The sequence below is a fragment of the Bartonella eidoli genome, assembly GCF_036576145.1.
GTDB lineage: Bacteria > Pseudomonadota > Alphaproteobacteria > Rhizobiales > Rhizobiaceae > Bartonella.
Window position 1 is genome coordinate 1 of record NZ_JBAFWX010000007.1, and the last position, 57,671, is coordinate 57,671.

The following is a 57,671-nucleotide window of genomic DNA, read 5'->3' on the forward strand; positions in this document are numbered from 1 at the left end:
AAGCTTCGTTTTGCTATTCGTGAAGGTGGTCGTACTGTTGGTGCAGGTATCGTTTCTAAGATCATTGAATAGGCAGTGGTTGTTGAGGGGCGTCTTTAATTATTAAAGGCGCTTGTGTGGTAAGGAAGTTGTCAGAGATTAGGGGTATAGCTCAGTTGGTAGAGCGGCGGTCTCCAAAACCGCAGGTCGCGGGTTCAAGTCCTGCTGCCCCTGCCAAAATTAGGTGGGGTAAAGGTGTTTTTTTAGGAAGGTGGGTGGGTTTTGCTGCCTTCTTTCTTTTTTTTGTATAGGGCTTGTTTTTTTATGTATGAATCGTTATTGAATATATTTTAAGGTCGCGTAAGATTAAGAAATTAGTTTTTGCGTTTCCGTCGTGTTTGTTTTGTAGTATAAATCACAGTGAGATAAAGAGATATAGTGTAACTGATGGCGTTTAAAACTAATCCGATTACTTTTTTGAAGCAAGTGTATGCAGAAACGGCTAAAGTGAAGTGGCCTACACGTCGTGAGACGGTTGTCTCGAGTGTTATGGTGTTGTTGGTGACTGCGTTGGCGTCAGCTTTCTTTTTTGTGGTGGATCAAGTTATGCATTTTAGTGTATGGCAGGGTATTGATCTTCTAAAGTATCTTTTTAGTTGATAATGTAAGGAAGTGTGATTGTGGCTGCTCATTGGTATATTGTTCAAGCGTATTCAAACTTTGAAAAAAAAGTAGCAGAGGCTATTGATAAAGAGGCAAAGCAAAAAAAGTTGGATCATCTTTTTGAAAAGATTTTTGTTCCAACAGAGCGTGTTGTTGAGATTCGTCGGGGTCGTAGGGTGGATGCTGAGCGTAAATTTTTCCCTGGTTACATTTTGCTTCGTGCTGAATTGACGGATGAAGTTTATCATCTTGTTAAAAATACACCTAAGGTAACGGGATTTTTGGGTTCGGATTCGCGTCCAGTTCCTATTTCTGATAAGGAGGCTGAGAATATTCTTAAGCAGGTTCAGGAAGGTGTTGAGTCTCCAAAGTCCTCTGTGCTATTTGAGGTTGGTGAGCAAGTTCGTGTTGCTGATGGACCTTTTGTGTCGTTTAACGGTGTTGTTCAAGAGGTTGAGGAAGAGCGTTCTCGCCTTAAGGTCGAGGTGCTAATTTTTGGGCGTCCTACGCCTGTTGATTTAGAGTTTAGTCAAGTTGAAAAACTTTGATGAAGTTGAAGTGATTTAATCACTTGAAATGATTAGTGGGAGGTGATTTTTGGCTTTTGTCAACTTTATGATCCGCACCACAAAACTGCAAGAGATGACTGGCAAGTAAGGTTGTCAGTTTATTAGTTAAATGAAGGCAGATTATTATGGCAAAGAAAAGTATAGGTCAGCTAAAATTGCAGGTCCCTGCGGGAGCGGCTACTCCATCTCCACCGATTGGTCCTGCTCTCGGTCAGCGTGGTATTAATATCATGGAGTTTTGTAAATCATTCAATGCTGCCACGCAAGAGTTGGAAAAGGGGTCGCCTATTCCGGTTATTATTACTTATTATCAGGATAAGTCTTTTACGTTTTCTCTGAAAACGCCTCCTGTGTCATTTTTTTTGAAAAAGGAGGCAAATTTAAAATCGGGCTCAAAAGATCCTGGAAAGGTATCTGTTGGAAGTATTTCTCGTGATAAAATTCGTTCGATTGCGGAAATTAAAATGAAAGATCTTAATGCAAATGGCATTGAGGCGGCGATGCGTATGATTGAAGGTTCTGCTCGCTCTATGGGCTTGAAGGTGGTGGATTAATATTATGGGAAAAGTAGCCAAGAGAATAAAAAATATCCGGAGAGATATTGATTTTAATAAGCTTTATGCTTTAGAAAATGCTGTTTCTATGGTTAAGGAGCGTGCCGTTGCTAAGTTTGACGAGACGATTGAGGTTTCAATGAATTTGGGTGTTGATCCTCGTCATGCGGATCAGATGGTTCGAGGGGTTGCTCACTTACCTAATGGGTCTGGAAGAAATGTTCGTGTTGCGGTTTTTGCGCGTGGTGATAAGGCTGAAGAAGCTAAGGTTGCTGGTGCAGATGTTGTGGGAGCTGAGGATTTGTTTGAGAGTATTAACAGTGGGGTAATTAATTTTGATCGTTGTGTCGCGACCCCAGATATGATGCCGCTTGTTGGTCGTCTTGGGAAAGTTCTTGGTCCGCGAAGTTTGATGCCAAACCCAAAAGTTGGTACTGTAACAATGGATGTTGCCGGGGCAGTAAAAGCTTCTAAAGGTGGTGCTGTTGAATTTCGAGTTGAAAAGGCTGGTATTGTGCACGCTGGTATTGGTAAAGCTTCTTTTGGTGTTGAGAAGATAGTAGAGAATATTAAGGCTTTTGTCGGTGCGGTTGTTAAGGCTAAACCGCAAGGTGCGAAAGGTGAATATATTAAGCGTGTTGCAGTTTCTTCAACGATGGGAGTTGGAATTAAAGTTGATCCTGCAACGATTCGTGTAGAATGAATGAAGCGTGCTTTTTTTTATTTTGATACGTAGTATCAAGATTTTGTTTAGGATGTCGACTTTGTTGGCATTTTTTATCTAAGCTTTATTAAGCTTGGGTTGTGCCGAAAGAAATTTCGGAATATCCTGTCCGAGATTGTGGGTGATGCGTTGAGTATCTTAATACAAAAGAGCCTGCATGAGACTGGGGTAAGAGCTGTAGAGTTAGATGACTTAAAGAGTTTGAGCCAAGGTTGCCTTTGATCGTTGTGCGTGAGAAGGGGACAGGATCCTCATCGATGGTATGAAGTATTTGTGCCATCAAAGGTAACCAACAGATTTATTTTATTAAATCTGTTATATGGAGAGAGACAGTGAATAAAGCGGAAAAACGCGAGTTTGTTACATGGTTGAATGAAGCTTTTCGTAAGTCTGGTTCTGTCATTGTTGCACACTATTCCGGTCTGACAGTTTCGCAAATGAATGATCTTCGATCAAAAATGAGTGAAGCTGGCGGTGCCATTAAAGTTGCCAAAAATCGCCTTGCTAAAATCGCTCTTCAAGGTACGGAGTCTGAGTCTATAGTAGATTTATTTACTGGGCAGACTCTTGTTGCTTACTCGGAAGATCCAATTGTAGCGCCAAAAGTTGTTGTTGATTTTGCGAAAAGTAATGATCAATTTGTCATTCTTGGCGGTTCAATGGGTGCGGCTAATTTAAGTGTAGATGCTGTGAAGTCTTTGGCATCATTGCCTTCATTAAATGAGTTGCGGGCGAAACTTGTAGGTATGATTTCTACTCCTGCGACTCATGTTGCGCGGGTTGTTAATGCGCCTGCTGGTAAGGTTGCGCGTGTTGTTGGAGTATATGCTCAAGAAGGCAAGGCAGCTTAAGGTTGTTTTGTATTCATAATAATGGAAGGGCTTTAGCGCTTTTCTATTTTTTTGATTGGGTTCTAAATAATGGTTCAAATTTTTTAATTAAAGGAATTTTAAAATGGCTGATCTAGAAAAGATCGTGGAGGAACTTTCTAATTTAACTCTTTTGGAGGCCGCAGAGCTTTCTAAATTACTTGAGGATAAGTGGGGGGTTTCAGCTGCTGCTCCTGTAGCTGTGGCTGCTGCTGGTGCTGCTGCTCCAGTTGTTGAGGAAAAGACGGAATTTGATGTGATTCTTGTGAGTGGTGGGGCTCAAAAAATTAATGTTATCAAGGAGGTTCGTGCTCTTACTGGACTTGGTCTAAAAGAAGCTAAAGATTTAGTTGAAGGTGCACCTAAACCTATTAAAGAGGGTATTTCTAAAGACGAAGCAGAAAAGATTAAATCTCAACTTGAAAGTGCTGGTGCTAAAGTTGAGCTCAAATAGATTTAAATCTATTGGCGAGCATTTATGTTCGCCATTTTCCTTTTCTTTTAAAGAGTAAAGGAGGTTGCTGAATTATTTTTTATAATTTAGTGGTTATGATCTATAGATTTTATTTAATATCCCTTATTTAAAAGCCAAGAAAGTGAATTGGCTGCTTTGCGGGGAATTTGGTAGTAACTCATTCGTGAGTATTAAATAAACTGATCTGCGTGTGCAGATTAATGATGTAAAGCTTTCAAGGTTTAGTCTACTTTGAAGAGTAAAGATCGAGGAGCGATGATGGCTCAGACTCTAGCGATGACATCTCAATTTAATGGTCGTAAGCGTGTACGTAAATTTTTTGGTAAGATTCCTGAGGTGGCAGAGATGCCTAATCTTATTGAGGTTCAAAAAGCTTCATATGATCAGTTCCTCATGGTTAAGGAGCCGAAGGGTGGGCGTCCAAATGAGGGCTTGCAGGCTGTTTTTAAATCGGTGTTCCCTATTTCGGATTTTTCCGGTACGGCTATGCTTGAGTTTGTTGGTTATGAATTTGATTTACCAAAGTTTGATGTGGAAGAATGTCGTCAGCGTGATTTAACTTATGCGGCACCGTTAAAGGTAATATTGCGTTTGATTGTTTTTGATGTTGATGAAGATACTGGTTCAAAGGATATCAAGGATATTAAAGAGCAGGGCGTTTATATGGGTGATATGCCCTTGATGACAGCGAATGGTACTTTTATTGTTAATGGTACTGAACGTGTTATTGTTTCTCAGATGCATCGTTCTCCAGGTGTTTTTTTTGATCATGATAAAGGCAAATCTCATTCATCAGGGAAGCTTCTTTTTGCTGCTCGTGTGATTCCTTATCGGGGTTCTTGGCTTGATATTGAGTTTGATGCCAAGGATATTATTTATGCTCGTATTGATAGACGACGTAAAATTCCAATTACCAGTTTTTTAATGGCGCTAGGTATGGACGCGTCAGATATTTTGTCAACTTTTTATAATAAAGTTACTTATGAGAGAGATGGAGATGGGTGGCGTATTCCTTATTCTGTTGATCGTTTTAAAGGGATGACGCTCGTTTCTGATCTGGTTGATGCGGATAGTGGTGAGGTAGTTGCTGAGGTTGGTAAGAAGTTAACTGCTCGTGTTGCGAGGTCATTAGCTGAAAAGGGCTTGAAAGCGGTTAAGGTGAGCGAATATGATTTGTTGGGGTATTATTTAGCTGAAGATATAGTTAATTATCAGACAGGTGAGATTTACCTTGAAGCTGGTGATGAAATTGATGAGAAGACATTAAAGGTTTTATTTGATGTTAATGCTGATCAAGTTGATATTCTTGATATTGATCACATGAATGTTGGAGCGTATATTCGCAATACTTTAAAGGTAGATAAGAATGAAAGTCGGCAAGATGCGTTGTTTGATATTTACCGAGTAATGCGCCCAGGCGAGCCACCTACAATGGATACAGCAGAAGCTGTATTCCATTCATTGTTTTTTGACCCAGAGCGTTATGATCTTTCGGCTGTTGGGCGTGTTAAGATGAATTTGCGTATGGATCTTGATTGTCCGGATACAGTTCGCGTGTTACGTCAAGAAGATATTCTTGCTGTTGTTAAAATGTTGGTTGAATTACGTGATGGTCGTGGTGAAATTGATGATATTGATAACCTTGGTAATCGTCGTGTTCGATCAGTTGGGGAGCTGATGGAAAATCAGTATCGTATCGGTTTGCTTCGAATGGAGCGTGCGATAAAGGAACGTATGTCATCAGTTGAGATTGATACGGTTATGCCGCAGGATTTGATCAATGCAAAGCCGGCTGCAGCGGCTGTTCGTGAATTTTTTGGTTCTTCGCAGTTGTCACAGTTTATGGATCAAACGAATCCACTGTCGGAAATTACCCATAAGCGTCGTCTTTCTGCTCTCGGTCCGGGGGGGTTAACTCGTGAGCGTGCAGGTTTTGAAGTTCGTGATGTGCATCCTACACATTATGGTCGTATTTGTCCGATTGAAACGCCGGAAGGTCCCAATATTGGTTTGATTAATTCTTTAGCAACGTTTGCAAGGGTTAATAAGTATGGTTTTATTGAAAGCCCATACCGTAAAATTATTGATGGTAAAGTGACTACGGAAGTTGTTTATCTTTCTGCTATGGAAGAGTCTAAACATTATGTAGCGCAAGCTAATTCTTCATTAGATGCGGAAGGGCGTTTTATTGAAGAATTTGTTGTTTGTCGTCATGCTGGTGAAGTTTTGATGGCGCCGCGCGATCATGTTGACTTGATGGATGTCTCGCCTAAACAGTTAGTATCAGTGGCAGCTGCTCTTATTCCATTTTTAGAAAATGATGATGCGAATCGCGCTCTGATGGGTTCCAATATGCAGCGTCAAGCGGTTCCACTTGTGCGTGCTGAAGCACCATTTGTTGGTACGGGTATGGAGTCAGTCGTTGCTCGCGATTCTGGGGCAGCTATTGGTGCAAAACGGGGTGGTATTGTTGATCAAGTTGATGCAACACGTATCGTTATTCGTGCGACAGAAGATTTGGATCCTTCGAAATCAGGTGTTGATATTTATCGTCTGCAAAAGTTTCAGCGTTCTAATCAGTCTACTTGTATTAATCAACGACCTCTTGTCCATGTCGGTGAGCGGGTGGAGAAAGGTGATATTATTGCAGATGGTCCATCTACAGACCTTGGCGATTTAGCTCTTGGGAGGAATGTTCTTGTAGCATTTATGCCGTGGAATGGTTATAATTATGAGGATTCCATTTTACTTTCTGAGCGCATCGTTGTTGATGATGTTTTTACTTCGATTCATATTGAAGAATTTGAAGTTGCTGCACGTGATACAAAGCTTGGGCCGGAAGAAATTACTCGTGATATTCCTAATGTTGCGGAAGAAGCATTAAGAAATCTTGATGAGGCTGGTATTATTTACATTGGTGCTGAGGTTCAGCCGGGTGATATTTTGGTTGGTAAAATAACACCCAAAGGTGAAAGTCCCATGACGCCAGAAGAAAAACTTTTGCGTGCAATTTTTGGAGAAAAGGCTTCAGATGTTCGCGATACTTCTATGCGGATGCCTCCTGGAACCTTTGGAACAGTTGTAGAAGTGCGTGTTTTTAATCGCCATGGTGTGGGAAAAGATGAACGTGCTATGGCAATTGAGCGTGAAGAAATTGAACGTTTGGCTAAAGACCGTGATGATGAACAGTCAATCCTTGATCGTAATGTTTATGCGCGTCTTTCTGATATGTTGACAGGAAAGTTTGCTGTAGAGGGTCCAAAAGGATTTTCAGAAAGTAGGAAGCTTGATAGTGTAGTTATGGGTGATTACCCACGTTCGCAATGGTGGCAGTTTTCTGTTGAGGATGAAAAGCTTCAGAATGAGATTGAAGCTTTGCGTAAGCAGTATGATGAATCGAAAGAAGCGCTGCAACGCCGTTTTATGGATAAAGTTGAAAAAGTTCAAAGAGGCGATGAAATGCCGCCTGGTGTTATGAAAATGGTTAAAGTTTTTGTAGCGGTGAAACGCAAAATTCAACCAGGTGATAAAATGGCGGGGCGTCATGGTAACAAAGGTGTTGTGTCGCGAATTGTTCCAGTAGAAGATATGCCGTTTCTTGAAGATGGAACACATGCTGATATTGTATTAAATCCGCTTGGTGTCCCTAGTCGTATGAACGTTGGACAAATTCTTGAGACTCATCTTGGCTGGGCTTGTGCAGGTATGGGAAAGAAAATTGGTGATTTAGTAGATAGTTATCGAGAAACTGGGGATATACTTCCTTTACGGAAGCGTATAGAGAGTTTTATTCCTGATAATGGTCGTAATGAATCTGTACGTCAATATGATGATGAGAGTCTTTATAAATTGGCATTGCAGATGAGGAAAGGTGTTTCAATTGCGACACCTGTATTTGATGGAGCTCATGAATCTGATATTAATACGATGTTAGAAGATGCAGGTTTGGACAGTTCAGGGCAGGTTACTCTTTATGATGGTCGGACTGGTGAGCCTTTTGATCGTCCTGTTACTGTGGGTTACATTTATATGCTTAAATTGCATCACCTCGTTGATGATAAGATTCATGCTCGTTCGATTGGGCCTTATTCTCTTGTTACTCAACAGCCGTTAGGTGGTAAGGCACAATTTGGAGGTCAGCGTTTTGGTGAAATGGAGGTTTGGGCTCTTGAAGCATATGGTGCTGCATATACTTTGCAGGAGATGTTAACAGTTAAGTCAGATGATGTTGCTGGTAGAACAAAAGTCTATGAGGCAATTGTACGTGGTGACGATACATTTGAGGCTGGTATACCTGAAAGCTTTAATGTGTTGGTGAAGGAGATGCGTTCACTTGCTCTTAATGTGGAGCTTGATGATGCGCGTGAACTTATTGCACAGAGAACGTCATCCGATGTGACGGAACAATAGTTTTTAGGAGTATGTTTAAATTAACGTGCTTTAACTGTTCTGAGAGGTTAATAAAGTTAAGATAGTGCAGATGCAGTGTAAAATAAAAACAGACTTTAAGTTAAAGTCTGTGTAAAATTAATATCTATTTAATAGGTTCTAAGAATCTTTGAAGGAGAACAGCATGAACCACGAGGTCATGAATCTTTTCAATCCTCAGTCGCCAGCGCAGACATTTGACTCTATTCGTATTTCAATTGCTAGTCCTGAGAAGATTCTGTCTTGGTCATATGGTGAAATAAAGAAGCCTGAGACTATTAATTATCGTACCTTTAAACCAGAGCGTGATGGCCTTTTTTGTGCGCGTATATTTGGTCCTATTAAGGATTATGAGTGCTTATGTGGCAAATATAAACGTATGAAATATAAAGGTATTATATGTGAAAAGTGCGGTGTAGAAGTTACTTTATCGCGAGTGCGGCGTGAGCGCATGGGGCATATTGAACTTGCGGCACCAGTTGCTCATATTTGGTTTTTAAAATCTCTGCCAGGTCGTATTTCTACTCTTTTAGATCTAACTTTGAAGGATATTGAAAGGGTTCTTTATTTTGAAAATTATATTGTAACAGAGCCAGGGTTAACACCTCTTAAGCTTCATCAGCTTCTTTCTGAAGAAGAGTATATGCTTGCTGTTGATGAATTTGGAGAAGATCAGTTCACGGCTATGATCGGCGCTGAAGCTATTTATGAGCTTTTGGCTGGTATGGAATTAGATAAAATAGCAAATGATTTACGTGCTGAGTTATCTGAAACGACTTCAGAATTAAAGCAGAAAAAGCTCATTAAAAGACTGAAGATTGTTGAAAACTTTCTTGAGTCTGGTAATAAACCAGAGTGGATGATTATGAAGACAATTCCGGTTATTCCGCCGGATTTGCGTCCATTAGTTCCTCTTGATGGTGGCCGTTTTGCAACATCAGATTTAAATGATCTTTATAGGAGGGTTATAAATCGTAATAATAGATTGAAGCGATTAATTGAATTGCGTGCTCCTGGAATTATTGTGCGTAATGAAAAGCGTATGGTTCAGGAAGCTGTTGATGCATTGTTTGATAATGGTCGTCGTGGGCGTGTGATTACAGGGGCGAATAAGCGCCCATTAAAGTCGCTTTCTGATATGCTTAAGGGGAAACAAGGGCGTTTTCGTCAGAATTTGTTAGGTAAGCGTGTAGATTATTCGGGTCGTTCTGTTATTGTTACGGGTCCAGGATTGAAATTGCACCAATGTGGTCTTCCTAAAAAAATGGCTCTGGAGTTATTTAAGCCGTTTATTTATGCGCGCCTTGATGCCAAAGGGTATTCATCAACTGTAAAGCAGGCGAAAAAACTTGTCGAAAAAGAACATCCAGAAGTTTGGGATATTTTAGACGAAGTTATTCGTGAACATCCTGTTTTACTGAATCGTGCTCCGACATTGCACCGTTTGGGCATTCAAGCCTTTGAACCTATTTTGATTGAGGGAAAAGCTATACAGCTTCATCCATTAGTGTGTACTGCTTTTAATGCAGATTTTGATGGAGATCAAATGGCAGTACATGTTCCACTTTCTCTTGAAGCGCAGCTTGAAGCTCGTGTTTTAATGATGTCAACCAATAATATCCTCCATCCAGCCAATGGTGCGCCAATTATTGTTCCATCACAGGATATGGTCCTTGGTCTTTATTATCTTTCCATTGTTTTAGAAAAAGAGCCAGGTGAAGGGATGGCATTTGCTGATATAGGTGAGCTGCATCATGCTTTGGAAAATAAGGTGATAACTCTCCATACAAAGATTAAAGGCCGCTTTAATAATATGGGTCAAGATGGAAGAGCGGTTCCTAAACTGTATGATACTACACCTGGTCGTTTAATCATTGGTGAGCTTTTGCCTAAAAATTCAAATATTTCTTTTGATATTGTCAATCAGGAAATGACTAAAAAGAACATTTCAAAAATAATTGATCAGGTTTATAGGCATTGTGGACAAAAAGAGACTGTTATTTTCTGTGATCGTATTATGCAGCTTGGCTTTTCTTATGCTTGCCGTGCTGGGATTTCATTTGGTAAAGATGATATGGTTATTCCTGATAGTAAGCCACGTTTAGTTGCAGAAACAGAAGCTTTGGCTAAAGAATACGAACAGCAGTATAATGATGGTTTAATTACTCAGGGTGAAAAATATAATAAGGTTGTCGATGCTTGGGGTAAATGTACTGACCGTGTTGCATATGAAATGATGAAGCGTCTTCAGACTGTTGAGTTTGATCCTGAAACAGGTCGTCAGCGGCAAATGAATTCAATCTATATGATGTCACATTCTGGTGCACGTGGTTCTGCTAATCAGATGAAACAGTTAGCAGGTATGCGTGGGTTAATGGCAAAACCATCAGGTGAAATTATTGAAACACCAATTATTTCAAACTTTAAAGAAGGTCTCACTGTTAATGAGTATTTTAATTCGACTCATGGTGCACGGAAGGGACTTGCTGATACTGCCTTAAAAACTGCTAACTCTGGTTATTTAACAAGGCGTCTTGTGGATGTTGCGCAGGATGCTATTATTTCTGCAGTTGATTGTGGTACTGTAAAGGGGCTTACTATTCAGCCGATTGTTGATGCAGGGCAAATTGTTGCGTCACTTGGTCAAAGGGTTCTTGGTCGTACGGCACTTATTGATATTTTGCATCCAACTTCTGGGGAAGTTATCCTTGAAGGTGGCGCTATGATTGAGGAAGCTGATGTTGTGAGGATTGAAGAAGCTGGGATTCAGTCTGTTCAAATCCGTTCCGCTTTAACATGTGAAACACGCCTTGGGGTTTGTGCTAAGTGTTATGGTCGTGATTTAGCGCGTGGAACACCAGTTAATCAAGGTGAAGCAGTTGGTGTGATTGCCGCTCAATCGATTGGTGAGCCTGGGACTCAGCTCACTATGCGTACTTTCCATTTAGGTGGAACAGCTCAAGTGGTTGATTCATCTCATTTAGAAGCATCCTATGAAGGTACAATAGAAATTCGTAATCGCAATGTTGTTCGTAATTCTGAAGGGCATTTAGTAGTTATGGGGCGCAATGTGGTTATAATTATCAAGGACGAAACTGGGAAAGAGCGTATAGCGCATCGTATTAGTTATGGCGCGCATATTTTTGTCGATGATGGTGATATTGTTAAATGTGGTCAGCGTATAGCTGAATGGGATCCTTATACACGTCCAATTTTAACTGAAGTTGATGGTTACGTAGGTTTTGAAGATATGATTGATGGTTTATCAGTTACTGAGACGACTGATGAATCAACAGGTATTACAAAACGTTTGGTTGTCGATTGGCGTGCAAACCCTCGTGGTGCTGAGTTAAAGCCAGCTATTGTTATTCATGAGGATGAAAAAGGAAAGGCTATAGCTAAATTATATAAAGGTGGTGAAGCTCGTTACATGATGTCAGTGGAAACTATTCTTTCTGTTGAGCCTGGTGCTCATGTAAAGGCTGGTGATGTCATTGCGCGTTTACCAATGGAAAGTGCTAAGACAAAAGATATTACAGGTGGTTTGCCACGAGTAGCTGAGCTTTTTGAAGCACGGCGTCCAAAAGATCACGCTATTATTGCTGAAGTTAGTGGTACAATTCGCTTCGGTCGTGGTTATAAAAATAAGCGTCGTATTATCATTGAGCCACATGATGAATCTCTTGAGTCAGTAGAGTATTTGATTCCAAAGGGTAAATTATTTCATTTTCAAGAAGGCGATCAAATTGAAAAAGGAGATTATATTCTTGATGGTAATCCAGCACCTCATGATATTTTAGCAATTAAAGGTGTTGAAGCTTTGGCCTCTTATCTTGTTAATGAAATTCAGGAAGTTTACCGTTTGCAGGGTGTTTTGATTAATGATAAGCATATTGAGGTAATTGTCCGCCAAATGTTACAAAAAGTAGAGATTACTGAATCTGGAGATTCTGGTTATATTCCAGGCGATAATGTTGATCGTATTGAATTAGATGAAATTAATGATAATTTGATAGCAGAAGGGAAAAGGCCGGCATCAGGTAATCCTATTCTTCTTGGGATTACAAAAGCATCTCTTCAAACACCGTCTTTTATTTCTGCTGCATCATTCCAGGAAACAACTCGAGTACTTACCGAAGCGGCAGTTTCTGGAAAAATTGATACATTGCAAGGATTGAAGGAAAATGTGATTGTTGGTCGTCTTATTCCTGCAGGAACAGGTGGTACAATTGCTCAAATACGCCGTATTGCTGCAGTTCGTGATGGTTTAATTGTAGATGAACGGTGTAAATCTGGTAATAACGAGATGGCTAAGGTTATGTTAACAAATATGACGGTGAATACACCTGTTGAATAGTTTGAGCATATAAAAGTAATGTAAAAACGTCTATATGGTATTTAGACGTTTTAAGAATTTTAAGAAATGAAAATAGCTGAAACTCTATTTATAAAAAATAAGGAATATATAATGTAGATAGAGTTGTTGGTATATTGTAGAAAGAAGATAATATTATTTGAAAAAAGGTAGTTGGTTGAGTGCCATGAAATTTTTGCTTTTATATTTTTTATTGAGAGGCGATTAAAGCAAATGGTTAGAAATTTTTCTTAAAAGATTAAAAACTAATTGTTTTTTACTATAGAGAACTTGTGTGATTAGAAAAGTTTTTTCTTTAAAGAAAAGAAAAAATAGAGAATGGTGTGATAGAAAAACTTTTATAGGTATACACATTGTTGATAAGCGTGTTCTATGAGAACAGAACGATAAGATGTATGGATATTATTCAATTAGTGAATTGACACGTGAATTTTCAATTACTGCTCGTACTTTGCGTTATTATGAAGAAGAGGGCCTGCTTGTACCTTTTCGTCGTGGGAGTACACGGTTTTATACTCAAACAGATCGTCATAAATTAAAACAGATATTACGGGCTAAAAGAGTTAATTTTTCTTTATCTGAAATATCTGAGATGTTGACCGTGGTGGAGAGATTGCCGAACGATGAGGAAAAGCTTAAAGAATTAATTGCAGGCGTTAATAAAAAGCGCGCTTATTTACAACAAATGCAGCGTGATATTGATGATATTTTACATGATTTAGAATGCATTGAAGAGATTTTTTTTGAGAATTTAGCAGAATTGGGTGTAAAATATTAGTTTTTAAATTTATTTTTATGATTATTTTTTCATTGCAGGAGAAGTTCTGTGTGAATTCTTAATTAAGAAGGCACAAACAAAGTTTTGAATATATAAAGTCGTTGAGGAATAAATTAAATAAAAGCGTGGAAAGTTTCCAAACAGTATATTGGCTGCTAAAAAAATCTTGATATTCAGGCTTATTTTTATATGAAAAGGAAGAAGAAAATGGTAGATTCCTCGAGTGACATTTTTCAATCTATTTTGTCGAGAAAGTCAATTAGGGCGTTTACTGATCAGCCAGTTTCAGAAGAAACGATTAATAAAATTTTAGATTTTGCGGCGCGTTCTCCATCTGGAGGAAATCTGCAGCCGTGGCAAGTAATCGTTCTTACCGGGGAAGTGTTGCAACATGTTGGGCAGGAACTTTCGAAGTTAGTATTGTCTGGTGTGCAAGCGGAACGTGAATATCATTATTATCCGCGTCAGTGGCGTGAACCTTATGCTTCTCGGCGTAAAAAAATAGGTTTAGACCTTTATAAGAGCCTTGGGATCAAAAAAGATGAACAAGAAAAAATACTTCATCAGAAGGCAAGGAATTTTTTCTTTTTCGGTGCTCCTGTAGGACTTTTGTTTACAATAGATGGTGATATGGAAATGGGAAGTTGGCTTGATTTGGGTATGTTTATGCAAACCATTATGCTGGCTGCACGGGGATTTGGGCTTGATACATGCCCTCAAGCTTCTCTTGCCGATTATCCTAAACAAACTCGTCCTCTTTTATCTGTACCTTCTGATAGGAAGATTATTTGTGGTATGGCTCTTGGGTATCGTGATATAAATGCTCCAGAAAACAGTATTGAAACTGATCGTGAACCAATTAACAATTTTGTACGTTTTATTAAATCAGCTTCATAGAGTGTTTTTATGTGATTAAATAATAAAATTAAGATATTAAGGTATTATAAAAATATTTCAGTAGGATTTATTTTGCTTACTTAACTTTAATATTGCATATTAATATTTATTTTAATAGGTTCGATGCATTAATATAATGATTGTTATAGGATTATTGTAAGTTTTTTTACAGGGTTGCTATGGGAAGCGTTCTAGAAAGAAAGTGTTGGATAGTTGCAAGACGGGCAACATTAATTTTCATTATCGTTATTTTTTTAGTTTATCTCACAACTTAATTTTGAATAACATAGAAGTGGTAAAAAATATATGCTTTGAATTTATATTTAATTTTGAGGTGATTAGTGTTTTTATCCGTTTTTGAACTCTTTAAAATTGGTATCGGGCCTTCTAGTTCACATACAATGGGGCCAATGACTGCTGCTAATATGTTTTTGCAGGAAATTATGACACAAAATCTTGCTTTGTCATCTTGTGCAAGAATTTCTCGTATACGTGTTTATCTTTATGGTTCATTAGCATTTACGGGAATTGGTCATGCTACAGATAGGGCTATTATATTAGGGCTTTTAGGAGAAAAGGCATCAACTGTTGATCCTGATCTTATGAGTTCACTTTTGGAAAAGGTGGAGCAAGAAAAACAAGTACAGCCAAAGGGGCACCCTCCTTATCAGTTTGATTTGCGTAGTGATCTTATTTTTGAACGAAATATGATTTTACCAGGTCATCCAAATGGGCTTGCATTTGAGGGGCTTGATGCAGATGGAAATACCCTTTTACGTCAAGTTTATTATTCTATTGGTGGTGGCTTTGTTGTAACAGAAGATGAGTTAAGTCGTATAAGTAATGATACAAAACTACAAACCCCTGAAGTTCCATATCCTTTTGATTCTGCTAATAATATGTTATTAATGGCAAAAAAATCAGGATTATCAATTGCAGAGATGAAGCGCATAAATGAAGAAACGACGATGGAACGTTCTGCTCTTGATAATGGGCTTGATGCAATTTTTTCAGCCATGACAAATTGCATTGATAGGGGACTTTCACAAGAAGGTGAGTTGCCAGGTGAGCTGCATGTTAAAAGACGTGCTAAAAAACTACATGATAAACTTTTGGAAAGTAGAGAAAAAAATCATAATCATCCATTCTTGGCTAATGATTGGCTTTCTGTTTATGCTATAGCTGTAAATGAAGAAAATGCAGCGGGTGGTCGTGTTGTAACTGCACCGACAAATGGTGCAGCGGGCGTTGTGCCTGCAGTGTTGCGTTATTATCTCCAATTCAGTGATTATTCGGATCGAGCAGGAATACATAATTTTTTATTAACAGCTGCGGCTATTGGTGGAGTTATTAAACACAATGCTTCTATTTCTGGTGCAGAAGTTGGTTGTCAAGGTGAGGTTGGGACTGCATCTTCAATGGCTGCTGCGGGGTTGACAGCAGCATTAGGTGGTACGCCAGCTCAAATTGAAAATGCTGCAGAAATTGCTCTTGAACATCATTTAGGGATGACGTGTGATCCAGTCGCAGGTCTTGTACAAGTTCCTTGTATTGAGCGTAATGCGATGGGCGCTGTAAAAGCTGTGACCGCTTCTTCTCTCGCATTGCACAGTAATGGGCAGCATTTTGTTTCTCTTGATGCTTGTATAAAAACTATGCGTCAAACAGGGCATGATATGAGTGATTGTTATAAAGAGACAAGTAAAGCTGGCCTTGCAGTGAATGTAACATCTTGTTAAGTGTGCGGTGATATTAGTATAACAGATGATACATTAAATATTAATCGTAATAAATATTAGTACTATAATAAACGTATATAATAGGAAATATTATGTATATCTATTTTAAGAAATTATCTAGAGATCATTAAAGAAGTATTTTATTGCATTGTTAATTAAGATGATTTAACTGTAATTTTTGTAGCAGGGTTTATGTTTTAAATATTCAAGAATATTTCAATATTCAATTAGCAATGCAAGTAAATATACCTAAATAGTTTATGGTACACTTTTGCAAAATAATTCTATTTAAAAGTTGAAAGTGCCGCGGATAAGTAAAATGTAGGGTGCGATTCTCGTAAGGGAAACTATACTGAAAGTAGCACAGGGATAGCTTTGTTAACTAAGCGGTTTTGTATCGCTTTTGTCTATAACGCTAAATATTTGTTGCTCCTAAACGGATTTTAATAGGTATACTGCCAGTTTGGCTTACAACACGTAAATGAATGCGCACAGGAGGGATAGCTAAACGGCGGTTTCTGGTTGTTTGGCAAATAAGAAGATTGACAAGAGATTGTGTGCTTAGCGTAGTGGGAGCATGTTTCAAGTCAGTAAGTTTTATCATAGCGTTATGAAGAGAACGCAGTGAAGTAAAAGATGACTGCTTCAACAATTTTTCTTTTTCAAGGAATGAATCAATAGCGTCATGTATCATGGACTGCCCTTAATGCGAGATTAAAAATTTTTAATAAGCTACAATATAGCAGTTAAAATTTGCTTTCTTTAAAGTAGAACATGCACTAGAAGCCGCTTTTTTTGATGAAAAGCCTATAAATCTAGCACGATAATAATGATGTCCACTTTTTTCAAATGGCTGCGTATGTAAAGAGGTGTATTTCAAAGCTGAATAAGCTGTATTTTTTGCTTTTACAAGCAATTTTTTTGCTTGTTTTCTATCAGAAAGAGAACCAATTTGAATAGCCCATCCAGTATTCGTAGATAAAGCTGCAGTAACAATTTTTACGGATTCAGTTTTTTGGGGGTTAGGTATTGGTATAATCACCTGATTTACAGCAGATATTGCTGTATCAAAATTTTTAGGTTGTTCTGCGAGTGCTGTCAATATAGTAGAAATTTCATCATCAAATTCGGTGGAATTAGCTTTCATAAGTGGTATAGGAGTATTCACACCGGTAGGTAAGTTATAATTTGCAAAAGCTATTAAACGTTCACCACTCTGTATACGACTTGCTTTTGGAAGGTAGTGATTTAATAAATCAACCATATGATCATCTCGTGCGGCAGATGATTTTCCTCCCATGACGACAGCGACAATAGAGCGACCTTCGATACGCATTGATGTCGCTAAATTAGAACCTGACATTTGTGTATAGCCCGTTTTAATTCCATCGACACCTTTTACCATCTTAACTAATCTATTATGGCTGTTAATTGTTTGTCCATGAAAGGTAAAACTTGTTGTTTTAAATAGTTTATACTGCTTTGGAAAATGCTGACGTAAGGCCAATGATAAAGTAGCCATATCTTTTGCTGTAGAATAATTGCGTGTGTCTGGAAGTCCAGACGCATTCGCGAAGTGAGTATTTATCATACCGAGTTTTTTTGCTTTTTTCGTCATCATTATAGCAAATTTTTTTTCATTGCCACCGAGATATTCAGCAATAGCGGTTGCAACATCATTTGCTGATTTTGTAACAAGCGCTTTAGCTGCTGCTTCTGCAGAAATTGTTTGACCCACTTTAAGCCCGATTTTTGTTGGTGGACGTTTTGCAGCGTAACTTGAAATGGGAATTGGTGTATTTGGTGTTATACGACGCGCATGCATAGCCTCAAAAAGTATGTATAATGTCATCATTTTTGTTAATGAAGCAGGATAACGCTTCAGCGTTGCATTTTTCTGAAATAAGGTTTTTCCTGTATTTGCATCTATAACAATAGCTGCATATTTATCGGGATAGACTCCTTTGGGAGTGGCTGATGCCCAAGAACAAGAAAAAAAAGTCAAAGCGATAACAAAAATCGTTAGCTTTTGGTAGTAACGTACAATTATTTGTCGGCAATTAATATACACTTGCTGTATCCCATGTCTTTATTTACTCTGGAATCCTCTCAAGGCCCCTTTTGCTATAGTCTGCCTGTATAGTTTAAATAAATGGTGTTACTAATTTATTGACAGAAATAATTTTATTAATTCATATTTGATCTAACTTAACTATGAAAAAAATACTTTTTTATGCAAACGCGTGTTGTAATAGTTATGAAAGGGCTTAAAATTACTGAAAACATGCTCCACGAAAAATAATGCGATGCAAAATTAATGAAAAACTTTATAACCTGTATCAGGAAAAATATCAAAATAATATGTACGAGAAAAAGGGCAAAAGTTGGAAAGTAAAAACATATGATTCTATCATTATGACTAAGATTAAAGTTAAATTTTAGATATTTAAATTGTACTGCGCGTTTTTATTTAGGAATAATTATACGGTTACGGGTTTCATTATTTGAGAGAAGATTTTTTAAAAAAGTTTCGAAAAAACACTGTGCATTATGTTAAATTCATTGAAATGGAATGAATTATGCGGGGTTAATGCTTTAAATAATGAAGTGATTGAAATGAAAGTGATGCAAATTATGGGACGCACACGTCTAAAAAGATATCTGTTACAATGTGTAATGGAATGGAAGTGAGGGTGGTATGCCATCTTTTACACCAAATCTTGAAAAAGCGTTGCATAGCGCATTAACGATTGCTACTCAAGCACAACATGAATACGCGACATTGGAGCATCTTCTGCTTGCTTTGCTAGATGATGTCGATGTAAGTTCAGTTCTCCAGGCTTGTCAGGTCAACTTGGAAGAATTACGTAGACGTTTAATGAATTATATCCAATCAGAGCTAGATACAAAAATTGGTGCGAATAAAGACACAAAGCCTACAGCATTTTTACAACGTGTTATTGAACGTGCAGTGATACATGCTCAATCTGCCGGAAAAGATGAAGTTTCTGGGGTAAATGTCCTTGTTGCAATTTTTTCTGAACATGAAAGTCATGCAGCATATTTTCTTCAGGAAGGAGGGATGACATGCTATGATGCTATGCGTTTTATATCATACGGTATCCCACGTGATGATGGATTATCTATGTTGCTGGAAGATATTGAAGGACAATTGGATCAGCAGATTTGGGATAATGATGAAAAAGCGACGAGTACACTTTTTACTTACTGTGTTGATCTAAATTGCAAAGCACGTCATGGAAAAGTTGATTTATTGATTGGTCGTGATTTAGAAATTTCACGGATGATTCAGATTTTATGTAGAAGATCAAAAAATAATCCGATTTTGGTAGGTGATCCTGGCGTTGGAAAAACAGCTATAATTGAGGGGTTGGCTAAGCGCATTATTGATGGGCGAGTTCCTGAAGTTTTGGCAAATGCTACAATATTTTCTCTTGATATAGGTAAACTTGTTGCTGGTACGCGCTATCGTGGTGATTTTGAAGAACGATTTAAACAGGTTATTAAAGATTTTGAAGATCATACAGATGCTATTTTGTTTATTGATGAAATTCATACATTGATTGGAGCAGGAACTACATCAGAGGGAAATATCGATGCGGCTAATCTTTTAAAACCTGCATTATCTTCAAAATCCATTCGGTGTATTGGTTCGACAACTTACAGAGAATATCGAAAGTTTTTTGAACAAGATCGAGCTTTAGAGAGACGTTTTCAAAAAATTGATATTAATGAGCCTTCTGTTCCGGATGCTATTAAAATTTTGCGAGGGTTAAAGCCTTATTTTGAAAATTTTTATCAGATAAAGTATACTGATGACGCAATGAAAGCCTCTGTAAAACTATCTTCACGGTATATAGTTGATCGTTGTCTTCCTGATAAAGCTATTGATGTTGTTGATGAAAGTGGTGCGGCGCAAATGCTTTTGTCCCAAAAGCGGCGAAAAAAAAGTATAGGTGTTAAAGAGATTGAAGCAACCGTTGCTGCTATGGCAAGGATACCATCAAAAACAGTTTCTAGCGATGATCAAAAAGTTCTTAGTAATCTTGAAAAAGAGCTGAAGCATGTCATTTATGGGCAAGATCAGGCAATTACAGCGTTAGTATCTTCAATTAAGTTGGCGCGAGCAGGGTTACGCGATTCGGAAAAGTTAATAGGAAGCTATCTATTTTCAGGGCCAACAGGTGTAGGAAAAACTGAAATTGCAAAACAGCTTGCATCTTCCTTGGGGATTGAATTATTACGCTTTGATATGTCGGAATATATGGAACGACATACAGTTGCACGTTTAATAGGTGCTCCTCCAGGATACATAGGCTTTGATCAAGGTGGTCTTCTTACAGATGCTGTTGATAAGAATCCTCATGCAGTTCTATTACTGGATGAGATAGAAAAGGCTCATCCAGAATTGTTTAATATTTTATTACAGGTGATGGATTACGGAAGACTAACCGATCATAATGGAAAGAAAATTGATTTTCGTAATGTTGTCTTGATTATGACAACTAATGCTGGTTCTTCAGATATGGCAAAATCACCTATTGGTTTTGGTGAAAAAAATCATTACAGTTACGATATAGAGACCATTAACCGATTGTTTGCGCCAGAATTCCGTAATCGATTAGATGCTATCATTCCGTTTGCACCTCTATCCCATCAAATAATCGGCCGGATTGTACAAAAGTTTATTTTTCAGCTTGAAGCGCAGTTAGCAGATCGAGGAATTTATTTTGAATTAAGCACCTCCGCAATGATTTGGCTTGCTAATAAAGGCTACGATTCCCAGATGGGAGCGCGTCCATTAAGTCGTGTCATACAAGAACATATCAAGAAACCATTAGTTGATGAAATTTTATTCGGAAGGTTGCGTCATGGTGGTATGGTTCATGTATTGACACAAAAAATGAATGGGAAAAAAGAAAAATTGCAATTAGAAATTTCATCTTCCAAAGCATCTGTTTGTTCAAAAAAGAGCAAAATAATACATCTTTCAAAAGGGAAGATATGCAAAAAAAAGCTTTGCAAATTAAAAGAGTCTTAAAGGGCAGATCGAATTTTTTTTGCATTTTCTTCAAGTATTTCTGTAGACGTTACAATATTATTATGAGGGATAAGTTCTATTCCTTCCATGCGTGGTATGATATGGAAGTGGAGATGGTAAACAGTTTGCTGACTAGCTGCTTCATTAAATTGCATAATCGTTACACCATCTGCTTTAAAAGCTTTTTTGACAGCGTTAGCGATTTTTTGTACAACCTTAATAACTGGAAACAATGTTTCAGTATCTGCATCCAGTAAATTTCTAGAACCTTTTCGAGGGATGACCAATGTGTGCCCCGGAGCTTGTGGCATGATATCCATAAATGCAATGACATCATCATCTTCATAAACACGAACAGAAGGGATTTCATTGCGAATCAATTTAGCAAAAACATTGTTGTCATCATAAGTTTGTTTCATACAATCATTCCTTCTTATTAATTTTATTTTAAAGTTTTAAAATAAAAAAGAGTGCAACATTTTAAAAGTATGAGCTAAGAGATTCTTTCATTTGGTTTTAGCATTATGGAATCTTCATTATTGGTAGGAGGAAGATATCTCTACGATGGCTTCAACTTCTACCGGAACATTCATAGGAAGAACAGAAACACCGATGGCAGAGCGAGCATGTTTTCCTGCTTCACCGAGGATATTAACAAATAGATCAGAAGCTCCGTTAGCTATGAGAGGAATGTCGGTAAAGTTGGAATCCGCGGCAACGAAGACTGTGGTTTTTACTATTTTTTTTATTTTATCCAAATTACCAAGAGTTGCTTTTATTTGCGCAAGGATATTGATAGCACATACTTCAGCTGATTTTTTTGCTTGTTCGATGTTTACAGCTACTCCAACTTTTCCAACTGTAATTGGTTTTCCGTTTAAAAGAGGGAGCTGTCCAGAAATAAAAAGCTGATTGTTACTTTGTGATACTGCTACATAATTTGCAATGGGCTGAGTTGCGTCAGGTATAGTGATACCTAATATTTTTAAACGGTTTTCAATCAAGTTTGTCATAATTTAAATCCCATAGCTATTTTATAATACACTTATTGCATAAACTATTTTTCAGTTTAAGAAAATGCGTAGTTAATTAAAAGTTGATCTTTGTTGCCTTATTGTATGAATGATGTGCAATAGGGAGAATTGGAAATTAGAAATTATGAGATCATTGTTTGTAATAATTTTTTATGTTATTTTTTTATGTTCTGCGAGAGCTGAAGGGGATATTTTTGTTGCACCTCATAGGGCTATTTATGATTTTCAGCTTGATAGCGCTCCTAGTGAAATGGCAATTTTAGGAATGACTGGACGAATGGTGTTTGAGCTCAAAGGTTCAGCATGTCAGGGGTATACTACACGTTTTCGTTTTATTAGTCGTGTTCATATTGAAGATATGCCTGCACGTTTAACTGATCAACAGACAACCAGTTATGAAACAGGTGATGGTCGTGCGTTTCGTTTTAGTGTTACAAATCAGGTTGGACAGGATGTTGCGCATAATTCTGAGGGGTCAGCTGAACGTACTAAAGATGGAATTACTGTTAAATTGCAAAAGCCAAAAAAAACAGAGTATAAGCTTGCAACAGCTGAGTTTCCGGTTATGCAGTTAAAAAATATTATTCGGCATGCTAAAGCAGGCTATAGTTTCTATAATACTACTGTGTTTGATGGTACAGATAAAGCAGATAAAGTTATAAAAGAAAGTGTCATTATTGGGAAAAAAAAGACAAAGATATTTGATATTTCTGATATTGAGGCAACCAAGATAGAAAAGTTGATGGAAGGGGAGTATTGGCCGGTTACAATTTCTTATTTTGATGATTCAGAAAATAGAGATGGTTTGCCTATTTACCGCACCAGCTTTCTTTTACATGAAAACGGTATCATGCGTGATCTTCGTGTAGATTATGGGATTTTTTCAGTGCGTGCAAAATTGAATAATCTTGAACTATTTGAGGAAGGTAAGAATTTGAGCCAATGTAAACATTAGATAATTTCAGAAAATAACTTGAAAAAGAATCAAATATTAGTATGTTTGCATCATTCCACACGCGAAGTTTGGGTGTGAGCAGAGAGGTTTAGCATTTAGCGAGCATCCCCCGGTAATAGGTTTTTCCTGTTTTTTTCGCGGAGGTTCAACCGGAAAGGATAGATTATGGCATTACCAGATTTTACTATGCATCAACTTTTAGAAGCAGGCGTGCATTTTGGCCACCAGACTCATCGCTGGAATCCAAAAATGTCTCCATATATTTATGGGCAGCGCAATAATGTGCACATTATTGACCTTGCTCAAACTGTTCCACTTTTGCATCAGGCACTTAAACTTATTTCTGATACAGTTGCACGGGGTGGTCGCATTTTATTTGTCGGTACTAAGAGACAGGCAGCTGATATTATTGCTGATGCAGCAAGTCGCTCAGCGCAATATTATGTCAATGCGCGTTGGCTTGGTGGTATGCTGACAAACTGGAAGACGATTTCCAATTCAATACACCGTTTGTGTAAACTTGATAAAATTCTCGCTGCTGAAGCTCAAGGTTTCACTAAGAAGGAGCGTTTAAACCTTGAGCGCGATCGTGAGAAGCTTAATCGTGCACTTGGTGGTATTAAAGATATGGGATCTGTTCCAGACCTTATATTTATTATTGATACAAATAAAGAAAGCATCGCGATTCAGGAAGCAAAGCGTTTGAATATTCCAGTTGTTGCTATTATTGATACTAATTGTGATCCTGATGATATTGATTACCCAATTCCAGGTAATGATGATGCTTCACGTGCGATTTCTCTGTATTGTGATCTTGTTGCTCGTGCAGTTCTTGATGGTATTGCTCGTCAGCAGGGTGCAATGGGCATTGATTTAGGAGCTCAAGCTGATGCGCCTGTAGAGCCCATTTTAGATAATGTAGCTCCAGTTTCTGAGCAGTAATTAAAAGCACTTATTAAGATAGTTGTTTTTTAAAAAAGATTGTGGGCGTGTATAAGGTTCTTTGCACGTTTTATTATTACAGAACAAAGAGGCAAGTAAATATGAGTATTACGGCTGCACAAGTGAAAGAACTTAGAGAGTTATCTGGTGCTGGTATGATGGACTGCAAAGCAGCTTTAGAAAAGACGAATGGTGATATGGAATCTGCAGTTGATTGGCTTCGTAAAAAAGGTATAGCTAAAGCAGATAAAAAAGCTGGTCGTACAGCAGCTGAAGGGTTGATAGGGGTAGTCTCAAAAGATTTGAGTGCTGTTTTAGTTGAGGTTAATTCTGAAACAGATTTTGTTGCGCGCAACGACGTGTTTCAGAATATTGTGCGCAATGTAGCGATAGCTGCTTTGGATACTCAAGGTAGTGTTGAAGCTGTTTCAACATCTATTTACCCTGGTTCTGAAAAGACTGTAGAGGCGACAATAAAAGATGCAATTGGTACGATTGGTGAAAATATGACATTTCGTCGTTCTGCTAAATTGTCTGTTGATGAAGGTATAGTTGCTACTTATATCCATAATAGTGTGGCTGAAGGGCTTGGAAAACTTGGTGTTTTAGTTGCTATTAAAACGAAAGGAAATAAAGAAGCTGCTGCTGCTTTTGGTCGTCAAATTGCGATGCATATTGCTGCAACTAATCCATTAGCGCTTACAGTAGAAGATGTTGATGTTGGTGCTGTTGAGCGTGAAAAAGCAATTTTTTCAGACCAGGCTCGTCAGTCTGGGAAGCCTGAGAATATTATTGAAAAAATGGTAGAAGGCCGTATGCGTAAGTTTTATGAAGAAGTTGTTTTGTTATCTCAAGCTTTTGTTATGAATCCTGATATTACTGTCGAAACAGCTTTAAAAGATGCTGAAAAATCAATTGGTGCGCCAGCAAAAATTGCGGGTTTTATTCGTTTTGCATTAGGTGAGGGTGTGGAAAAACAGGAATCTGATTTTGCAACAGAAGTTGCTGCGGCTGCAAAAGGTTAATTATTTTTTAAAATTGTTGATTGTAAATTCTGAATTTGCCACTGATTTTAAAATTATTAAAAAGAATGTTGATTATTTAGAGGGCGTCACGTGATAAAGTGGTGCCCTTTAGTGATGTCGAAAGCAAAAAGCTTTTGGGGAGATTATAAATGACATTAGCCCTTCGCTACAAGCGTATTCTATTAAAAGTTTCCGGTGAATCTCTTATGGGAGGACAAAGCTTTGGAATTGATGTTTCGGTGGCAGACCGTATTGCTTCTGATATTGCTGAAGTTCGGACAATGGGTGTAGAAGTTGCTGTTGTTATAGGTGGAGGGAATATCTTTCGTGGAGTTGCTGTTGCTTCACATGGTGGGGATCGTGTTACTGGAGATCACATGGGAATGCTTGCGACTGCTATTAATTCCTTAGCTTTACGGACATCATTGACAAAATTAGGGATTGAAACAGTTGTATTGTCTGCGATTGCAATGCCACAAATTTGTGAAAGTTTTTCACAGCGTAAGGCGATAAATTATATGAATCAGGAGAAAGTTGTTATTTTCGCAGGCGGTACTGGTAATCCATTTTTTACTACTGACTCTGCTGCCACTTTGCGTGCAGCAGAAATTGGTGCAGATATTTTACTGAAAGGAACGCAGGTGGATGGTATTTACTCGGCAGATCCAAAGATAGATCCTACGGCTAAGCGTTTTGATCAGTTAACCCATGTTGAGGTTTTGCGGCGAGGGTTATCTATTATGGATACAACGGCAGTTGCTTTAGCGCGAGAGAATAATGTACCAATTATTGTGTATTCCATTCATGAAAAAGGTGGCTTAGCTAAGGTGTTGAATGGGACGGGGCATTTTACGATAGTATCGGAGTGAATATAATTTGCGAGACGTGATTAAAGGAGATAGGAATATGAGTGTTGCGTCAATTATAGGTGATCTGAAACGTCGCATGGACGGAGCTATTTCAGCATTTAAGCATGAGTTAGGTGGTTTGCGGACTGGACGAGCATCTTCTAGTTTATTAGAGTCATTGACAGTTGAAGCTTATGATTCGATTGTTCCCATAAAACAGGTTGCTCATATTTCTGTGTTAGAGCCTCGGATGCTTTCGGTTTCTGTCTGGGATAAAGCGATGGTTGGGGCTGTAGAGCGTGCTATTCGCGATTCTGGACTTGGCTTAAATCCTATTACTGATGGTATGAATTTGCGTATTCCTTTACCTGAATTAAATGAAGAGCGCCGAAAAGAGCTCGTGAAAATTGCCCACCAATACGCAGAACAGGCTCGTGTTTCTATTCGTCACGTTCGTCGAGATGGTATGGATAGTTTAAAAAAGTTAGAAAAAGAAGGTGAAGTTGGTAAAGATGAGGCTCATGGTTTATCCGAAAAAGTCCAAAAGATTACAGATGCAGCTATTGCTGATATCGATAAAATTTTAGTTGCTAAAGAATCTGAAATTTTGCACGTTTAAAGTTATTTTTTAAATATACAAGGGTTATAAACCTATTTTATCGATAAGAGTAAGAAAGAGTTATATGCTTTATATAAAAGAGGAGTGCAATAAAATAGGTACATCTTGTTATATTGCCTAGCATATATGTTAGGCTGATTTGAAGTGGTTAGTATTTTAAAGTTATTATTTTTTTGAATAAAGTCAGTTTTAACAATGCGGTCTTGTTCATTAATGATTGTGCATTAAAGTTAAAAATTATCGTGTCAATTTTATAGTGTACGTTGAGGTAAAGTATATAATGCAAAATATAGTTATAGTACCGCAGACTTTCCGTTATTTTAATTGTGAAGTTTAATAAAATAAATGAAGTGATCCATTTTTATGACTTGTAATTTTTGAACATACTTTATAATAAAAAAACATTTTATCATGCAGAAAATGAATATTGGATTGAACATTTTAATTATTTGTAGATGTTGCAAATGACGGTGTTTCGAGTTTTATGGTTTGAGAGATTTTTATAAGTATGTGTTAAAATTGACCTTGAATTTTATTACGGAGTTAATATTGACTATTACGAATAGTGTTGCAGTGCATCAGATTAAGAATCACAGAAACTTTATAAATAAAAATGCTGTTTAGAAGAGTTTTTGGCGTACGTTTATTTTTTTAAATTTGGATATTGTTTTGTCTGATCTTATTTCTCGTACTTTGACGGCTTTTGTCTTTGGTGTTATTGCTTTAAGTTTAACGTGGTTCGGGGGGGCTTCATTTTCCTTATTTGTATGGCTAATTGGTGGTTTTATTCTTTATGAATGGATTAGTATTACAGAAGAAAAGTGGTGCATTTTACAAAAAGTATTAGCGGGTATCTTTTATTTAGTTTTTGGATTTCTTTTAGTCCTCGATGTATCTGCTTTATTGATTTTTTTTATTTTGATAGTTTTAGCTCTATTGTTAGCTGTGTGGTCTATTAAAAATATTGGTTGGGTTTTTTTCGGTTTTTTATATGTATCTTTTCCAGTTGTAGCTTTATCCTTTTTGCGAGGCCATGGAATGCTTGGATTCTGGGTTGTTATATTTTTATTTGCAATCGTTTGGGGAACAGATATTGCTGGGTATTTTAGTGGACGCATGTTTGGTGGGCCCAAATTAGCGCCGCGATTTTCACCTAATAAAACATGGTCAGGAGCAATCGGTGGGACGTTTGTTGGGGTTGTTAGTGGTGTATTGATTTCTTTTTTGTTTTTAGACGTAAGTTTAGAAGTTTTGTTTGTGGCATTGCTCGCATTCGTTTTATCAATTGTTTCGCAAATAAGTGATTTGGGGCAATCGTGGTTGAAGAGGCATTTTTCTGTTAAAGATTCGAGTTCTTTATTGCCTGGACACGGTGGGTTTATGGATCGTATGGATGGATTAGTGGGAGCTGCTTTTCTTCTTTATTTAATTGGTTCGTTTATGTCTGATATGGATACACCTTTTAATCTTTTTGGTATGGTTTAATTAGGAGGAGATATCTTGGAATTTTTGAATCATGTATTCGCTATAGGGGATTGGCTGTTGAGAGGCCTTAGCGTTTTTTTTGTCGCTATGATTATTATTTTTGTGCATGAAACTGGGCATTACCTTATTGGTCGTTGGTGTGGTATTAAGGCATCGGTTTTTTCGCTTGGGTTTGGGCCTCAACTATTGGGCTATACAGATAAGCATGGTACGTTATGGCGTTTAGCACTCATCCCTTTGGGTGGATATGTGAAGTTTGTTGAAGATGAAGAGAGTGAGCCATCGTCCCAGTTATCTCCAATCGCTTGTAATTCATTTTCCCGTGTGTATGCTTGGAAAAGAGCGGCAATGGTTTTTGCTGGTCCCTTGTTCAATATTCTTTTTACTGTTGTTATTTTAACATTTTTTTTCTTTTTTTACGGACGTGTAGCGGTTGAGCCTGTTGTTGGTTCTTTGGTACAAGATTCACCGGCTGCTCAAGCAGGTTTGGTATTGGGTGATCGTTTTGTGGAAATGGATGGTCAACAGGTTAATAGTTTTGAAGATTTGATGGCTTATATCACTTTTCATGGGGGTGACCCAATAGAATTTAAAATGGATCGCATGGGGAAGATGGTTACTATTGTGATTACACCAGAGGTGATTGAACAGGATGATGGATTTGGTAATAGGGTTCGGGGTGGAATGATAGGAGTGGGTGTTCCTGCTGATCCCAATAATCCTACACGTCTAGATCCAGTTTATGAAAAGCGTATTAACTATAACTTTGGTGCAGCAGTAAGGGAGGCTTCAGAGCGTGCAGTATTTGTGGTTAAGCAAACAATTTTTTTTATTAGTCGTTTAATAGGAGGAAAAGAGGATCGTTGTCGGTTAAGCGGTCCCTCAAAGACTGTTAAAATTGCCTGGCAAATTAGTGAGACAGGTTTTGTTTCTTTGTTGAATTTTACAGCTTTTCTTTCTATTGGTATTGGACTTATTAATCTTTTTCCTATTCCGCCTCTTGATGGTGGGCATTTATTATTTCACATTGTTGAAGCTCTTGCAGGTAGGCCTATATCCGCTAAGGTTCGGGAAGTCATTTTTTATTTCGGTTTTTTTATAGTTCTTTTATTTATGGTTTTTGCATTGTTTAATGATTATTTTTGTTGGTTTAGCTAATATGTTATGGAAAACATTTTTAAAATTGAGTAATAATGGGGAAATTAGTTTAAGAAAATGTTTAGCGCTTTTAAAAGTGTTATAGCGCTGTGTTCTGTAGTTAATGATTAAGGGGTGGGATATTTCGCTATCAATATAGAGTATTGTATGGCAATCAGCTTTTTGAGGCGTTGTGTCCAGGGAATAAGATAAGGTAAGAAAAAGCCAATGACTACAAATTCAAAGTTTTTAGGTACTGTGTCCGTGTGGGTGTTAACTATGGGTACTGTTATTTCAACAACGGCTTTTATGTCGGTTGCAATGGTTGGGGAAGTGCGGGCATCTGTAGTTAATTCTATTGAAGTTCAGGGGAATAAGTTTGTAAGTTCTCAGGCAGTTCGAGATAATATAAGTATAAAGGCTGGACAGAGTTTTTCCAAGGGCGATATTGATGATGCAGTGAAACAACTTTTTAGATTGGGTTTATTTTATGATGTTAAAATAAATCAAGTTGGTGATAAGTTAGTTGTGTTTGTTAAAGAGTATGAAGTAGTGAATCAGGTATTATTTCAAGGGAACAAATCCTTTAAAGATCCTGATCTTAAGCGATTTATTTCTTTGAAACCAAATCAACCTTTTAATTCTGCTAAGCTTTCATCTGATATAAATGTGATTCGTGAAGCTTATAAAACTGTTGGTCGTAATGATGTAACTATCACGGTTCAAACCATTAATCTTGGAAAAGGGCGTGTAAATGTGGTTTTTAACATTGTTGAAGGCAGAAAAACAAAGATTAGTAATATAGTATTCAAGGGAAATAGTGCTTTTGGAAGTCGCCGTTTACGTGATGTGATTTCAACGAAGCCTTCAGGAATATTTGCACTATTGATGAGGGGTGATGTTTATAGTGAAGAGCGTTTGGCTGCAGATGAAGAGGCTTTACGTCGTTTTTATTATAATCGTGGTTATGCAGATTTTCGTGTTGTTTCGTCTAAAGCAGTATTTGATGTAGCGAGTAATGCATATAAAATCAATTTCGTTCTTGATGAGGGGGTCCGTTATAAAGTTGGTGATATTCAAATTGAAAGTGATATTGATGGAATTGATATTACATCGATAAAAAGGGCGCTTAAAACTCATCCAGGTGATATTTATAGTGCAGAAAATATTGAACAGTCTGTTGCTATTATTAACAATAAGGTTGCAGATTCGGGATATGCTTTTGCTAGAGTTGAGCCACGGGGAAACCGTAATTTGGCAAATCATACAATTTCTCTTGTGTTTAATGTTGAACAAGGTCCACGAGCCTATGTTCAACGTATCGAAATACGGGGAAATGAGAAAACACGCGATTATGTTATTCGACGTGAGATCGATTTAAATGAAGGAGATGCTTTTAATCAAACTTTGATGCAGAGAGCAAAACGTCGATTAGAAAGTTTGGGATTTTTTAAGACCGTTAATATTTCAATGGTTCCAGCAGATCATTCTGATCAGGTAGTGGTAATTGTAGACGTAGTAGAGGCTCCAACTGGAGACATCTCTTTTTCTGGAGGCTATACAACAGGTGGAACAAGTCCTGGGATGTCACTTGAAGTGTCTGTGACTGAACGCAATCTTGGAGGGCGTGGCCAGTATGTGCGTTTGGGTTTAGGTGCTGGGCAAGAGAAGTCTCGTAATTATAATTTATCGTTTGTTGATCCTTATTTCTTGGGTTATCGCGTGTCCACAGGTGTTGATATTTTTCGTAGTACTTATCGTGCTGATCAAGCATATGATGTCCGTCAGACAGGTGGTTCATTGCGCTTTGGGGTGCCTATTAGTGATCAATTATCCGCTAATTTGGCTTATTCTTATGTGCAAGAAGAATATGATTTTGGTGGGAATTATGATTTAACGAGTGAAGCTGGTATAAGAGAGTTATATGGTAGATACTCTGGTGCTATTGTCCAGGCTGCAAGGAATAGTCCTTGGAAGCGTTCCTCAATTAGTTATGGTTTAACTTATAGTTCTATTGATGATATGCAAAATCCACATGATGGGTTGTATGTGCGTGTTCTTCAAGAATATGCTGGACTTGGTGGGAATGCAAAATTCTTAAAAACAACTGGTAAAGCGATGATGTATAAGACGCTTTCTGATCCAATGGATCTTGTTGGTTTACTTTCTTTTGGTGCCGGTTATATTCATGAAATAGGTACAGAAGGTGTTCGTATTTTTGATATGTTTAAAAGTTCTGATTTAATTCGAGGTTTTAAATATAATGGGATAGGGCCACGTCAAGTCTCCAATAAGGGAGAGGTGTATTTCTTAGGGGGTACAACGTATATGAACGCAACTGCTGAATTGCAGTTTCCTATACCTGTTGTTCCTGAGGGGTTAGGATTACGTGGTGCTTTATTTGCAGATGTTGCAACGCTTTATGGTAATAATTATAAGCCAGTTGTTCAAGGTGAAGTGGCGGTTACGAATGTAAAAAGTGCATGGCGGACTTCTGCAGGTGCTAGTTTGATGTGGGAATCACCATTTGGTCCACTGCGTTTTGATTATGCTTGGCCAATAACGAAGCAAGAAGGTGATCGTGTGCAACAATTTAACTTTGGTATTTCTACTAAGTTCTGATTTTAGTTTTCTCCAAAAAAGGAGTATTTGAAGAGAATAACTTAGGTGGGGAGAGAAAGTGTTTTGATGGCGGATACATTTTTTTTTGCGCCGTCCCGGCGGTTAACAGTTGCTAACGTTGCGGAGTTGACAGGTGCAAAACTTCTTAATCCAGAGTTTTCTAACACAGTTATAAATACGCTTTCTTCACTTGAGGGTGCTGAAGAGGGGTCTCTTGTTTTTGTAGAGCATCGGAAATTTTCTGATGCTCTATTAGGGAGTTCTGCTGTTGCTGTTTTTTGTACAAATGAGATCGTTTTTAAAGTTCCTGAATCGATGGCGATTTTGGTAACATCTACACCGCAGCGTGATTTTGCACAGATTGGTCGTATATTATTTCCTAACTCTGTGAAGCCGATGCCTTGGTTTGGACAGAAAGAAATTTCTCCATACGCGCATATTCATCCGAGTGCTAAGTTAGAAAGTGACGTATGTATTGAAGCAGGAGCTGTTATTGGTAAAAATGTTGAAGTTGGAGCTGGAACTCTCATTTCATCAACTGCTGTTATTGGTGAAAATTGTCGGATTGGACGTGAGTGTTATATTGCTCCTAAGGTAACAGTGCAGTATTCTTTAATAGGTGATAGAGTTCAACTTTATTCAGGTGCTTGCATAGGACAGGATGGTTTTGGGTATGTCGGCAGTGGTGCTGGAATTGAGAAAATTCCACAAATTGGCCGTGTTATTATTCACGATGGTGTAGAAATTGGTGCAAATACAACAATTGATCGGGGTACATTTGAAGATACTGTTATTGGTGAAGGGAGTAAAATCGACAATCTAGTGCAAATTGCTCATAATGTAAAGATTGGTCGCTATTGTCTTATTGCTGCCCAGTGTGGAATTGCGGGAAGTACCTCTGTAGGTGACATGTCTCAATTGGGTGGGAGTGTTGGTGTTGCCGATCATATTGTAATAGGTAAGTGTGTTCAGATTGCTGCTCGTAGTGGTGTTATGAATAATATTCCAGATGGTGAGAAATGGGGTGGGAGCCCAGCGCGACCATTTAAACAGTGGTTTCGTGAAGTGGCGGCACTTCGTAATATTGGCAGAGCAAAAAAGGAGAGGCGCTAATATGATCAGTACTGGAGAAGTGAAGAGTTTAGAAGTTATGGATATTGAAAAATTGCTTTCAATATTGCCGCATCGGTATCCATTTTTATTGGTTGATCGTATCGTTGAAATCGATGATGAACAAGAGGCTATTGGTATTAAAAATATAACAATTAATGAGCCGCATTTTATGGGGCATTTCCCTGAAAAACCAATTATGCCAGGAGTTTTAATTTTAGAAGCTATGGCGCAAACAATTGGAGCAATTTCACTTTTAAAGTTAGGTGATAAGAAGGCTAATTTAGTTTATCTTATGACCGTTGATAATGCTAAATTTCGTAAACCAGTTGTACCTGGTGATCAGCTAAGAATTCATGTTAAGCTTTTAAAAAAGCGCTCTAGTGTAAGACGTTTTTTATGTGTTGCAAAGGTAGAAAATGTTTGCGTTGCTGAAGCAGAAATTGCTGCAATGATTAATGAATCAGAAAAAGTAATACAGTAGGAATCATAAAATGTCCGGGATAAAAATCCATCCAACTGCTCTTGTGGAGAAGGGAGCGCAGCTTGGTAAAAATGTACTAATCGGGCCATTTTGTCATATTGGTTCAGAGGCTATTATTGGCGATGGATGCAGTTTGATGAGTCATGTTGTGGTAATGGGTAGAACAACATTGGGAGCCAATAGCAAAGTATTTGCACATGCAGTTTTAGGAGCAGACCCACAAAATAATAAACATCAAGGAGGTCATACCACTCTTTCTATCGGCAAGAATTGTACGATTCGTGAAGGCGTAACGATGCATAGAGGATCAGATTCGAGTGTTGGTGTAACGATTGTGGGTGATAATTGTCAATTTTTTTGTTATGCGCATGTCGCTCATGATTGTCATGTAGGAAATCATGTTACATTTGCAAATAATGTCATGATTGGTGGTCATGTTACTATTGGTGATTATGTTATCATCGGTGGAGGCTCAGCTGTTCATCAATTTGTTCGGATTGGGCATCATGCATTTATTGGTGGTGTATCAGCGGTAGTAGGTGATCTTATTCCTTATGGAACAGCTGTTGGGGTGCAGGCAAAGCTTTCTGGATTGAACCTCGTTGGTATGAAGCGTGCAGGTTTTGAACGCAAAGATATTCATGCACTTCGTCATGCGATTGTTATGCTTTTTGATCGAAGTAAACCATTTAAAGAACGTGCGAATGATGTGTCTTCTTTTTACTCTTCTTTTCAGCCTGCTCTTGATGTGGTTAATTTTATTCGGGAAGAAGGAAAACGCTTTTATTGTACGCCAAAATTTGAAAACGGTAAAAGAAAATAGGAATTAAAGATGTCTGTCTCCGATGCCAGAAGTTTTCTTTCCGGCCGAACCGCTATTATAGCGGGGAATGGTGTTTTGCCCATTACCGTTGCTCAGGCACTTGAAAAATACGGACAAAATCCTTTTCTTGTTATTTTACGTGATGAGGCAGATGCAGCGCTTTATCGCTATGAGCATTGTGAATTATCAATTGTAGAGTTAGCGCGGCTCATTAAAGTTTTAAAAGCAGCAGAAGTTTGTAATGTCGTTTTAGCAGGAGGTGTAACAAAACGACCGCTTCTTACGCAATTGCGGTTTGATTGGAAAACCATTTTAGCTTTACCTAAATTGCTTATGGCTTTAAAAAGTGGAGATGATGCATTATTGAGAGCATTTATACAGATTATTGAGGCATATGGTTTTTGTGTTATTGGTGCTCATGAAATAGTACCAGATTTATTAGCTCCGATAGAGTTTAAGTTAACGTTACGGCGTGCTACTCAAAAAGAAAAAAGTGATATTTTATTAGCAGCTGAAGCTGCAAAGCTTTTGGGTCAATTAGATGTAGGACAAGCCTCTGTGGTTGTTGATGGAAGAGTGATTGCTTTGGAAGGAGCAGAGGGAACTGATAATATGTTATGGCGTGTTTGTGAAATGCGAGAAAGAAAGCAAATTCCTCCTAAGGGTGGTGTTCTTGTTAAATGCGCAAAACCACAACAGGACCATCGTGTCGATTTACCATCAATCGGTCCTTGGACGATAATAAATGTTGCAAAGAGTGGATTATCTGGTATTGCGGTGGAGGCAAATAGAAGTTTGATATTATCAGCTAAAGCGACAGTAGAAAAAGCTAATAAACACTCTTTATTTATAGAAACATTTGAAAATCTCAATCATGAATGATTTTGTTTTAAAAATTGCGATTGTTTCAGGTGAAGAATCTGGTGATTTTCTTGCTGCAGATTTAGTTGCTTGTTTGTCTCGACAGACAGGATGCAATATTCATTTGATTGGTGTTGGTGGCAGGCATTTAAAGGCTTTAGGTTTAAAAAGTATTTTTGATCCCAGTGATATTGCTTTAATAGGGATAGGTGCAGTACTCAAAAAGTTTCCTTTATTGTTGGTGCGTATTCACAGCTTGTCAAAATTTATTGCACAAGAACAGCCTGACTGTTTAATTATTGTTGACAGCCCTGATTTTACTCACCGTGTTGCAAAAAAGGTGCGCACTTTAGCACCTTCTATTCCTATTTTTAAATATGTTGCACCAACTGTTTGGGCATGGAGGCCAGAGCGTGCTAAAGTTATGCGCAAATTTGTTGACCATGTTTTAGCAATTTTTCCTTTTGAAGAAAAGGTCATGGAAGATTTTGAAGGACCTCCGACTACTTATGTTGGACATCGCCTTTTAACTTATCCTCCGCTTTTGGCGGTTCAGGAAGATAAAAAACGTTTATGTGGTCAACAAAAGTCGTTGCACACATTGGTTATTTTGCCAGGATCACGCAATTCAGAGATTCGTTATTTAATGCCTATTTTTGGAGAAGTCGTAAAAGTTCTTGCTCAACGTATTCCTAATTTGCGTATTCTTTTGCCTACGTTACCGCGTTTAGTAGATGAAATTCGCTGCTTTGTACAGAACTGGGAAAGAAAAGTTGAAATTCTTTCTGATGAGGATTCTAAATGGCGTGCCTTTGCGGAAGCGGATGTTGCACTTGCAGCACTTGGAACGGTTTCATTGGAGTTGGCATTAGCAAAAATTCCAATGGTTCTCTGTTATAAGCTTGATTATTTTTCTAAGTTGTTTATTTTTCCGAAAGTAACTTTATGGAGTGCTGCTCTTCCGAATATTATCGCTGATAAGCCCATTATACCAGAATATTTTAATGAATTTTTACGACCTGGTATGTTAGCAAGGCAGATAGAGCAGCTTTTATATAACCCTTTATTACGACAAGCACAGCTTGATGCTTTTGATATTATAGAACAAAAAATGAAGACTAAAAAAACATCGGGGGTTATTGCTGCTCAAACGATTATCAAAATTCTTAAAAAAAAGTCAAAATATTCAAAGTTTTTTAAATATAATCATATTGATAATTAATGTTGAATTTTAGCAAGAAAATCATGAGCGCGTCTGCTTTTAGGATTGGTAAAGAATTTTTCAGATGCTGTATCTTCAATAATTTTTCCGTTTTCTAAAAAGAGTATTCTTTCTGATACTTTGCGAGCAAATCCCATTTCATGGGTAACGCAGAGCATTGTGATTCCTGTATTTGCTAATTGAGCCATGACTTCTAACACTTCTCCAACACTTTCTGGGTCGAGAGCTGATGTTGGTTCATCAAAAAGCATCACGTCTGGTTCCATGCATAGTGCACGTGCAATAGCAACACGCTGTTGTTGTCCTCCAGAGAGTTGCAATGGATATTTTTCACAGTGTTTTTCAATTCCAACATGAGTAAGATAATGCATAGCTCGTTCTTTTGCTTTTTCTTTGGAAAGGCCTTGAACTGCTATGGGTGCCAAAACACAGTTTTGTATAACAGTCATATGAGGGAATAAATTAAAATGCTGAAAGACCATTCCTATTCGGCGTAAAACACTTTTTTGCTGATATATAGGAGCAGTATGAATATCAACATTATAGATACAAATTGAACCTTTTTGTGCTTGTTCTAATTGATTGATACAACGAATTAGTGTTGATTTTCCTGATCCTGAAGGCCCACAAAGAACAATGCGTTCTCCAGCTTTAATATCCAGGTTAATATCATGAAGAACCTGAAAGGTTTTATACCATTTATTTAAGTTTCGAATAGTAATCACTGGGCTTTCAGTAGGAGGGGTAGATATATCGTTTTCTAAATTCATCTTATTGTATTCTTTCATTGATGAATAAATTAGTTAATTAAGTATTATTTGTTTTTGGTAAAGAGCTGAACATTTTTATCTATCGCAAATATCGGGTTAAACGATTTTCAATAAAAACAATAAAGCGATGAATAAATTCAACAATAAAAAGATAGATGAGAGCAGCCCAAACGTAAACTTGAAAATCAAATGTACGAGAATAAGTTAATTTAGCAACTCCCATTAAATCATAAACAGTGACAAGTGAGGCAATAGCACTGGCTTTAATCATTAAAATAAATTCATTGCCTAGAGGACGTAATGCTACAATCATGGCTTGTGGAAGAATAATTTTAAAAAATGTTATAGAACTATTCAATCCTAAAGCTTTTGCCGCCTCATGTTGTCCGGTTGCCACTGATAGGAAACTTCCTTTAAATATCTCAGACTGGTAAGCAGCAGAATTGAGTGTAAAAATGAAAAGACAACAATACCAAGCGTTTTGAAAAAACCACCATAAGTTAACATATTGCCAGAAGTTGTTCATTGAACCAAGGCCATAATAAAAAAGGAATAATTGAGCCAATAATGGGGAACCACGAAAAAAATACACATAGGTATTTGCAGCATATTGAAAAAACTTGTTGTTTGATAAGCGCGCAAGTGTAATTAAAATTCCCAGAACAAAACCAACAGAGCAGGCAATTATTACAAGCTCAAAAGTGACAAGAAATCCATCAATAAACTTTGGTCCATAACGGTTTAAAAGGGTAGGATTGAAAAGAAAATGGAGCCATTCGGGAATCATTTAGGCCAATACCTTTCGATATCCTGCTTGAGTACATCTCTCCAAATGACGTAAGAGGGCAGAAAAAAATGTTGAAAATAATAAATAAAGTAAGCATGCTACAAGATAAAATAGCATAGGTTCATTGGTAGCTGCGACTGCTAAGTTAGTTTGCCTCATAAGATCAACAAGTGAAATGGTTGAAACAAGAGATGTATCTTTAAGTAAAGTAAGCCAATTATTAGAGAGGCCTGGCAAGGCATGGCGAATGAGTTGAGGAAAGATAATACGAAAGAATGTGGTTGAGCGTGAAAGTCCTAAAACTTTAGCTGCCTCATATTGACCTTTATCAAAGATATTAAATGCTCCGAGCCAAACTTCACAAGAAAAAGCTGCAAAAACCATACTGAATGCAAGGACACCAGCAATAAAAGCATTGATACTAAATGTTATTTCAATACTAAAGTAATCAAGAATAGTTTGGATAACATTTTGTAAGCCATAATAAACCAAAAATAAGGTTAAAAGTTCTGGTAGTCCGCGAAATATCGATGAAAAGAGAATGGCTGCTCTTTTAGCTATCTTGCTATTAGATCGAATCATTACTGCAGCTAAAAGTCCTAACGGAAGTCCTAAAAGTCCACAGCATAAAGCCAATGATAATGTCATTCCAGCACTATAAAGTATAACGACACCCCATCCCCCATTGCTAAACGATAGCAATGCTAAATTTTCAATCATTCTCGTGCTCCTCACAAAGATTTATAAAAATATGATCTAAAACAAATAATTTGTTAAATTTTAGTACGTGTTGATATCTAATGGGTATCGAATATGAAGTATTTTTTCATAAGTTTTTCATAAGTTTTATCTTTGTGAATTTCTTTTATAGCTTCATTAAATTTATTTTTAAGATCATCATTATTTTGGCGTATTCCAATTGCAATAGGAGATTTTGTTCCTTTAAGAATTCCAAGAAGTTGGCAACAATTGTTTCCTTCATTTTTAAGCCAATTTAGTGCTTGAAGCTCATCAAGGATAATTGCATCAAGCCGATGACTTGAAAGATCACGACTAACCTCTATTGTTGTAGGGTAGATCTTAATGTTTGCGCCTTCAGAAGCATAATAATCTTCCGCGTATGAAGCTTGCGTTGTGTTTGATTGGACACCGAGTTTTTTACCTTTAAAAGCTTTTTCTGAAATTTCTTTAATGCTTGAGCCTTTGGTAACAACAACAGCTAATGCTGTGTCATAATAAGGATCTGTAAAATCAATCTTTTGTAACCTCTCTTGTGTGGGAGCGAGAGAAGCAATGATGGCATCGTATTTTTTTGCAAGAAGTCCAGGGATAATCCCATCAAAATCTTGAGTAGTGATTGTACACTCAACATTCATTTTTTCACAAAGTGCGTAAGCGATATCAATATCAAAACCGTGGAGTTGATTATTTGAGTCAATGTAGCTAAATGGAGGATAAGAGCCTTCGCTTGCAATTTTTATTGTTTTAGCATTGGTCAAGTGGATAAATAGTGTCGCGCTTATTATAAAGGCTACAGCTAATAATCTCATTATGTTCTCCTGTTGGATAAGAGGGAAAATATTAGATAACCATGTGTTTTATAATCTTTAAGATATTCTGAGAGCAATGTAAAAATTTGTTATTATTCATTTTGTTACCATGAAAAAAACATCATTATAAAAACTCTCTAAGCATAAATATGATAGACAGAAAAAATAAATATCTTATTGATTATTAAAAATGTTCTTCATGAAACAATTTATTTTATTATATTAAAAAATTTAGGATTCAGCTTTAAAAACCTGTATATTATAAGGATTATTAGGGATATTGTCATTATTTTTCATTATATAAGATTTGTGCATGTGAAGTACTAGGGATGATGTTTCGATAAATACTGATGTTTATTTCGTAAAAAAGCAATTTTTTGATGAATCTCTGAAAAAAATTTTTTTTAATAAGACCATTATACAGATAATGGTTTGTTATTTTTGTGATAAGTGGTGAATATCACCTTTTGTATTAGTCAATATGGAGGGAAAATAAGAGTATAATTTTTTATCGTGCTTTATTTTATATGGAGTAAAATTTTTATAAGAGTGGTAGATAATATATTTTATGATATTTATTGGAACTAAACCTCCACTCAATAAATAGATGTACAAATGGAATGTTGTGGATATATTTACTGAGCAGAGACTGTTAGTTCATTAAAGAACTTTAATCACGGCTACTATAATAATTTATAGCTATAAAAAAATTGAATCAAAAACTACAAGCACTTTACACTTTTTTCTTCAGCCATTTTCAATAAGGCTTCAGTTTAACTGATTCCTTATTGATTATTTGTTGTGTTTTTAGTTTGCGCGTTCATCTATAGGGATGTACTGACGCATGTCATAACCTGTGTAAAGTTGGCGTGGTCGGCCAATTTTTTGTGCGTCATCTTCGGTCATTTCTTTCCATTGTGCAACCCAGCCGACACTACGTGCTAAAGCAAAAAGAACAGTAAACATTTGAGTCGGAAAACCTAAAGCTTTCAATGTGATGCCAGAGTAAAAGTCGACATTAGGATAAAGCTTTTTTTCAATAAAGTAATCATCATGCAGAGCAATTTTTTCAAGTTCGACAGCAATATCAAGAAGTGGGTCATCTTTAATGTTTAATTCTTTTAAAACTTCGTGACAAGTTTGCTGCATAATTTTTGCACGTGGATCATAATTTTTGTAAACTCTATGACCAAATCCCATAAGACGGAAAGGGTCATTTTTATCTTTTGCACGCGCGATAAATTCAGGGATTCTTTCAACAGATCCTATTTCTTGTAGCATTTTTAGGCATGCTTCATTTGCTCCACCATGCGCTGGGCCCCAAAGACATGCAACACCTGCTGCGATACATGCAAATGGGTTAGCTCCAGAAGATCCTGCAAGACGTACAGTGGATGTGGAAGCATTTTGTTCATGGTCTGCATGAAGGATAAAAATTCGGTCCATAGCCCGAGCAAGTACAGGATTGACTTTATATTCTTCACAAGGAACAGAAAAGCACATATGAAGAAAGTTAGCAGAATAACTAAGATCGTTCCGGGGATAAATAAATGGTTGTCCGATGCTGTATTTATACGCCATAGCGGCAAGGGTTGGAACCTTTGAAATGAGACGAATAGAGGAAATCATTTTCTGTTGAGGGTCTGTCGTATCAAGAGAGTCATGATAAAATGCAGACATGGCACCAAGACATGCAATCATTATTGCCATAGGATGAGAGTCGTGATGGAAACCGTGAAAAAAGCGTGCAAATTGCTCATGTACCATTGTATGCTGCGTAACACAGTTGTCAAAATCGACTTTTTCTTTCTTTGTAGGCAATTCCCCATAAAGCAAGAGGTAGCAACTTTCGAGAAAATCCCCTTTTTGAGCCAGTTGATCAATAGGGTAACCACGATAAAGTAATACTCCTTTATCACCATCAATATAAGTGATTTTTGATTCACAAGAAGCTGTTGAGGTAAAACCCGGGTCATAAGTAAAAGTATTTGTTTTCTTGTATAGAGCAGCAATTTCAATCACATCAGGACCAACAGTGCCTTTACGAACAGGTAGCTCTATTTTTTCATTATTTACAGTTATATGTGCCTTATTTTCAGACATTAAATACTCCTTTTAGATTATTCGCCCCTAAAAATAAGAGCTGCTTCATTTTATTTTGTTCGATATGGAGGCTGTAATTGAAGCTTTTTCTAACTTATGCTGAGAATAGATTTACTCTAAAAACTGGTTCATGCAATCTAAAAATATCTTTTATTTGCAATTTTACAAATATGTACCTTAATAACATAGGATAGAATATAACTTCTGGTTTATGTTGAGACATTTATACTTGATAACTATTTACTGCGATATACTTGTTACATACAAGTCAAATGATCTGATCATGGATGCGGCAAAGGGATTCTTCTCTTTCTAATAAAATTAGGACATCAAAAACTCCTGGTGACGTTGAGCGTCCTGTGAGAGCTGCTCTCAGTGGCTGGGCAACCGTTCCAAATTTTATATTTTGTGTTTCTGCATAATTTCTAAGGGTCTCATCTAAGGTTTCTATATCCCAATTAGGGCACGATTTTAGAGCAAGATAGATATCTTTTAAAATAGTCCGGCCATTTTTATCTAAAAGTGTTTTTGCTTTTTCATCAAGGGGTAATGGCCTTTGCATAAAAATGAAAGAGGCATTATCAATAAGCTCAAGTAAAGTTTTGGAACGTTGTTTTAAATTTGGCATAGCTTCTAAAAGTTTAGCCCGATGTCGTTCATCAAGCTTTTTTATGATTTCTAATCCACCATCAATTTCTGGTAAAATATTTAAAGTAGAATCAAAAAGATATTGATCGCTACTCATGCGTATATAATATCCATTGATAGCATCTAACTTTTTGAGATCAAAACGAGCCGCACTTTTATTAATATCATCAATATCAAACCAAGAAATCATATCTTCTGTTGAAATTAGTTCATCATCACCATGGCTCCAACCTAGACGGACTAAGTAATTCCTCAAAGAAACAGGGAGATATCCCATTGTTCGATAGATATCAACACCGACTGCTCCATGACGTTTTGACAATTTTGCACCATTTTCACTGTGAATAAGTGGAATATGAGCCATAACGGGAATATCCCATCCCATTGCATTAAAAATGATTGCTTGGCGAGCAGCATTTGTGAGATGATCATCACCACGTATGATATGCGTTACTTCCATATCATGATCGTCGACAACAACGGCATGCATGTAGGTTGGAGAACCATCAGAACGCAAAATGATAAAATCATCCAAATCTTTATTAGGAAAACGAACAATACCTTGAACACGGTCATGCAAAATCGTTTCTCCCTCTTGTGGCGCTTTAATACGAATAACAGGCTTAACACCTTTAGGAGCTTCAGAGGTATCACGATTACGCCAACGGCCATCATAACGGGGTGGTCGCCCTGTTATTCGCGCATTTTCCCGCATTTCAGCTAACTCCTCGGGTGAAGCATAACAATAGTAAGCTTTTCCATCTCTTACTAATTGTTTAGCAACTTGGCGATGTCGCTCTGCTCGTGCAAATTGTGAAATAGGATCGCCATCATAGTTGATACCCATCCATTTTAAGCCGTCTACAATGGCTTTCACGGCTATCTCTGTTGAGCGTTCTCGATCTGTATCTTCAATACGCAAAAGCATTTTTCCACCAGTGTGTTTTGCGTAAAGCCAATTAAAAAGAGCAGTACGGGCACTTCCAATATGAAGGAATCCTGTGGGTGAAGGGGCAAAGCGGGTAATAACAGACACGGATATCTTCCTTTAAATTAAGATATGACTTATAGCATTTTTATGGAAAAGCTGTGCTAGCATAGGTGATAGGGTGCAATAAATTTCTTGTCAAGTAAAGTAGGAAGATACGAATGTTGAGTTAAAGTAATTAGAGATAATTTATTTAAATGAGATGCGTTTTAAAAATTAAATGAAATAATATAGTGGGGTATTTTCTTTATTTACAATGATACAAGTAGCACAAGTGGTAATAAACAGAAAATTTATTTATGCTTTTTAAAAGAGAAATAATTTTTTTCTGGGAATGGTTAGTAGATTGTATCAACAGAGAAGTTTCTTTTGGAATTCTCTTTTTGTTGATTTTAGTCTTTTTTTCTACAGGTATTATTTTTTATTTCAGCTTAGATACAGAGCCAAATTGGGAGCAATTTGTTGTATTAGTCAGTATATTTCTTGGAATATTGTACATTTCATATCCCTGCAGGAAGATATGGCTTATCTTTGGGTTTATGTTCTGTATGATGTTGGGTTCTTTGGCTGCGAAAATAGAAACGTGGCGTATATGTACACCAATGTTAAGCAATGATGTTTTTACTACCCTGACAGGAAGAATTGTTTCTATTGATTCAATGAAAAAAGGGGGATTTCGTTTAGTTTTGGATGTTTTAAAAACAGAAAAGCCCACATTAAGTCATGGACCTAATCGTGTTCGTTTATCGGCAAGGCATTTGCCGCATGGGGTAGAAGTTGGCGATGGGCTTTATGGACGAGTTAAAATGCTTGCATTATCTGGTCCAGTGCGTCCAGGAAGTTACGATTTTAGTTTTCACAATTATTTTAAGGGAATTGGTGCTCGAGGAGTTTATTTAGGGAAACCAGTCAAGATACCTATTGCACAGTCTTATACAATATTCGGCATAGTTCTTCAAAAAATTGAAAATTTACGGATGAATATGACTCAAAAAATTAGTATGGAAATTGGTGGAGAAAATGGAAGTATTGCAGCTGCTCTCATAACGGGACAACGGGGCGGTATTTCAAGCAGTACCAATGAAATATTGCGTGCGGCTGGATTAGCGCATATTTTATCAATATCAGGTTTACATATGGCTTTGCTAAGCGGTATAGTTCTTGTTAGCGTTCGTAGTTTCTTAGCATTTTTTACAATTTTCTCATCCCATTATTCTATTAAAAAATTTGCTGCTGTTTTTGCATTAATAATTACAGCTTTTTATTTGATATTATCCGGTGTGACAGTATCTGCACAAAGAAGTTTTTTGATGATTGCAGTAATGTTAGTTGCTGTCTTGTGTAATCGTTCCGCTGTAACAATGCGTAATTTCTCTGTTGCAGGTTTGATAATTTTAGCTATTTCCCCTCATGAAATATTAAGTCCTAGTTTTCAAATGTCTTTTTCTGCAACGACAGCCCTGATTGCTTTTTTTGATTGGTGGAATAAAAAATTATCTTTTCGTATAAAGAAAATAAGGCCATCTCATATTGTTGGTAAAGCGATTTATTTCGCTTTTTTATCAATTATGTCAACATGTGTATCTTCGTTTGTTGCGGGTACTGCAAGTGGAATTTATTCTGTTTATCATTTTTCTAATCTTGCATTTTTCAGTATTATCAGTAATGCTTTAGCCCTGCCTATTATATCAGTATTAATCATACCATTTGGGTTAATTTCGGCACTCGCAATGCTTTTAGGGTTAGAGTGGCTGCCTTTACAAGTCATGGGATTTGGTATTGGTCTAGTAACAAAAATTGCTTATTTTATAAGTACTGCTTTTCCTGCGTTCAATTCTGGATTTATGCCATCATCTGCATTGATTTTGTTTAGTATAGGTTTGGTTGGACTCACTTTTAGTAAAACATGCATTAGATTCTTTTTTATTTTGTTTGTTTTGGCTGGTTTTTATATTTGTTTAACGCGTCCACCTATTCAGTTAATTATAGCAGATGATCTAAAGTTTGTGGGTCTTATAGATGGTGGAAAATTGTATACGGATCGCTATTATATCTCTAAATTTACAGCATCCATATGGAAAAAATCATTTGGAGTAAATGATATTATTAAGCCAGCAAAATATGGCCCTCCATTTAGTGCGCAATTTGTTTGTGAAAACTATATTTGTGCAGCCATGTTAAAAAATGGGCTAAAAGTTATCGTTTTACGTGATAAAATGGATCAATGCATTGAAGCAGATATCGTGATTAAGGCATCTGCAGCAGATAACAAAATATGTGATCAAAAAGCACAAATGACATTTACTTTCCAACAGTTGTTATCACGAGGAAGTGTCATGATGACAAAAAATAAGGATATTATTTGGTCTTCTATGGGGTTTAATAGACCATGGAATATGCACAGAAAAATGCACAAAAAAGAAACTTATTAAACATTACCAATCTACATTAATATACATGCCTCAATGATTTAAAAATGTGAATAGCTTTTAAAAGAGATAAAATATTAATTATTTTATTGTATTGCTGACTAAAGATGGTGAATGAATTTATGGCTGAATAAAGCAATAAGCTATTTTGATTATCCGTTTGCAATGAATATTGCTGATTCATGAAAGGGTTGAATGATTTATGGATGTTCAACAGTTAAAAAAAATGGCGGCAGCTAAAGCGCTTGAATTTGTTCAAGATGGTATGACAGTTGGTATAGGAACCGGCTCTACAGCAAATGAGTTTATTCGCCTTCTTGGTGAGCGTATTGCAGGCGGTTTGCGTATAACGGGTGTTGCTACTTCATGCTATTCTGAACAACTGTGTCGTAAATTTGGGGTGCCTGTCACTACTTTAGAACAAATACCTGAGCTTGATATGGATATTGACGGGGCAGATGAAATCGGACCAGATATGGCTTTGATAAAAGGCGGAGGTGGGGCGTTGCTACGTGAAAAAATTGTTGCGTCGGCATCTCGTGCGATGCTTGTTATAGCTGATGAAACAAAGATGGTAAAAACGCTTGGCGCTTTTGCATTGCCGATTGAAGTCAATCAATTTGGTTTTCATGCCACACAGAGAGCCATAAAAAAAGCCGCTGATAGCTTAGGGCTTTCAGGAAAGATTGTATTACGTATGAGTGGAGAAAAGCCGTTTGAAACGGATGGTGGCCATTTCATTCTTGACGCATTTTGGGGGCGTATTTTACAGCCAAAATTATTATCAGATTCTCTTCTTGCAATTCCAGGCGTTGTCGAGCACGGTCTTTTTTTAGGGTTAGCTTCTCGCGCAATTATAGCGATGAAAAGTGGTCAAATAAAAGTCTTAGAACCGTTTGATTTTTAAATAGAGAAATTTACATGTCAGTGTATCAGCGGAATAAAAAGGAGCGTTAACGGTCTTTAGCAGAATAAAAAATTTAAATTATAATTAATCATTAGGGTTATCATTACATGAAAACAATATTTTCTTTTCAGCGTTTTGTAGCATGTTTTAGCGCAGTTGCTTTCTCAGTTGTAAATGTTGGGATGGTTTTTGCGCATGATGTGAGTGAGAAGCATTTAAATGCAGCTAAAAAGGCTATCAGTGCTATTCATGCAACCGATCAATTTGATAGTTTTTTACCAGCTGCAGCGCGTGATCTTAAAAATGAGTTAATAGGTGACGATCCAAATTTAGCAACAGATATTTCTAAGATTGTTGATAAGCAGGCTCTCGCTTTAGCTAAGCGGCGTTCTTCTTTAGAAAAAGAAGTTGCTCATGTGTATGCTAAATATTTTACTCAGGAAGAGCTTGATAAAATCACGGCGTTTTATACTTCTGATACTGGTAAGAAGTTTTTATTAGAGGTTCCAAATATTGCACGTGATGCTTATTCTACATTTGATGTGTGGCGTTCTGTTATTATGCAGGATCTTGTAAATAATGTAAAAAAGGAAATGTCTGAAACACTTAATTTAGACAAGCCTGTTACATCTACGGCTAATTCTTCAATAAATAAAAAGTAGCTTAATTAGTACCATTATAATAATAAAATTTTCTACTTATTAAAAAAAACGGCGAGCAACCGCCGTTTTTAAAAGAATAGACCTTTTTGGTTATTGTTTTATGTAAAATAACATTTGGGGATGAAAAGGGCTTTTATTCAGTCATTAATAGCAATATCCTATTATTTAAATTGTGCACGTATAAGAAGGGATAATTTGTGGGATATTTTGATTTCGACTTATTTGTTATTGGTAGTGGTTCTGGTGGGGTGCGTGCTGCACGTCTTGCTGGAGCACTTGGTAAGCGTGTAGCTATAGCGGAAGAGTATCGAGTAGGGGGTACCTGTGTTATTCGTGGTTGTGTACCTAAAAAACTGTATGTTTACGCATCACAATATGCAGACAAGTTTCGTAAAAGTGTTGGCTTTGGATGGAAATATGCTGATCCAGTTTTTAGTTGGGAAAAATTAGTTGCCGCTAAAAATCAAGAAATATCAAGATTAGAAAAACTTTATCGCAAAGGATTACAAGATAATAATGTTCGTATTTATGAAAGCCGGGCGGTTTTTATAGATGATCATACATTAGAGATTTGCGCAACAGGTGAGAGGGTAAGAGCAGAAAAAATTTTGATCGCAACAGGAGCAAAAAGTGTTCCAAACACTTCAATTAAGGGCGGCGGTTTGTGTCTTACTTCTAATGAGGTTTTTGATCTTAAAACATTACCAAGCTCAATAGTAATTATTGGTGGTGGGTATATTGGTGTTGAATTTGCTAATATTTTTCATGAGTTAGGTGTGAAGACAACGTTACTTCATCGTGGCGATTTAATTCTTCGTAACTTTGATTTTGATTTACGGCAGTTTCTCAGTACTGCAATGATTGAAAAAGGGATTTCTATTATTTATGGAGAAAAAGTTTCTCAAATTCAATCCACAGAGAGTTGTTTTGATGTTGTTTTATCAAGCGGACAAATTATTAGTTCTGATCAAGTTATGTTAGCTATGGGTCGTGTACCTAATACGATAGGTTTAGGAGTTGAGCAGGCAGGGATTAAAGTGAATAAATTTGGTGCAATTATTGTTGATAAATTTATGACAACTAATGTACCCCACATTTGGGCAGTTGGTGATGTGACGGGTCATGTTCAACTGACTCCTGCTGCAATTCATGATGCAATGTGTTTTGTTAAAACTGCGTTTGAGAATATTCCCACTGCCCCTGATTATGATTTAATTCCAACAGCGGTTTTTTCGCAGCCAGAAATTGGAACAGTTGGTATTTCAGAAGAGGATGCGGTACACCGTTATAAGCATGTGGAAATTTATCGTACTACTTTCCGCCCTATGTACAATGTTTTTTCCGATAGTTCAGAAAAAGTGTTTATGAAGCTAATCGTTGATGGTGAAAGTCGTATTGTTTTAGGAGCACATATATTAGGTGATGGAGCTGGCGAAATGGCCCAGCTTATAGGGATATCTCTGAAAGGAAAGCTAACAAAAGATGTATTTGATAAAACTATGGCTGTACATCCAACTGTAACTGAAGAATTAGTGACAATGTATAAACCAAGCTACGTATATAAAAACGGAAAAAAAGTGGAAAACTGAAAAGAAAGATTGCGATAATAAATAAGGCTTTTGATATAAGTTGTGAGCACAATGCTTGGAGAGAGAGTGTGATGATAAAAGAGTGGTCGCCTAATTCTTGGAGAACAAGGCCAATTAAGCAGGTTCCAACTTATCCAAATAAATCCGCTTTAGAAGAGGTTGAGCGGAAGTTGCGTAGTTACCCTCCTTTGGTATTTGCTGGTGAGGCACGTGATTTAAGAAGTGAGTTAGCTACAGTTGTAGAAGGCCAGGCTTTTTTATTACAAGGTGGAGATTGTGCAGAAAGTTTTGCGGAACATAAAGCGGATAATATACGTGATTTTTTTCGTGTATTTTTGCAAATGGCGATTGTTTTAACTTTTGGAAGTTTTAAACCGATTGTTAAGGTTGGTCGCATTGCTGGTCAATTTGCAAAGCCACGCTCTTTTGAAATAGAAAAAAAGGGGGAAATTGAACTTCCTGTTTATAGAGGAGATATTATTAATGGTATAGATTTTAACGCAGATTCCCGTATCCCTGATCCACAGCGTATGTCTATGGCTTATCGTCAGTCTGCGGCAACACTTAATTTATTGCGTGCTTTTTCACAAGGAGGGTATGCTAATTTAGAAAATATTCATACATGGATGTTGAGTTTTATTTCTAATAGCCCACAGGGAGAACGCTATGAGTTATTAGCAAAACGTATTTCTGAAGCAATCAACTTTATGCGTTCTATAGGGATTACGTACAAAGCAAATTCTGTATTACGCGAAACATCTTTTTATACCAGTCATGAAGCGCTTTTGTTAGGTTATGAAGAGGCTTTGACACGGATTGATTCGACTTCTGGAAATTGGTATGCGACGTCTGGTCATATGTTGTGGATTGGTGATCGTACGCGTCAGATTGATCATGCTCATGTTGAGTATTGTCGTGGTATTAAAAATCCTATTGGCTTAAAATGTGGTCCCTCCATTCAGCCTGATGAGCTCTTAGATTTGATTGATATTCTCAATCCTGAAAATGAGCCCGGTCGACTGACACTCATTACTCGCTTTGGTTATGATAAAATTGAGAATTATCTCCCAAAACTGATTCGTGTAGTTGAACGTGAAAAACGCAAAGTTATATGGTCATGTGATCCGATGCATGGCAATACGATTATTTTAAATGGTTATAAAACACGTCCTTTTGATTATGTTTTGAAGGAAGTGGAAAAGTTTTTTTCAGTCCATTATAGTGAGGGAACTTATCCTGGTGGGCTTCATATTGAAATGACAGGGTGTGATGTAACAGAGTGTACAGGTGGTGCACATGCTATTTCTGAAAAAAATTTATCTGATCGCTATCACACATATTGTGATCCACGATTAAATGCAGATCAAGCATTGGAATTAGCGTTTCTTGTTGCTGAGCTCCTTAAAAAAAATCGTGATACTAATCCAGTATCTATGATTATGAATAGTTAAATAGTAATTATTTTTAAGATATTAAGAATAAAAAATATTCTTTGTGCTTAAATATAATTACGGTCGCCAATTAATAAAATGATACAAAATGATTTTCGTATAACAGTTGCTCAATTAAATCCTGTTGTTGGTGATATTGAGGGGAATCTTTCTCTTGCAGTGATGGCTCATCAAGAAGCTAAAAAAGATGGAGCCGATCTTGTTTTATTCTCTGAGCTTTTTATTAGTGCTTACATGCCTGAGGATATTGTTCTTAAACCAGCTTTTACGAAGGCATGTGCAGATTCTGTTCAAAAATTAGCAAAGGTAACTGAAGAAGGGCCAGGAATTATAATTGGTATTCCACTAAGGCATGATGATAATATTTATAACGGTGCTTTATTACTTGATAAAGGTAGGATAGTGGATGAAGTCTTGAAGTTTGACTTGCCAAATTATGCTGAATTTGACGAAAAGCGTGTATTCTCGCCTGGTCCTCGTCCTAAGCCTATTATTTATCGAGGAATAAAAATAGGTATAGTCATTTGTGAAGATATTTGGAATGATTCTTCAGTTTGTGTGGATTTCCGTAACGAAGGGGTTGAGATTATTCTTGTCCTTAATGGATCTCCCTATTGTCGTAAAAAAACATTAAGGCGTATAGACGTTGTACAGAGTCAAGCTGTTAGGTCAGGCCTTCCAATTATTTACGCTAATCAAGTTGGTGGGCAAGATGAGTTAGTCTTTGATGGGGGGTCTTTTGCATTAAATCAACAAGGTCAAATAGCATTTCAAATGAAACATTTTGAAAATCATATTGCTTTAAGTCATTGGAAACGAGAATCTACAGGATGGCAATGTATTTTGGGTCCAGATGAAAGTTTGCTCAACGGATTGGCGGCTGATTATCAAGCTTGTGTTTTAGGATTGGGAGATTATGTCAATAAAAACCGTTTTAAGGATGTTGTTCTAGGTCTTTCAGGAGGAATTGATTCGGCACTTTGTGCAGCAATGGCGGTAGATGCTCTTGGTCCTGAAAGGGTTCGAACTGTAATGATGCCATATCATTATACTTCTCAAGAATCATTAAAAGACGCTCAAGATTGTGCTCGTCTTTTAGGATGTTACTATGAAACAATACCTATTGTACAACCTGTTGAGGTGCTTTTGAGTGTAATGAGACCTGTTTTTCTAAATTTGCCATCTGATATTACAGAAGAAAATCTTCAAAGTCGTGTGCGTGGGCTTATTTTAATGGCTATTTCAAATAAATTGGGTTCAATGGTAATCACAACAGGCAATAAATCAGAAATGGCTGTCGGATATGCTACACTTTATGGTGATATGAATGGAGGATTTAATCCTATTAAAGATATTTATAAAATGCAAGTATATGCATTAGCTGAATGGCGCAATAAAAATCATTTACAAAATTGGAAAGGGCCAGAAGGAGTTGTAATTCCATCCAATATTATACGAAAAACGCCTTCAGCAGAGCTTCGAGAAAATCAGAAAGACGAGGATTCTCTACCTCCATATCCCATTTTAGATGATATTTTGCAATCTCTGATAGAGGATGACATGAGCATTTGTGATATTGTTAAACGTGGACATCTACGAGAAATAGTTGAGAAAGTTGAAAACCTTCTTTACTTAGCTGAATATAAGAGAAGACAATCTGCACCTGGCGTGAAAATCAGTTATAAGCATTTGGGACGTGATCGTCGTTATCCTATCGTCAATCGTTTTCGTGATAAAAGTTGAGCATTATTTTATGATAAAAGTTCGTTTTGCCCCATCGCCAACAGGTTATATTCACGTTGGTAATACCCGTATTGCATTATTTAATTGGCTATATGCTCAAAAAAATAATGGTGTATTTATTTTACGTTATGATGATACAGATATTGAACGTTCTAAACAAGAATATGCTGATTCTATTCTAGTTGATCTTGAGTGGCTTGGTATAAAACCGAATGAAGTTTATTATCAATCTAAACGAATGAATAGATATGATGAGGTTGTAGAAAAGCTAAAAAAAATAGGTCTCCTTTACCCTTGTTATGAAACTGCAGAAGAGTTGGAGTTGCGTCGCAAGGTTCAGCTCTCACGTAAAAAGCCTCCCATTTATGATCGCGATGCATTAAAATTGACATCAGAAAACAAAAAAAATCTTGAAGCTCAAGGTCGTAAACCTCATTGGCGCTTTCTTTTACCTAATTTTGATAACCATCCTTTGCAGACTAAGAGAACAGAAGTTTATTGGGAAGACCTTGTTAAGGGAAAACAAGTTATTGATTTGGCGTCTCTTTCAGACCCTGTTTTAATTCGTGAAGATGGAAGTTATCTTTATACATTGCCATCTGTTGTTGATGATATAGATATGGGCATTACCCACATTATTCGTGGAGATGATCATATTACCAATACAGGGGCTCAAATTGCTCTTTTTGAAGCTTTAAATGTGAAGCCACCTGCTTTTGGTCATATCAATTTATTGAGTACAACATCAGGAAAAGGGCTTTCAAAACGTGATGGTGATTTTTCTATTCATTCTTTACGAGAGGACGGGTTTGAATCTATAGCGGTTCAGTGTTTTTCTGTTTTGATTGGAACTTCCCAAAATGTCTACCCTTATCCTCATCAAGAAGCTCTTTTAGAACATTTTAATATTCAAGATACGTCAAGGTCGGTAGCAAAGTTTGATGTTACTGATCTTCTTTCTTTAAATAAACATCTCGTTCATGAATTAACTTATGAGCAAGTTAAAACACGATTAAAAAATCTTTCTATTGATGGAGAAAAGGTAGAGTACTTCTGGAATACAATAAGAGGGAATATTAATAAAGTAAATGATGCTGTTTTATGGTGGAATATTATTCACATTGATCAAAGCTTTGATAAAGTAGCGCTTGAAGATCGTGCATTTGTGCGTCAATCTGCGAATTTTTTACCTAAAGGTGTATTAGATAATGAAAGTTGGAAGCAGTGGACAACGACATTAAAAGAAAAAACGGGGCGTAAAGGAAAGCCATTGTTTATGCCATTACGTCAAGCGCTTACAGGGATGGATCATGGTCCTGAAATGGGGAAGTTTTTACAGCTTTTAGGGCGTGATAAAGCAATACAAAGATTGACTACTTAAAGAGAAATAAAAGATATTCAGGTTGAGACATTTAATTAATTTTTCTGTATTGCAAGAGTTAAAAATTTTCCGTGCCTTAATTGAGGTAGGTATCATTTAAGGGCGAATTTTTATAAGCATAAACGCTGGTATATCATCGCCAAATCCAGGGAAAGTGTGGTTTTTATTTTTTTGAGAACGGTGTCGTTCAAGTGAATCCTCTTTATTATTGATATTGGAAATATGATTCACTTTGTTGTCTTTTAAAGATTTTTTAGTTTGCGTAGTACGCTTTTTATAAGTAGCTTTCTTTAAGGGTTTTGTAAATTTTGTTTTTGAAATAGTATTATCTTCATGATCGTTATCGCCTTTTTCTAAAGTAGATAAATCTCCATCAAGCCATTCAATTTTCTCATTACTTATTTTTTCAATAGCGTTGATATAATTTTGATCATTTTTAGTGACAATCGTAAAAGCCTTTCCGCTACGATTCGCACGTCCTGTGCGACCAATGCGATGAATATAGTCTTCAGCATGTGTAGGCACATCATAATTGAAGACATGGCTAACAGCTGGGATATCAAGTCCACGAGCGGCAACATCAGAAGCAACGAGAAGTGTAAGTTTGTTATCTTTAAAATCAGCCAGTGTATTCATACGTGAGTGTTGGTCCATATCTCCATGAAGTACACCCACATTAAAATTATATTTGACGAGAGATTTAAAAAGTTCAGAAATATCTCTTTTTCTGTTGCAAAAAATAATAGCGTTTTTAAGTTCATTCCCTTCATTATTTATAAGGCTTCGCAGAACAGCTCTTTTATCCCATGCTTTACTTTCAGATTTAACGAGCCTTTGTGTGATTGTTTTCGCTGTTGAGGATGCTTTTGTAACCTCAACGGACACAGGAAAATGTAAAAACTGCTTTGCCAATTTTGTAATTTCCGGAGCCATTGTGGCTGAGAAAAACAAAGTTTGACGTGTAAAAGGGGTCAATTTACAGATGCGTTCAATATCAGGAATAAAGCCCATATCTAACATACGATCAGCTTCATCAATAACGAGAATCTCAACACCCATTAGAAGTAATTTTCCGCGTTCAAAATGATCAAGAAGCCGTCCTGGTGTCGCTATAAGAACATCAGCACCTCGTTCAAGTTTACGATCTTGGTGTTCAAAAGAAACACCACCAATCAATAGCGTAACATTTAAACGATGATTTATTCCATATTTATCAAAATTCCCTTCAACTTGAGCTGCAAGTTCCCGTGTAGGCTCTAGGATAAGGGTACGAGGCATTCGTGCTCTTGGACGGCCTTTTTCAAGTAGTGTAAGCATAGGCAAAACAAAAGAGGCTGTTTTACCAGTTCCTGTTTGAGCAATCCCCAAAACATCTTTTTTTTGGAGTACATGAGGAATTGTTCCACTTTGAATAGGGGTTGGAGCCGTATATCCCGCTAATTTTATTGCTTTAATAACTTTTGCGGAAAGACCTAAATCATCAAAACTATTTAAAGATGGTATCATTTTTTTGTCAATTGCTTTGCAACTTTAATCTAGTTATCCAAATTATTAGTAAGATTATAAAAATTTCATATCAATAAAGATGGTTAAGACGCATTTACAAAAAAGTCAACTATAACGGCTATATACATAAAAGTATATATAATAATTAATAGCGAAATTGTTCTGATAAAATACGTTCATCCCATGAATGGTTAGAGTCAAAAAGAATTGAGACTGTTACTTCAGAGGCTGATGAAATGGTAACTGAATGGACAGATTTAACTTCAACATTATCAGCTGCGGCATTTACGGGACGCTTATTAGGTTCCAACATATCAAAGTGCACTGTTGCAGTGTTTGGAAGCAACGCACCATGCCATCGCCGAGGGCGAAAGGGACTAACGGGGGTAAGCGCCATGAGGGGGGCCATGAGCGGTAAAATAGGTCCTTGCGCTGATAAATTATATGCGGTAGATCCTGCTGGTGTGGCAACGAGAATACCATCACAACATAATTGCTCCATGCGTACGTTGTGATCGATGCTAATACGAATTTTAGCTGCTTGATAAGATTGACGAAATAAAGATACCTCATTGATTGCTAGTGCTTCAACATAGCCTTGATATTCAGCTTTAGCAATCATACGCAACGGGTGTATTTCCTTTTTGTGTGCAATTGCAATGCGGTTTGGCAATTCTTTCTCATGAAACTCGTTCATCAAAAATCCTACAGAGCCTTGATTCATGCCATAAATAGGTTTTCCAGTATTCATAACATCTCGGGCAGTTTGTAACATTGTACCATCACCACCGATTGCGACAACAACATCAGCTTCAGTGAGGGAGCAATGGCCATAAATGGAAATTAATTTATTGGTAGCTTTAGTAGCTTCTTCAGTTTCAGCTGAGATGAAATGAAGGTGTTTTGGTGGCGTAGTCATTAAGAGTTATCCTGATACTTGTCGTGTATTTTTACTGTAATTTGAAAGAGTTTTGAAGTCGTAATAAAATTTTTTATAATTTTTATAAAAAGAGAGTTTTGTAAGAAATGATTTACTAGAGGTAAAGTTACCATTACTTTTTAGAATCAGAAGATTTCGTTTTGCATAAACGGTAGGTATAATATCCTTTATATTTCTTTAGAGTGTTGATTCATTCTTGAAGATAAGGGCATGATGAGTTAAAAGGATACAGTCGATTTCAATACTTTATTGCATGCACCCGTAGCTCAGTTGGATAGAGCGCTGCCCTCCGAAGGCAGAGGTCACAGATTCGAATTCTGTCGGGTGCACCAAGCTTAGCAATTTTATTTCTAATTTAAAGGTTATTAAGATTATTTTTTTAGATAAAAATAATAATAAAATTACTTTAGAATAAAAAAATAATTGTCTCAAATAGATTATTTAAAAAATGTAAGTCAAAAAAGGGGAGGGAGATGAAGATTTTATTTTATAAAATAATTTTATTATTATTTTTGTAATAAAAAATATTTGTGTATTGTTATAGATGTAAAATATTTGTTTTTTTATTTCTTGTAGAATATTTCAAAAAGTTTCTGCTATTTCTGTTTGGTAGATTAAAAAACTAGTAAAGATTTCTTATCTAATAGATACCGATCTGTCATATATGTCAGTATTATAGAGCAGCTCTTTTTTATTTCATAAAAAAACAATCAAATGATCACGCTTTAAGTAAACAAGAAAGAAATTTATGACTATTATACTAAATCCTGGAGAAGTAACACTCAGCGAGCTTGAGGCTGTTTATTTTAATGGTGAGGTGGGTAAACTTCATAGTGATACATATTTAGCAATTAAAAAAGGCGCAGACCGCATTTCTGAAATTGTTACGGGCGATAAGGCAGTCTATGGTATCAATACTGGTTTTGGGAAATTGGCTTCAATTAAAATTGATGCGAATGATGTAACTGTTTTGCAAAGAAACCTTATTTTATCGCATTGTTGTGGGGTGGGAGATCCATTAGAAGAAGATATTGTGCGTTTAATGATGACTTTAAAGCTCATTTCTTTAGGAAGAGGGGTTTCTGGTGTTCGTTTAGAACTGGTGCATTTATTAGAAAGTATGCTTGAAAATGGAGTTATTCCTGTCATTCCTCAAAAAGGATCAGTTGGTGCATCAGGTGATCTCGCTCCTCTTGCTCATATGGCGGCTGTCATGATGGGAGAGGGAGAAGCTTTCTTTCAAAATACTCGCATGAGTGGTGCTATTGCTTTAGAGAAGGCAGGATTATCTCCTATTACTTTAGAAGCAAAAGAAGGTTTAGCTCTTATTAACGGTACACAAACATCGACTGCACTTGCGCTTGCTGGTCTTTTTCGAGGTTACCGAGCATTGTGTGGTGGACTTCTTTCAGGAGCTTTGACAATAGATGCTGCCATGGGGTCGACAGCGCCATTTCATCCTGATATCCATGTTTTACGTGGCCATTATGGGCAAATTGTTGTATCAAAAACATTAAAAACGCTTGTAGAAGGTTCAGAAATTCGATCTGTACATTTGCATGATGATAAGCGTGTCCAAGATCCTTACTGTATGCGTTGTCAGCCGCAGGTTATGGGTGCGTGTTTTGATATTCTTATGGGAGCAGCAAAGACACTTATTATTGAAGCAAATGCAGTTACAGATAATCCGTTGATTTTAAGTGATGGTGAGGTTGTCTCAGGTGGAAATTTTCATGCAGAGCCTGTGGCATTTGCTGCCGATCAGATTGCTCTTGCTTTATGTGAAATAGGATCAATTTCTCAAAGACGTATTGCTCTTATGGTTGATCCAGCAATTTCTTATGGGCTTCCAGCATTTTTGGCAAAAAATGCGGGTCTTAATTCAGGTTTTATGATTGCTGAGGTAACATCAGCTGCTTTAATGTCTGAGAATAAACA

The 57,671-nt window shown here is 36.9% G+C and carries 45 protein-coding genes, 2 tRNA genes and 1 pseudogene (1 of these 48 running past the window's edge); 36 read left to right on the forward strand and 12 right to left on the reverse strand.

What is annotated here, in order from left to right; genetic code table 11:
• The 13 genes from V5N68_RS05415 to V5N68_RS05475 all read left to right on the forward strand — a co-directional run.
• On the forward strand, positions 1-72 hold a 72-nt coding region (locus V5N68_RS05415; RefSeq protein ID WP_503619816.1), incomplete at its 5' end, for an EF-Tu C-terminal domain-related protein.
• Between the two features lie 68 nt (positions 73-140).
• Positions 141-216 (forward strand) — tRNA-Trp (locus V5N68_RS05420).
• A gap of 210 nt (positions 217-426) precedes the next feature.
• Positions 427-639: a preprotein translocase subunit SecE gene (gene secE, locus V5N68_RS05425; RefSeq protein WP_332066165.1), complete on the forward strand. Its 213-nt coding sequence runs from the start codon at positions 427-429 to the stop codon at positions 637-639.
• A gap of 20 nt (positions 640-659) precedes the next feature.
• Entirely contained in the window at positions 660-1,190 is a 531-nt protein-coding gene (gene nusG, locus V5N68_RS05430) for a transcription termination/antitermination protein NusG (protein ID WP_332066166.1), read from the forward strand.
• 146 nt (positions 1,191-1,336) lie between these two features.
• Positions 1,337-1,765, forward strand: coding sequence for a 50S ribosomal protein L11 (gene rplK / locus V5N68_RS05435; RefSeq protein ID WP_332066167.1), 429 nt, complete (start codon positions 1,337-1,339; stop codon positions 1,763-1,765).
• Positions 1,766-1,769: 4 nt separating this feature from the next.
• On the forward strand, positions 1,770-2,468 hold the full coding sequence (rplA, locus tag V5N68_RS05440; protein WP_332066168.1) for a 50S ribosomal protein L1: 699 nt from the start codon (positions 1,770-1,772) through the stop codon (positions 2,466-2,468).
• A gap of 353 nt (positions 2,469-2,821) precedes the next feature.
• A complete protein-coding gene (gene rplJ, locus V5N68_RS05445) occupies positions 2,822-3,340 on the forward strand; it encodes a 50S ribosomal protein L10 (protein WP_332066169.1) in 519 nt (172 codons plus the stop codon).
• Positions 3,341-3,443: 103 nt separating this feature from the next.
• Positions 3,444-3,812, forward strand: coding sequence for a 50S ribosomal protein L7/L12 (gene rplL, locus V5N68_RS05450; protein WP_332066170.1), 369 nt, complete (start codon positions 3,444-3,446; stop codon positions 3,810-3,812).
• A gap of 279 nt (positions 3,813-4,091) precedes the next feature.
• The gene (gene rpoB / locus V5N68_RS05455) at positions 4,092-8,243 is read left to right on the forward strand and encodes a DNA-directed RNA polymerase subunit beta (RefSeq protein ID WP_332066221.1); all 4,152 of its coding nucleotides are present in this window, start codon (positions 4,092-4,094) and stop codon (positions 8,241-8,243) included.
• 163 nt (positions 8,244-8,406) lie between these two features.
• Positions 8,407-12,618 carry a DNA-directed RNA polymerase subunit beta' gene (rpoC, locus tag V5N68_RS05460; protein WP_332066171.1) on the forward strand — a complete coding sequence of 1,404 codons (4,212 nt, stop codon included), beginning with the start codon at positions 8,407-8,409 and terminating at the stop codon, positions 12,616-12,618.
• A gap of 409 nt (positions 12,619-13,027) precedes the next feature.
• Positions 13,028-13,414, forward strand: a complete 387-nt coding sequence (locus tag V5N68_RS05465) for a MerR family transcriptional regulator (RefSeq protein ID WP_332066172.1) — start codon at positions 13,028-13,030, stop codon at positions 13,412-13,414.
• Between the two features lie 207 nt (positions 13,415-13,621).
• Positions 13,622-14,311, forward strand: a complete 690-nt coding sequence (locus tag V5N68_RS05470) for a nitroreductase (protein ID WP_332066173.1) — start codon at positions 13,622-13,624, stop codon at positions 14,309-14,311.
• Between the two features lie 341 nt (positions 14,312-14,652).
• Positions 14,653-16,050, forward strand: coding sequence for an L-serine ammonia-lyase (locus V5N68_RS05475; RefSeq protein WP_332066174.1), 1,398 nt, complete (start codon positions 14,653-14,655; stop codon positions 16,048-16,050).
• 415 nt (positions 16,051-16,465) lie between these two features.
• Here V5N68_RS05475 and V5N68_RS05480 read toward each other — a convergent pair whose 3' ends face one another.
• Positions 16,466-16,744 carry a hypothetical protein gene (locus V5N68_RS05480; protein WP_332066175.1) on the reverse strand — a complete coding sequence of 93 codons (279 nt, stop codon included), beginning with the start codon at positions 16,742-16,744 and terminating at the stop codon, positions 16,466-16,468.
• A gap of 30 nt (positions 16,745-16,774) precedes the next feature.
• Complete coding sequence (locus V5N68_RS05485) at positions 16,775-18,121, reverse strand: SPOR domain-containing protein (RefSeq protein ID WP_332066176.1); 1,347 nt, start codon at positions 18,119-18,121, stop codon at positions 16,775-16,777.
• A gap of 627 nt (positions 18,122-18,748) precedes the next feature.
• On the opposite strand from V5N68_RS05485, the gene clpA reads away from it, so the two are divergent.
• The gene (gene clpA / locus V5N68_RS05490; RefSeq protein ID WP_332066177.1) at positions 18,749-21,112 is read left to right on the forward strand and encodes an ATP-dependent Clp protease ATP-binding subunit ClpA; all 2,364 of its coding nucleotides are present in this window, start codon (positions 18,749-18,751) and stop codon (positions 21,110-21,112) included.
• On the opposite strand, the gene V5N68_RS05495 is transcribed toward clpA, so the two are convergent.
• On the reverse strand, positions 21,109-21,531 hold the full coding sequence (locus tag V5N68_RS05495) for an HIT family protein (protein ID WP_332066178.1): 423 nt from the start codon (positions 21,529-21,531) through the stop codon (positions 21,109-21,111). The genes clpA and V5N68_RS05495 overlap by 4 nt on opposite strands.
• A 117-nt stretch (positions 21,532-21,648) precedes the next feature.
• Positions 21,649-22,125 carry a RidA family protein gene (locus V5N68_RS05500; RefSeq protein WP_332066179.1) on the reverse strand — a complete coding sequence of 159 codons (477 nt, stop codon included), beginning with the start codon at positions 22,123-22,125 and terminating at the stop codon, positions 21,649-21,651.
• 142 nt (positions 22,126-22,267) lie between these two features.
• Between V5N68_RS05500 and V5N68_RS05505 the strand changes: the two genes are divergently transcribed.
• The 13 genes from V5N68_RS05505 to lpxB all read left to right on the forward strand — a co-directional run bounded on the left by V5N68_RS05505 (position 22,268) and on the right by lpxB (position 36,279).
• Positions 22,268-23,101, forward strand: coding sequence for a cell envelope integrity EipB family protein (locus V5N68_RS05505; RefSeq protein WP_332066222.1), 834 nt, complete (start codon positions 22,268-22,270; stop codon positions 23,099-23,101).
• A 165-nt stretch (positions 23,102-23,266) separates the two neighbouring features.
• Positions 23,267-24,043, forward strand: coding sequence for a 30S ribosomal protein S2 (gene rpsB, locus V5N68_RS05510; RefSeq protein WP_332066180.1), 777 nt, complete (start codon positions 23,267-23,269; stop codon positions 24,041-24,043).
• A gap of 101 nt (positions 24,044-24,144) precedes the next feature.
• Positions 24,145-25,068: a translation elongation factor Ts gene (gene tsf / locus V5N68_RS05515; protein WP_332066181.1), complete on the forward strand. Its 924-nt coding sequence runs from the start codon at positions 24,145-24,147 to the stop codon at positions 25,066-25,068.
• A 149-nt stretch (positions 25,069-25,217) separates the two neighbouring features.
• A complete protein-coding gene (gene pyrH / locus V5N68_RS05520) occupies positions 25,218-25,937 on the forward strand; it encodes a UMP kinase (protein WP_332066182.1) in 720 nt (239 codons plus the stop codon).
• Positions 25,938-25,974: 37 nt separating this feature from the next.
• Entirely contained in the window at positions 25,975-26,535 is a 561-nt protein-coding gene (gene frr / locus V5N68_RS05525) for a ribosome recycling factor (RefSeq protein ID WP_332066183.1), read from the forward strand.
• Between the two features lie 669 nt (positions 26,536-27,204).
• Positions 27,205-28,020: a phosphatidate cytidylyltransferase gene (locus V5N68_RS05530; protein ID WP_332066184.1), complete on the forward strand. Its 816-nt coding sequence runs from the start codon at positions 27,205-27,207 to the stop codon at positions 28,018-28,020.
• Between the two features lie 15 nt (positions 28,021-28,035).
• Entirely contained in the window at positions 28,036-29,178 is a 1,143-nt protein-coding gene (gene rseP / locus V5N68_RS05535; protein WP_332066185.1) for an RIP metalloprotease RseP, read from the forward strand.
• Between the two features lie 207 nt (positions 29,179-29,385).
• On the forward strand, positions 29,386-31,779 hold the full coding sequence (bamA, locus tag V5N68_RS05540; RefSeq protein WP_332066186.1) for an outer membrane protein assembly factor BamA: 2,394 nt from the start codon (positions 29,386-29,388) through the stop codon (positions 31,777-31,779).
• A 66-nt stretch (positions 31,780-31,845) separates the two neighbouring features.
• A complete protein-coding gene (gene lpxD / locus V5N68_RS05545) occupies positions 31,846-32,892 on the forward strand; it encodes a UDP-3-O-(3-hydroxymyristoyl)glucosamine N-acyltransferase (RefSeq protein WP_332066187.1) in 1,047 nt (348 codons plus the stop codon).
• Position 32,893: 1 nt separating this feature from the next.
• On the forward strand, positions 32,894-33,373 hold the full coding sequence (fabZ, locus tag V5N68_RS05550; RefSeq protein ID WP_332066188.1) for a 3-hydroxyacyl-ACP dehydratase FabZ: 480 nt from the start codon (positions 32,894-32,896) through the stop codon (positions 33,371-33,373).
• Between the two features lie 10 nt (positions 33,374-33,383).
• Positions 33,384-34,196, forward strand: a complete 813-nt coding sequence (lpxA, locus tag V5N68_RS05555) for an acyl-ACP--UDP-N-acetylglucosamine O-acyltransferase (RefSeq protein ID WP_332066189.1) — start codon at positions 33,384-33,386, stop codon at positions 34,194-34,196.
• A gap of 9 nt (positions 34,197-34,205) precedes the next feature.
• A complete protein-coding gene (locus tag V5N68_RS05560; RefSeq protein ID WP_332066190.1) occupies positions 34,206-35,078 on the forward strand; it encodes an LpxI family protein in 873 nt (290 codons plus the stop codon).
• Positions 35,071-36,279, forward strand: a complete 1,209-nt coding sequence (lpxB, locus tag V5N68_RS05565) for a lipid-A-disaccharide synthase (RefSeq protein WP_332066191.1) — start codon at positions 35,071-35,073, stop codon at positions 36,277-36,279. Before V5N68_RS05560 ends, lpxB begins: the two co-directional genes overlap by 8 nt.
• Here the strand turns inward: lpxB and V5N68_RS05570 are convergent.
• From V5N68_RS05570 to gltX (V5N68_RS05595), 6 genes are all read right to left on the reverse strand, one after another.
• Complete coding sequence (locus V5N68_RS05570; protein ID WP_332066192.1) at positions 36,276-37,049, reverse strand: amino acid ABC transporter ATP-binding protein; 774 nt, start codon at positions 37,047-37,049, stop codon at positions 36,276-36,278. The two genes, lpxB and V5N68_RS05570, sit on opposite strands and share 4 nt — an antisense overlap.
• A gap of 79 nt (positions 37,050-37,128) precedes the next feature.
• The gene (locus V5N68_RS05575; protein WP_332066193.1) at positions 37,129-37,836 is read right to left on the reverse strand and encodes an ABC transporter permease; all 708 of its coding nucleotides are present in this window, start codon (positions 37,834-37,836) and stop codon (positions 37,129-37,131) included.
• Positions 37,837-38,556, reverse strand: coding sequence for an ABC transporter permease (locus V5N68_RS05580; protein WP_332066194.1), 720 nt, complete (start codon positions 38,554-38,556; stop codon positions 37,837-37,839).
• Positions 38,557-38,633: 77 nt separating this feature from the next.
• Positions 38,634-39,386, reverse strand: a complete 753-nt coding sequence (locus V5N68_RS05585; RefSeq protein ID WP_332066195.1) for a transporter substrate-binding domain-containing protein — start codon at positions 39,384-39,386, stop codon at positions 38,634-38,636.
• An 807-nt stretch (positions 39,387-40,193) separates the two neighbouring features.
• Complete coding sequence (gene gltA, locus V5N68_RS05590; protein ID WP_332066196.1) at positions 40,194-41,489, reverse strand: citrate synthase; 1,296 nt, start codon at positions 41,487-41,489, stop codon at positions 40,194-40,196.
• A gap of 268 nt (positions 41,490-41,757) precedes the next feature.
• Positions 41,758-43,173: a glutamate--tRNA ligase gene (gene gltX / locus V5N68_RS05595; protein WP_332066197.1), complete on the reverse strand. Its 1,416-nt coding sequence runs from the start codon at positions 43,171-43,173 to the stop codon at positions 41,758-41,760.
• Between the two features lie 260 nt (positions 43,174-43,433).
• On the opposite strand from gltX (V5N68_RS05595), the pseudogene V5N68_RS05600 reads away from it, so the two are divergent.
• The 7 genes and pseudogenes from V5N68_RS05600 to gltX (V5N68_RS05630) all read left to right on the forward strand — a co-directional run.
• Positions 43,434-45,557, forward strand: a pseudogene (locus V5N68_RS05600) (ComEC/Rec2 family competence protein); the annotation flags it as partial.
• Between the two features lie 199 nt (positions 45,558-45,756).
• Positions 45,757-46,461 (forward strand): ribose-5-phosphate isomerase RpiA, encoded by a 705-nt coding sequence (gene rpiA / locus V5N68_RS05605; protein WP_332066198.1) that lies wholly within the window; start codon positions 45,757-45,759, stop codon positions 46,459-46,461.
• 107 nt (positions 46,462-46,568) lie between these two features.
• Positions 46,569-47,123 carry a DUF2059 domain-containing protein gene (locus V5N68_RS05610; protein ID WP_332066199.1) on the forward strand — a complete coding sequence of 185 codons (555 nt, stop codon included), beginning with the start codon at positions 46,569-46,571 and terminating at the stop codon, positions 47,121-47,123.
• A 197-nt stretch (positions 47,124-47,320) separates the two neighbouring features.
• On the forward strand, positions 47,321-48,712 hold the full coding sequence (gene gorA / locus V5N68_RS05615) for a glutathione-disulfide reductase (RefSeq protein ID WP_332066200.1): 1,392 nt from the start codon (positions 47,321-47,323) through the stop codon (positions 48,710-48,712).
• Between the two features lie 71 nt (positions 48,713-48,783).
• A complete protein-coding gene (locus V5N68_RS05620) occupies positions 48,784-50,163 on the forward strand; it encodes a class II 3-deoxy-7-phosphoheptulonate synthase (RefSeq protein ID WP_332066223.1) in 1,380 nt (459 codons plus the stop codon).
• Positions 50,164-50,241: 78 nt separating this feature from the next.
• On the forward strand, positions 50,242-51,906 hold the full coding sequence (locus tag V5N68_RS05625) for an NAD+ synthase (RefSeq protein WP_332066201.1): 1,665 nt from the start codon (positions 50,242-50,244) through the stop codon (positions 51,904-51,906).
• A 10-nt stretch (positions 51,907-51,916) separates the two neighbouring features.
• On the forward strand, positions 51,917-53,287 hold the full coding sequence (gltX, locus tag V5N68_RS05630) for a glutamate--tRNA ligase (RefSeq protein WP_332066202.1): 1,371 nt from the start codon (positions 51,917-51,919) through the stop codon (positions 53,285-53,287).
• A gap of 96 nt (positions 53,288-53,383) precedes the next feature.
• Here gltX (V5N68_RS05630) and V5N68_RS05635 read toward each other — a convergent pair whose 3' ends face one another.
• Both V5N68_RS05635 and V5N68_RS05640 read right to left on the reverse strand, forming a co-directional pair.
• Positions 53,384-54,793, reverse strand: a complete 1,410-nt coding sequence (locus V5N68_RS05635; RefSeq protein ID WP_332066203.1) for a DEAD/DEAH box helicase — start codon at positions 54,791-54,793, stop codon at positions 53,384-53,386.
• Positions 54,794-54,938: 145 nt separating this feature from the next.
• On the reverse strand, positions 54,939-55,712 hold the full coding sequence (locus V5N68_RS05640) for an NAD kinase (protein WP_332066204.1): 774 nt from the start codon (positions 55,710-55,712) through the stop codon (positions 54,939-54,941).
• Positions 55,713-55,988: 276 nt separating this feature from the next.
• On the opposite strand from V5N68_RS05640, the gene V5N68_RS05645 reads away from it, so the two are divergent.
• Both V5N68_RS05645 and hutH read left to right on the forward strand, forming a co-directional pair.
• Positions 55,989-56,065 (forward strand) — tRNA-Arg (locus V5N68_RS05645).
• A 416-nt stretch (positions 56,066-56,481) separates the two neighbouring features.
• Positions 56,482-57,671, forward strand: partial view of a histidine ammonia-lyase gene (gene hutH, locus V5N68_RS05650; RefSeq protein WP_332066205.1) — the 5' portion only. 349 nt of this gene lie beyond the right edge of the window; the window shows 1,190 of its 1,539 coding nt (coding positions 1-1,190); its start codon is at positions 56,482-56,484; its stop codon lies off the right edge, out of view.

Excerpts from the sequence above, each read along its gene's own strand:
- secE (WP_332066165.1), top strand. The coding sequence starts at position 427 with ATGGCGTTTAAAACTAATCCGATTACTTTTTTGAAGCAAGTGTATGCA.
- rplK (WP_332066167.1), top strand. The coding sequence starts at position 1,337 with ATGGCAAAGAAAAGTATAGGTCAGCTAAAATTGCAGGTCCCTGCGGGA.
- rplA (WP_332066168.1), top strand. The coding sequence starts at position 1,770 with ATGGGAAAAGTAGCCAAGAGAATAAAAAATATCCGGAGAGATATTGAT.
- rplL (WP_332066170.1), top strand. The coding sequence starts at position 3,444 with ATGGCTGATCTAGAAAAGATCGTGGAGGAACTTTCTAATTTAACTCTT.
- rpoB (WP_332066221.1), top strand. The coding sequence starts at position 4,092 with ATGGCTCAGACTCTAGCGATGACATCTCAATTTAATGGTCGTAAGCGT.
- rpoC (WP_332066171.1), top strand. The coding sequence starts at position 8,407 with ATGAACCACGAGGTCATGAATCTTTTCAATCCTCAGTCGCCAGCGCAG.
- V5N68_RS05465 (WP_332066172.1), top strand. The coding sequence starts at position 13,028 with ATGTATGGATATTATTCAATTAGTGAATTGACACGTGAATTTTCAATT.
- V5N68_RS05470 (WP_332066173.1), top strand. The coding sequence starts at position 13,622 with ATGGTAGATTCCTCGAGTGACATTTTTCAATCTATTTTGTCGAGAAAG.
- V5N68_RS05480 (WP_332066175.1), bottom strand. The coding sequence starts at position 16,744 with ATGATACATGACGCTATTGATTCATTCCTTGAAAAAGAAAAATTGTTG.
- clpA (WP_332066177.1), top strand. The coding sequence starts at position 18,749 with ATGCCATCTTTTACACCAAATCTTGAAAAAGCGTTGCATAGCGCATTA.
- V5N68_RS05495 (WP_332066178.1), bottom strand. The coding sequence starts at position 21,531 with ATGAAACAAACTTATGATGACAACAATGTTTTTGCTAAATTGATTCGC.
- V5N68_RS05500 (WP_332066179.1), bottom strand. The coding sequence starts at position 22,125 with ATGACAAACTTGATTGAAAACCGTTTAAAAATATTAGGTATCACTATA.
- rpsB (WP_332066180.1), top strand. The coding sequence starts at position 23,267 with ATGGCATTACCAGATTTTACTATGCATCAACTTTTAGAAGCAGGCGTG.
- tsf (WP_332066181.1), top strand. The coding sequence starts at position 24,145 with ATGAGTATTACGGCTGCACAAGTGAAAGAACTTAGAGAGTTATCTGGT.
- pyrH (WP_332066182.1), top strand. The coding sequence starts at position 25,218 with ATGACATTAGCCCTTCGCTACAAGCGTATTCTATTAAAAGTTTCCGGT.
- frr (WP_332066183.1), top strand. The coding sequence starts at position 25,975 with ATGAGTGTTGCGTCAATTATAGGTGATCTGAAACGTCGCATGGACGGA.
- bamA (WP_332066186.1), top strand. The coding sequence starts at position 29,386 with ATGACTACAAATTCAAAGTTTTTAGGTACTGTGTCCGTGTGGGTGTTA.
- lpxD (WP_332066187.1), top strand. The coding sequence starts at position 31,846 with ATGGCGGATACATTTTTTTTTGCGCCGTCCCGGCGGTTAACAGTTGCT.
- fabZ (WP_332066188.1), top strand. The coding sequence starts at position 32,894 with ATGATCAGTACTGGAGAAGTGAAGAGTTTAGAAGTTATGGATATTGAA.
- lpxA (WP_332066189.1), top strand. The coding sequence starts at position 33,384 with ATGTCCGGGATAAAAATCCATCCAACTGCTCTTGTGGAGAAGGGAGCG.
- V5N68_RS05560 (WP_332066190.1), top strand. The coding sequence starts at position 34,206 with ATGTCTGTCTCCGATGCCAGAAGTTTTCTTTCCGGCCGAACCGCTATT.
- lpxB (WP_332066191.1), top strand. The coding sequence starts at position 35,071 with ATGAATGATTTTGTTTTAAAAATTGCGATTGTTTCAGGTGAAGAATCT.
- V5N68_RS05570 (WP_332066192.1), bottom strand. The coding sequence starts at position 37,049 with ATGAATTTAGAAAACGATATATCTACCCCTCCTACTGAAAGCCCAGTG.
- V5N68_RS05575 (WP_332066193.1), bottom strand. The coding sequence starts at position 37,836 with ATGATTCCCGAATGGCTCCATTTTCTTTTCAATCCTACCCTTTTAAAC.
- V5N68_RS05580 (WP_332066194.1), bottom strand. The coding sequence starts at position 38,556 with ATGATTGAAAATTTAGCATTGCTATCGTTTAGCAATGGGGGATGGGGT.
- V5N68_RS05585 (WP_332066195.1), bottom strand. The coding sequence starts at position 39,386 with ATGAGATTATTAGCTGTAGCCTTTATAATAAGCGCGACACTATTTATC.
- gltA (WP_332066196.1), bottom strand. The coding sequence starts at position 41,489 with ATGTCTGAAAATAAGGCACATATAACTGTAAATAATGAAAAAATAGAG.
- rpiA (WP_332066198.1), top strand. The coding sequence starts at position 45,757 with ATGGATGTTCAACAGTTAAAAAAAATGGCGGCAGCTAAAGCGCTTGAA.
- V5N68_RS05610 (WP_332066199.1), top strand. The coding sequence starts at position 46,569 with ATGAAAACAATATTTTCTTTTCAGCGTTTTGTAGCATGTTTTAGCGCA.
- V5N68_RS05620 (WP_332066223.1), top strand. The coding sequence starts at position 48,784 with ATGATAAAAGAGTGGTCGCCTAATTCTTGGAGAACAAGGCCAATTAAG.
- V5N68_RS05625 (WP_332066201.1), top strand. The coding sequence starts at position 50,242 with ATGATACAAAATGATTTTCGTATAACAGTTGCTCAATTAAATCCTGTT.
- gltX (WP_332066202.1), top strand. The coding sequence starts at position 51,917 with ATGATAAAAGTTCGTTTTGCCCCATCGCCAACAGGTTATATTCACGTT.
- V5N68_RS05635 (WP_332066203.1), bottom strand. The coding sequence starts at position 54,793 with ATGATACCATCTTTAAATAGTTTTGATGATTTAGGTCTTTCCGCAAAA.
- V5N68_RS05640 (WP_332066204.1), bottom strand. The coding sequence starts at position 55,712 with ATGACTACGCCACCAAAACACCTTCATTTCATCTCAGCTGAAACTGAA.